At 63.5% G+C, this 57,671-nt stretch carries 45 protein-coding genes (2 of these 45 cut by a window edge); 31 read left to right on the top strand and 14 right to left on the bottom strand.

Annotated elements, in window-relative coordinates:
• From hutU to BCA01S_RS13525, 7 genes are all read left to right on the top strand, one after another.
• Window positions 1-855, top strand: the 3' portion of a protein-coding gene (hutU, locus tag BCA01S_RS13560; protein ID WP_027777349.1) for a urocanate hydratase. The gene continues 834 nt to the left of window position 1, outside the view; 855 of the gene's 1,689 nt are visible here — the last part of the coding sequence; its start codon lies beyond the left edge, outside the window; the stop codon is at window positions 853-855.
• A gap of 2 nt (window positions 856-857) precedes the next feature.
• Window positions 858-1,538 carry a HutD/Ves family protein gene (locus BCA01S_RS13555; protein WP_027777348.1) on the top strand — a complete coding sequence of 227 codons (681 nt, stop codon included), beginning with the start codon at window positions 858-860 and terminating at the stop codon, window positions 1,536-1,538.
• An 84-nt stretch (window positions 1,539-1,622) separates the two neighbouring features.
• Entirely contained in the window at window positions 1,623-2,852 is a 1,230-nt protein-coding gene (hutI, locus tag BCA01S_RS13550; RefSeq protein WP_027777347.1) for an imidazolonepropionase, read from the top strand.
• Between the two features lie 15 nt (window positions 2,853-2,867).
• Window positions 2,868-4,265, top strand: a complete 1,398-nt coding sequence (locus tag BCA01S_RS13545; protein ID WP_027777346.1) for a formimidoylglutamate deiminase — start codon at window positions 2,868-2,870, stop codon at window positions 4,263-4,265.
• Window positions 4,266-4,331: 66 nt separating this feature from the next.
• Complete coding sequence (gene hutG / locus BCA01S_RS13540) at window positions 4,332-5,144, top strand: N-formylglutamate deformylase (protein ID WP_027777345.1); 813 nt, start codon at window positions 4,332-4,334, stop codon at window positions 5,142-5,144.
• Between the two features lie 773 nt (window positions 5,145-5,917).
• Window positions 5,918-6,583, top strand: a complete 666-nt coding sequence (locus tag BCA01S_RS13530; RefSeq protein WP_027777344.1) for a hypothetical protein — start codon at window positions 5,918-5,920, stop codon at window positions 6,581-6,583.
• 32 nt (window positions 6,584-6,615) lie between these two features.
• On the top strand, window positions 6,616-8,535 hold the full coding sequence (locus tag BCA01S_RS13525) for a DUF3857 domain-containing transglutaminase family protein (protein WP_027777343.1): 1,920 nt from the start codon (window positions 6,616-6,618) through the stop codon (window positions 8,533-8,535).
• Window positions 8,536-8,543: 8 nt separating this feature from the next.
• Here BCA01S_RS13525 and BCA01S_RS13520 read toward each other — a convergent pair whose 3' ends face one another.
• From BCA01S_RS13520 to glgC, 5 genes are all read right to left on the bottom strand, one after another.
• Complete coding sequence (locus tag BCA01S_RS13520) at window positions 8,544-9,695, bottom strand: branched-chain amino acid ABC transporter substrate-binding protein (protein WP_027777342.1); 1,152 nt, start codon at window positions 9,693-9,695, stop codon at window positions 8,544-8,546.
• A gap of 405 nt (window positions 9,696-10,100) precedes the next feature.
• A complete protein-coding gene (locus BCA01S_RS13515; RefSeq protein WP_020069875.1) occupies window positions 10,101-10,562 on the bottom strand; it encodes a hypothetical protein in 462 nt (153 codons plus the stop codon).
• 154 nt (window positions 10,563-10,716) lie between these two features.
• Window positions 10,717-11,583, bottom strand: coding sequence for a pyridoxal kinase PdxY (gene pdxY, locus BCA01S_RS13510; protein WP_020069874.1), 867 nt, complete (start codon window positions 11,581-11,583; stop codon window positions 10,717-10,719).
• Between the two features lie 262 nt (window positions 11,584-11,845).
• Window positions 11,846-13,306, bottom strand: a complete 1,461-nt coding sequence (gene glgA, locus BCA01S_RS13505) for a glycogen synthase GlgA (protein WP_027777341.1) — start codon at window positions 13,304-13,306, stop codon at window positions 11,846-11,848.
• Window positions 13,307-13,409: 103 nt separating this feature from the next.
• Entirely contained in the window at window positions 13,410-14,675 is a 1,266-nt protein-coding gene (glgC, locus tag BCA01S_RS13500; RefSeq protein WP_027777340.1) for a glucose-1-phosphate adenylyltransferase, read from the bottom strand.
• 798 nt (window positions 14,676-15,473) lie between these two features.
• Between glgC and BCA01S_RS13495 the strand changes: the two genes are divergently transcribed.
• Entirely contained in the window at window positions 15,474-16,610 is a 1,137-nt protein-coding gene (locus BCA01S_RS13495; protein WP_027777339.1) for an alpha/beta fold hydrolase, read from the top strand.
• Window positions 16,611-16,710: 100 nt separating this feature from the next.
• Here BCA01S_RS13495 and BCA01S_RS13490 read toward each other — a convergent pair whose 3' ends face one another.
• On the bottom strand, window positions 16,711-17,706 hold the full coding sequence (locus tag BCA01S_RS13490; RefSeq protein WP_027777338.1) for an LLM class flavin-dependent oxidoreductase: 996 nt from the start codon (window positions 17,704-17,706) through the stop codon (window positions 16,711-16,713).
• A gap of 289 nt (window positions 17,707-17,995) precedes the next feature.
• Between BCA01S_RS13490 and BCA01S_RS13485 the strand changes: the two genes are divergently transcribed.
• From BCA01S_RS13485 to BCA01S_RS13470, 4 genes are all read left to right on the top strand, one after another.
• On the top strand, window positions 17,996-19,111 hold the full coding sequence (locus tag BCA01S_RS13485) for an LLM class flavin-dependent oxidoreductase (protein ID WP_027777337.1): 1,116 nt from the start codon (window positions 17,996-17,998) through the stop codon (window positions 19,109-19,111).
• A gap of 11 nt (window positions 19,112-19,122) precedes the next feature.
• Window positions 19,123-19,968, top strand: coding sequence for a class II aldolase/adducin family protein (locus tag BCA01S_RS13480; RefSeq protein WP_027777336.1), 846 nt, complete (start codon window positions 19,123-19,125; stop codon window positions 19,966-19,968).
• A gap of 237 nt (window positions 19,969-20,205) precedes the next feature.
• Window positions 20,206-20,814: a cysteine dioxygenase family protein gene (locus BCA01S_RS13475; RefSeq protein ID WP_027777335.1), complete on the top strand. Its 609-nt coding sequence runs from the start codon at window positions 20,206-20,208 to the stop codon at window positions 20,812-20,814.
• Window positions 20,811-22,412 carry a rhodanese-related sulfurtransferase gene (locus BCA01S_RS13470; RefSeq protein WP_027777334.1) on the top strand — a complete coding sequence of 534 codons (1,602 nt, stop codon included), beginning with the start codon at window positions 20,811-20,813 and terminating at the stop codon, window positions 22,410-22,412. The genes BCA01S_RS13475 and BCA01S_RS13470 overlap by 4 nt, the downstream gene beginning before the upstream one ends.
• A 102-nt stretch (window positions 22,413-22,514) precedes the next feature.
• On the opposite strand, the gene BCA01S_RS38715 is transcribed toward BCA01S_RS13470, so the two are convergent.
• Window positions 22,515-22,670, bottom strand: coding sequence for a hypothetical protein (locus BCA01S_RS38715; protein WP_174447045.1), 156 nt, complete (start codon window positions 22,668-22,670; stop codon window positions 22,515-22,517).
• Between the two features lie 115 nt (window positions 22,671-22,785).
• Between BCA01S_RS38715 and BCA01S_RS13460 the strand changes: the two genes are divergently transcribed.
• The 15 genes from BCA01S_RS13460 to BCA01S_RS13390 all read left to right on the top strand — a co-directional run bounded on the left by BCA01S_RS13460 (window position 22,786) and on the right by BCA01S_RS13390 (window position 39,804).
• A complete protein-coding gene (locus BCA01S_RS13460) occupies window positions 22,786-23,772 on the top strand; it encodes an ABC transporter substrate-binding protein (protein ID WP_027777333.1) in 987 nt (328 codons plus the stop codon).
• Between the two features lie 586 nt (window positions 23,773-24,358).
• Window positions 24,359-24,910, top strand: a complete 552-nt coding sequence (gene bamE / locus BCA01S_RS13455) for an outer membrane protein assembly factor BamE domain-containing protein (protein WP_027777332.1) — start codon at window positions 24,359-24,361, stop codon at window positions 24,908-24,910.
• A gap of 38 nt (window positions 24,911-24,948) precedes the next feature.
• Window positions 24,949-25,902, top strand: a complete 954-nt coding sequence (locus BCA01S_RS13450) for a patatin-like phospholipase family protein (RefSeq protein ID WP_027777331.1) — start codon at window positions 24,949-24,951, stop codon at window positions 25,900-25,902.
• Between the two features lie 332 nt (window positions 25,903-26,234).
• Window positions 26,235-26,924 (top strand): ABC transporter permease, encoded by a 690-nt coding sequence (locus BCA01S_RS13445; protein WP_027777330.1) that lies wholly within the window; start codon window positions 26,235-26,237, stop codon window positions 26,922-26,924.
• 4 nt (window positions 26,925-26,928) lie between these two features.
• Complete coding sequence (locus BCA01S_RS13440) at window positions 26,929-27,642, top strand: ABC transporter permease (protein ID WP_020071452.1); 714 nt, start codon at window positions 26,929-26,931, stop codon at window positions 27,640-27,642.
• A 78-nt stretch (window positions 27,643-27,720) separates the two neighbouring features.
• On the top strand, window positions 27,721-28,512 hold the full coding sequence (locus BCA01S_RS13435; protein ID WP_027777329.1) for an ABC transporter ATP-binding protein: 792 nt from the start codon (window positions 27,721-27,723) through the stop codon (window positions 28,510-28,512).
• A 24-nt stretch (window positions 28,513-28,536) separates the two neighbouring features.
• The gene (locus BCA01S_RS13430) at window positions 28,537-29,586 is read left to right on the top strand and encodes a GlxA family transcriptional regulator (protein ID WP_027777328.1); all 1,050 of its coding nucleotides are present in this window, start codon (window positions 28,537-28,539) and stop codon (window positions 29,584-29,586) included.
• 186 nt (window positions 29,587-29,772) lie between these two features.
• Window positions 29,773-31,008 carry an aspartate aminotransferase family protein gene (locus tag BCA01S_RS13425; protein WP_027777327.1) on the top strand — a complete coding sequence of 412 codons (1,236 nt, stop codon included), beginning with the start codon at window positions 29,773-29,775 and terminating at the stop codon, window positions 31,006-31,008.
• Window positions 31,009-31,072: 64 nt separating this feature from the next.
• Window positions 31,073-32,131 (top strand): arginine/ornithine succinyltransferase subunit alpha, encoded by a 1,059-nt coding sequence (aruF, locus tag BCA01S_RS13420; protein WP_027777326.1) that lies wholly within the window; start codon window positions 31,073-31,075, stop codon window positions 32,129-32,131.
• Window positions 32,128-33,165 carry an arginine N-succinyltransferase gene (astA, locus tag BCA01S_RS13415; RefSeq protein WP_027777325.1) on the top strand — a complete coding sequence of 346 codons (1,038 nt, stop codon included), beginning with the start codon at window positions 32,128-32,130 and terminating at the stop codon, window positions 33,163-33,165. The genes aruF and astA overlap by 4 nt, the downstream gene beginning before the upstream one ends.
• A gap of 2 nt (window positions 33,166-33,167) precedes the next feature.
• On the top strand, window positions 33,168-34,631 hold the full coding sequence (astD, locus tag BCA01S_RS13410; protein WP_027777324.1) for a succinylglutamate-semialdehyde dehydrogenase: 1,464 nt from the start codon (window positions 33,168-33,170) through the stop codon (window positions 34,629-34,631).
• A 9-nt stretch (window positions 34,632-34,640) separates the two neighbouring features.
• Window positions 34,641-35,981: an N-succinylarginine dihydrolase gene (gene astB, locus BCA01S_RS13405; RefSeq protein WP_027777323.1), complete on the top strand. Its 1,341-nt coding sequence runs from the start codon at window positions 34,641-34,643 to the stop codon at window positions 35,979-35,981.
• On the top strand, window positions 35,965-37,017 hold the full coding sequence (astE, locus tag BCA01S_RS13400; RefSeq protein ID WP_027777322.1) for a succinylglutamate desuccinylase: 1,053 nt from the start codon (window positions 35,965-35,967) through the stop codon (window positions 37,015-37,017). Before astB ends, astE begins: the two co-directional genes overlap by 17 nt.
• 279 nt (window positions 37,018-37,296) lie before the next feature.
• Window positions 37,297-38,097 carry an ABC transporter substrate-binding protein gene (locus tag BCA01S_RS13395; protein WP_027777321.1) on the top strand — a complete coding sequence of 267 codons (801 nt, stop codon included), beginning with the start codon at window positions 37,297-37,299 and terminating at the stop codon, window positions 38,095-38,097.
• 321 nt (window positions 38,098-38,418) lie between these two features.
• Entirely contained in the window at window positions 38,419-39,804 is a 1,386-nt protein-coding gene (locus BCA01S_RS13390) for an EAL and HDOD domain-containing protein (RefSeq protein ID WP_027777320.1), read from the top strand.
• 129 nt (window positions 39,805-39,933) lie between these two features.
• Here the strand turns inward: BCA01S_RS13390 and BCA01S_RS13385 are convergent, their stop codons facing one another.
• Complete coding sequence (locus BCA01S_RS13385; protein WP_027777319.1) at window positions 39,934-41,391, bottom strand: HDOD domain-containing protein; 1,458 nt, start codon at window positions 41,389-41,391, stop codon at window positions 39,934-39,936.
• 91 nt (window positions 41,392-41,482) lie between these two features.
• Window positions 41,483-43,297 carry a putative bifunctional diguanylate cyclase/phosphodiesterase gene (locus BCA01S_RS13380; RefSeq protein WP_020071464.1) on the bottom strand — a complete coding sequence of 605 codons (1,815 nt, stop codon included), beginning with the start codon at window positions 43,295-43,297 and terminating at the stop codon, window positions 41,483-41,485.
• A gap of 294 nt (window positions 43,298-43,591) precedes the next feature.
• Between BCA01S_RS13380 and BCA01S_RS13375 the strand changes: the two genes are divergently transcribed.
• The 3 genes from BCA01S_RS13375 to BCA01S_RS13365 all read left to right on the top strand — a co-directional run bounded on the left by BCA01S_RS13375 (window position 43,592) and on the right by BCA01S_RS13365 (window position 46,210).
• On the top strand, window positions 43,592-44,929 hold the full coding sequence (locus BCA01S_RS13375; RefSeq protein ID WP_027777318.1) for an EAL and HDOD domain-containing protein: 1,338 nt from the start codon (window positions 43,592-43,594) through the stop codon (window positions 44,927-44,929).
• Window positions 44,930-45,159: 230 nt separating this feature from the next.
• Complete coding sequence (locus tag BCA01S_RS13370; RefSeq protein ID WP_027777317.1) at window positions 45,160-45,723, top strand: peroxiredoxin; 564 nt, start codon at window positions 45,160-45,162, stop codon at window positions 45,721-45,723.
• Window positions 45,724-45,745: 22 nt separating this feature from the next.
• Window positions 45,746-46,210 (top strand): hypothetical protein, encoded by a 465-nt coding sequence (locus tag BCA01S_RS13365; protein ID WP_027777316.1) that lies wholly within the window; start codon window positions 45,746-45,748, stop codon window positions 46,208-46,210.
• Window positions 46,211-46,359: 149 nt separating this feature from the next.
• On the opposite strand, the gene BCA01S_RS13360 is transcribed toward BCA01S_RS13365, so the two are convergent.
• The 4 genes from BCA01S_RS13360 to BCA01S_RS13345 form a co-directional block, all read right to left on the bottom strand.
• A complete protein-coding gene (locus BCA01S_RS13360) occupies window positions 46,360-49,674 on the bottom strand; it encodes an efflux RND transporter permease subunit (protein ID WP_027777315.1) in 3,315 nt (1,104 codons plus the stop codon).
• Between the two features lie 4 nt (window positions 49,675-49,678).
• A complete protein-coding gene (locus tag BCA01S_RS13355) occupies window positions 49,679-52,813 on the bottom strand; it encodes an MdtB/MuxB family multidrug efflux RND transporter permease subunit (protein WP_027777314.1) in 3,135 nt (1,044 codons plus the stop codon).
• A gap of 18 nt (window positions 52,814-52,831) precedes the next feature.
• Window positions 52,832-54,256, bottom strand: a complete 1,425-nt coding sequence (locus BCA01S_RS13350) for an MdtA/MuxA family multidrug efflux RND transporter periplasmic adaptor subunit (RefSeq protein WP_027777313.1) — start codon at window positions 54,254-54,256, stop codon at window positions 52,832-52,834.
• Window positions 54,257-54,641: 385 nt separating this feature from the next.
• Window positions 54,642-55,478: an IclR family transcriptional regulator gene (locus tag BCA01S_RS13345; RefSeq protein ID WP_027777312.1), complete on the bottom strand. Its 837-nt coding sequence runs from the start codon at window positions 55,476-55,478 to the stop codon at window positions 54,642-54,644.
• Between the two features lie 1,187 nt (window positions 55,479-56,665).
• Here BCA01S_RS13345 and BCA01S_RS13340 point away from each other — a divergent pair.
• A complete protein-coding gene (locus BCA01S_RS13340) occupies window positions 56,666-56,869 on the top strand; it encodes a DUF2970 domain-containing protein (protein WP_027777311.1) in 204 nt (67 codons plus the stop codon).
• A gap of 41 nt (window positions 56,870-56,910) precedes the next feature.
• On the opposite strand, the gene BCA01S_RS13335 is transcribed toward BCA01S_RS13340, so the two are convergent.
• Window positions 56,911-57,671, bottom strand: the 3' portion of a protein-coding gene (locus BCA01S_RS13335; RefSeq protein ID WP_027777310.1) for an aminotransferase-like domain-containing protein. Its footprint extends 655 nt past the window's final position; 761 of the gene's 1,416 nt are visible here — the last part of the coding sequence; its start codon lies off the right edge, out of view; the stop codon is at window positions 56,911-56,913.

Here is a 57,671-nt window from a genome sequence, read left to right as displayed (position 1 = left end):
TACCTCCCTCAAGGCTGGAAGGTCGAAGACTGGCGCGAGCGCCAGAAGACCGCGCCGGATTCGATCGTCGTCCCGGCGAAAGAGTCTATGGCGAGGCAGGTGCAAGCGATGCTGACGCTGCAGGAGCGCGGTGCCGCCACGCTCGATTACGGCAACAACATTCGTCAGATGGCGCTCGAAATGGGCGTGAAAAACGCCTTCGATTTTCCGGGCTTCGTGCCGGCATATATCCGCCCGCTCTTCTGCGAAGGCAAGGGGCCGTTCCGCTGGGTCGCGCTGTCGGGCGATCCCGAGGACATCTACAAGACGGACGCGAAGGTCAAGGAGCTCATTCCCGACGATCCGCATCTGCATAACTGGCTCGACATGGCGCGCGAGCGCATCGCGTTCCAGGGATTGCCGGCGCGTATCTGCTGGGTCGGCGTGAAGGATCGTTACCGTCTCGGCCAGGCATTCAACGAGATGGTGAAGAACGGCGAACTGAAGGCGCCGATCGTGATCGGCCGCGATCACCTCGATACCGGTTCTGTGGCGAGCCCGAATCGCGAAACCGAGTCGATGAAAGACGGCTCGGACGCAGTCAGCGACTGGCCGTTGCTCAACGCGTTGCTGAATACTGCAGGCGGCGCGTCGTGGGTGTCGCTGCATCATGGCGGCGGTGTCGGCATGGGCTTCAGCCAGCATTCGGGCGTCGTGATCGTCGCGGACGGCACGGACGCCGCGAAAGAACGCTTGGGCCGCGTGTTGTTCAATGACCCGGCGACGGGCGTGATGCGTCACGCGGACGCAGGCTATGAACTCGCGCAGCAAACGGCGCGCGAGGCGGGCCTCAATCTGCCGATGCTGGGCCGCTGAGCATGACGTTTGCGGGCAGCACAGGCGCGGTGGAAAGCGGCTCGGCCCGCGCCGTTACATTGATTCGTGGCGCGGAACTGGTAGCCGTACCGTGGAAAAACGGCGGCGGGCTTACGCGCGAAGTAGCGGCGTTTCCTGCGGATGCGGGGCTCGATACGTTCGTGTGGCGCGTGAGTGTGGCGGATGTCGCGCAAGCGGGGCCGTTCTCGCGATTCGCGGGCATCGATCGCACGCTCGTGTTGTTGTCCGGCGCGGGCATGTTGCTCGATGAAGCCCAGCCGGACCACACGGTGAAGACCCACGCGTTGACCCGGCCGCTCGATATTGCGCGCTTCAGTGGTGAGACGGCGATCGACGCGCGGCTTGTCGACGGCGCGACGCGCGACTTCAATCTGATGGTGCGTCGCGACTCGGCGCAGGGCGAGCTGGCAGTGTGGCGCGCTGCCCCGCACGAGACGCAGCGGGAACGAAGGTTGTCCGCCGACGTCGTGTTGCTTTACTGCGCGAATGGGCCGCTTGCCGTCACATTGGGCAATGCACACGATGATGCAAACGTTACTGCGCACCCGCAGTGGCTGCAAACTGGCGACGCGTTGCGCATCGACACGCCGAGCGCGTTGCGATGCAACCTGGAAGGCACGGGCGCGCTCCTCGCCATCAGCATCCGCCACACGCAACGATGACCATGGTTCGCGCGTGCGTGACGTCGCACGGCAGCGCATGCGCGGGGACCTCCTTACACACGCAACGAGCTGCAAGAGCACGCGATGAAGCAAACCGTCTGGCATCAACTGAACTTGTGCCCTCAGGGCGATCCCGAACATACGCTGCCCGATGCCGCGGTCGCGGTTGAAGACGGCAACATCGTGTGGCTCGGCGCGGCCGCGCGTTTGCCCGCGGAATACGCAGGGTGGCCGCGCGAAAATCTGCACGGCGCGTGGGTGACGCCGGGGCTCGTCGATTGCCACACGCATCTCGTGTATGGCGGACAGCGTGCCGATGAATTCGCGCAGCGCCTCGCCGGCGTCAGCTATGAGGAGATCGCGCGGCAGGGCGGCGGCATCGTGTCCACGGTGCGCGCGACGCGTGCCGCGACCGAAGACGAGTTGTTCCGGCAATCGGCCGCGCGACTCGAACCATTGCTGGCCGAAGGCGTGACGGCAGTCGAAATCAAATCCGGTTACGGACTGGATCTGAACAGCGAGCGCAAGATGTTGCGCGTCGCGCGCCAGTTGGGCGAACGCTATCCGGTGACGGTCTACACCACGTTCCTCGGCGCGCACGCATTGCCGCCCGAATTTGCGGGCCGCGCCGACGCGTATATCGACGAAGTCTGCAACACCATGCTGCCCGCGCTCGCAGACGAAGGTCTGGTCGACGCGGTCGATGTGTTTTGCGAGCGCATAGGCTTTTCCCTCGAACAGAGCGAGCGCGTGTTCAATGCCGCCGCGCGTTACAAACTGCCGGTGAAAATGCACGCGGAGCAATTGTCCAACGGCGGCGGCACGGCGCTCGCGGCGCGTCATCGGGCGCTGTCCGCGGATCACCTGGAGTTTCTCGACGAAGCCGGCGTCGCGGCAATGAAAGAAGCCGGCACGGTGGCCGTGTTGCTGCCGGGCGCGTACTACTTCATTCGCGAGACGCAGCTGCCGCCGCTCGATCTGCTCCGGCGTTACGAGGTGCCGATTGCAATTTCCACTGACAGCAATCCCGGCACATCACCCACCACCTCGTTGCTACTGATGATGAATATGGCGAGCACGCTGTTCCGCATGACCGTGCCTGAAGTACTGAAGGGCGTGACGTCGCATGCGGCGCTCGCGCTCGGCAAGGCGGACCGGCACGGCTCGCTCGAAGTGGGCCGCGCGGCCGACTTCGCGGTATGGTCGGTCGATTCGCTTGCGGAATTGGCTTACTGGATAGGGCGTCCGTTGTGCGCGCGGGTCGTGCGCGCGGGCGAGACTGTTTATCGTCCTTCGACACGCGACGCGAACTGAGCCGGGACCTGAGAGATGACACAAGCAAAACAATCGCTATTCGCGGAACACGCGTACCTGCCGGGCGGCTGGCGCCGTGACGTACTGCTGGAATGGGACGTCGACGGAAACCTGACGACGGTCGAGCCCGACACACGCGACGTGCCTGCGTCCGTGACCAGAGCGGCGGGTCCGGTAATGCCTGGCATGCCGAATCTTCACTCGCATGCGTTCCAGCGCGCAATGGCCGGCCTGACCGAATATCGCGCGTCATCGGCTACAGGCGCCGCCGACAACTTCTGGAGCTGGCGCGATCTGATGTATCGCTTTGCCGCGCGTATCTCACCCGAGGGCCTGGCCAGCGTCGCACAATGGCTCTACATCGAAATGCTGAAGGCGGGCTACACGTCGGTGTGCGAGTTCCATTACGTGCATCACACGCCGGACGGCGGCCGGTATGGCAACCCGGCGGAACTCGCGCAACGCGTGGTGGATGCGGCATCCGCGAGCGGCATCGGCATGACGATGTTGCCGGTGCTGTATCAATACAGCGGCTTTGGCGCGCGCGCGCCGCGCGACGACCAGCGGCGCTTCATCAATACGCCCGATAGCCTGCTCGAACTGCTCGGTGCACTGCGCGCCGCGCAGCCTGAAAATACGGCACTGCGCTACGGTGTGGCGCCGCACTCGTTGCGCGCCGTCTCCGAGCCATCGTTGCGCGAACTGCTCGGTGGGCTGGAAGGCAGTGCGCCGGTTCACATCCATATCGCCGAACAGACTGCCGAAGTCGACGCCTGCGTGGAAACAGAGGGCGCGCGTCCGGTCCAATGGCTGCTGGACCGTTTCGACGTCGACAGCCGGTGGTGCCTCGTGCACGCCACGCATGTCGATGCCAACGAGACGCTTGCGCTCGCGAGGAGCGGCGCGGTGGCCGGTTTGTGCCTGACCACCGAAGCGAATCTCGGCGACGGCCTTTTCCCCGCGCAAGAATATCTCGACGCGAAAGGGCGCATCGGCGTCGGCTCGGACAGTCATATCGGCGTCGACTGGCGCGCGGAATTGCGTCTGCTCGAATATGGGCAGCGTTTGACGCGCCGGCAGCGCAACGTGCTCGCGTCGGCGCAAACGCCGTATGTGGCGGACCGTCTTTTCGATGCGGCGCTTGAAGGCGGGGCGCACGCTACGGGCCGCGCGACGGGCGCGTTGCAAGCGGGTCATCGCGCGGACTGGCTGGTGCTCGACCCGAATCATGCGAGCATTGCCGAGCATGCGCCGAACGCGTGGCTCTCCGGCGTTGTATTCTGCGAGCACGGCGAGACGCCTATCCGCGATGTGTACGCAGGCGGCGACAAGGTGGTCGACAATCGCCGGCATCGCGACGAAGAGGGCGCTTACGCGCGCTATCGCGTGGCGCTCGCCGACCTGCTGAAATGACGTAAAGCCCCGCATCGTGCATTGCGTGCCTGCGTCACTGCAAAGATCCTGCGAAAGAGAACTGACATGACTGCTTCGAATACTCCGCCGGTTTTCACGCTGCATCGAGGAAGCCTGCCGTTGCTGATCTCGATCCCGCATGTAGGCACCGAGATCCCCGCCGACATCGCCGCGACGATGACGCCCGTAGCGTTTCGCACCGACGATTGCGACTGGCATCTCGACCGGCTCTATGCGTTCGCGAAACGCATGGGTGCGTCGATTCTCATGCCCAGTTACGCGCGCTATGTGATCGACCTGAACCGTCCGCCCGACGGAGCCAACCTCTATCCGGGCCAGGACACAACGGGACTATTGCCCGTCGATACGTTCGACAAGGAGCCGTTGTACCTGGAAGGCCATCTGCCGGACGAGGACGAAGTGGCCCGCCGTCGCGACGCTTACTGGCTGCCGTATCACAACGCGCTGGCGGGCGAACTTGCCGCGCTCAAAGCTCGCCATGGCAAGGCACTGCTATGGGAGGCGCATTCGATCCGCTCGCATGTGCCGCGCTTCTTTGACGGACGCTTGCCGGATTTCAATTTCGGCACCTCGAACGGCGCAAGCGCGGTGGCGGGTTTGGGCGAGGAACTGGCGGCTGTCGTCGAGCGACATGGCGACTATTCGGCTGTTGCTAATGGGCGCTTCAAGGGCGGCTACATCACGCGGCATTACGGCCAGCCTTCGCAAGGGGTGCACGCGGTGCAGTTGGAGTTGTCCCAGATCACCTATATGCAGGAACAGCCGCCGTACGCCTACGACGAAGCCCTTGCAGCGAAGGTCGAGCCGCTGCTCGAGCAACTGGTCGCCACCGCAGCGGAGCGCGTCAAGGCCTGTTGACCGCGGGCTCTCAGCCGCAGCCCTGCTGTTTTTCCGTACCTCATCCATCATTTCCACGCGGTTCGCGGAGTTGCGCTTAAGTCTCGCGCAGCTTCCCCGCGTCGGCCCAGAGCGCGAAGGTGTAACAGCGTGTGTCCGCGATTGCGCGCGGCGCCTTTCGCGCACAACGTATGGCGTTATGGCGTCCGCATCTGACGAATCACTGTGCGCCGCGCGAATCCGTCGATAAAAAAAGCCCCGCAAGTAGCGGGGCTTTGCGATGCACGCGACGCGTGCGGTGCATGGCGCTTGCGGCGGCCGTCGTGTCCCTCGAGGTGAGGGCAACGATTAGCGGCAGTGGCGTTCCCAGTGATGATGCACGTGCACCTTATGGCACACCTGGTGGTGATGCTCATAAGCTTGTGCGGGAGCGATTGCGCTGAGAGCAGCGGCGGCTGCGGCAATGGCCAGAACAATTTTCTTCATTACAAAACCCTCAATCAGTGTTGGGAAACTCGCAGTGCAGCACGACCTATGCCGCACGGTTTGCAAGCATGCCACATCGGCGCGCGCGTAGCAGGAACGTCGTCCCGATGCAACGTGTCGAACAGCGCGGCGAAGGCAAGGCGACTATGTGCATTGACGTTGAGCGACGCGCGCCGGGTCGATGCATAGCTCCGTGTGCGATCGCGTGCGCCGCTTGCCAGTGAGGCCGTGCAACGGCTACCCTTTCAAAACGATGACGCTCGCAATGGCGTCGTCTCTACATCGGGCAAAAGATGGAAGACCCAGCGATGGAAGATTCCGACGAATTGCTGCTCCCGGTCTGGCGCGCGAATCTCGTGCTGTTGACACGCGAGGTCGGCGCGGCCAGTCGTCTCGCTCGCATGATGACTTTCTCCGCGAGCTACCTGAAGTTGATGTTGTCCGGCCAGCGCGAATTCAGCGAGGAGTTCGTGCGTGGCATAGAAGCGGTGACGGGTCTGCCGAATGGCTGGATGAACACGCCGCACACCGAAGCCGAAATCCCGCCCAACGCGCGCGAGGCGATCGACAATGAGCAGCCCCTCGCGCGGTTTCGCGGCACCGCGCATCCCGTGCGGAAGAAGACCGTGCTGCGGCCGCCTGAGCCGATTTTTGGCCAGGCGTCGCCTGCCAGACGCATCGAAGACGAAAGCATCGACGCAGAAGCGCATCGACGCCAGGCGTATTTTCGCAAGGTCCGTGAACTCGCGGTGCAAGAGGTTCGGCGTTTCGAGCGGCACATCGTGCATGCGCCGGTTGAACTCGCGTCGTTGCGATCGAAAGTGGAAGACGTGATTGCCGCTGCCGATGCGGACGATCCGATCCAGGCCGATCTTGCCGGGCGGCTCGAGCAGATCGAGAAGCATCGGCATCTGTTGCTCAGGCATGTCGAGAGACTCCAGGCTTTGCTCGGGCAACTCGGTGAAGGCGATTGATGATTGACCGGCGGCGCGGAGAAACATTGTTGATGATGCGCTACCGGGCGTGCCCGCAGATCGCCGCCGCGCTCGCCTTGTGCGCGGCGGCCGCCGCCGCTTTTGCTGCAGACACGCGATCGGACCCATCGGGCGACGACCGTGCGCCTTACACGACTGAGCGCGACGTCCATCTCTTCACGATCCAGAAAGACGGTTCGATCGAGGAACACGACGACAGCGTGCTGCGCGCGAACACGACAAGCGGCGTGGACGACATCGCGCAACGCTATGTGTGGTTCAACAAGGACATCGAGCAGGTGCAACTGCTCGCGGCCGAGACGATCGACGCCGGCGGCGCGACGCACACAGTCGGTCCAGAAGCGATCCGCGATATCCAGGAGCCGCGCTCGGCGGGCGCGCCGAGCTTTCAGGATGGCGTGTTGCGCACGGTTATTTTTCCCGGCGTCGAGCCCGGTTCGCGCGTGCATCTCACGTTTCGCAAGACGCGCGCAAAGCTGTTGCAGGCGGGCACCTTCGCTTACCTCGTAGAGCCGACGAGCGAACCCGTCGAGGAACAGCGCCTGATCTTCGATCTTCCCGCCGAGGTGCCGCTCTACGCCGACGCGCGTGGCTATACCGCGTTACCGCCGGTCACGGCGAACGGCCGCACGCGCTACGAATTCGACTACCGGCACGGACCGTATGCGCGGCTCGAAGCGGGCGCCGTCGGCTACGCGAATTGGGGCGATCGTCTGATGGTGTCGACCGTGTCCGACTTCGCGAGCTTCGCCGCACGTTATAGGGGACCCGCGGCCGACGCCACCTTCAACGATCCGGCCATCGTGCAGCTTGCACAGTCGCTCACCGCGCGTGCCGCCGATCCGCGCGAGAAGGCGCACATCCTTTACGACTGGGTACGCATGAATATCCGCTACGTCGCGCTCTTTCTGGGCGAGACGGCGGCGATTCCACACAAGGCGGCTGACATTCTGCGTAACCGTTATGGCGACTGCAAGGATCACGTCGCGCTTTACAGCGCGTTGCTGGCCGCCGTCGGCATTCGCAGCGAGGCCGTCCTGCTCAATCTCGGGCCGTACTACAGCTTGCCGGACGTGCCGGGCTATGGCGCGAGCGCGATCAATCATGCGATCGTCTGGATTCCTGATCTTTCGCTGTATGCCGACACGACGGCGGGCGGCGTGGGCTTCGGTTACCTGCCGGCGGCGGCGATGGACAGACCGGTGCTGCTGGTCGGCGAGGGCGTGCTATCGCGCACGCCGGCCACTCAGGCGCGCGAGCGTCGCGCGCGCGTGCAGATCGACGTCGATGAAAACGGCACTGCCGACTACGCGTACCGGGTCGAAGACACGGGCTTTACCGCGGAGATCGAACGCAATGTCTTTCGACGCGCTTCGCGCCAGCGCACGCAGCAGATTGCCGGCAGCCGTCTGTTGCAGACCGGCCTGCATGGCACCGCGCAGTTACGTACCGGCGAAGTTGCGGTAACCGACGGGCCGTTCGCGACGTGGATGCAAGGCAAGGTCGAGCATTTCGTATGGACCGACGGCACCACGGCGATGCCGACGCTCACGAGCTTTTCAGGCGGCATGGGCTCGCAGGTGCAGGCGTGGCTCGCGGAGCCGGTGCGCACGCAGCCGTGGGCGTGCATTGGCGGAGACTTCGACGAGACACTCGAAATCACGCTGCCGCGCTTCGCCGGCGTGACCGACACGCCCGCCGACACCGACGTGCAGAACCGGTTTCTGACTTTCTCGTCGCGCTATGTGTTCGACCGCGGGGCGCGCGTGCTGCAGATCAGGCGGCAACTGCACGCCGCCTTCGGACACCAGATGTGCTCCCCCGCAGAGTTTGCCCAGATGAAAGACGATCTCGTGCGGATCGAGCGCGACCTCGACGCGCAAATCGTCGTCAAGGCCGCGAAGCTTGCGGGGGCCGTAAGCGCGAAGTAGCGCCGCCCTCAGGAGCCGCTCTTGGTCACGATCGGAACCCACGCGCCGTTCTTCACCTGATAGAGCGTCGACGCGCCGCTTTTCAGCGCGCCGGTGTTGTCGAACGAGATCTTGCCGGTCACGCCTTCGAAGTCGATCGCCTTCAGAACCGGCCGGTAATCGGCGGGCGAGGTCGATTTGGCCTGCTGCATGGCCTTGATCGCGGCCCACGCTCCGTCGTAGCCGAACGGCGCATACGACAGGATTTCGCCGCCAAAGCGCTTCTTGAACTTCGCGGAGAAGTCCTTGCCGCCTGGCAGTTGCGCGAGCGGACGGCCGTATTCCCAGGCCATCACGCCTTCGGCTGCGTCGCCGGCAAGCTTGATGAACTCCGGATCCTCCACGCCGCCGCCGCCCACCAGTTGCGCCGTCACGCCGAGTTGCTTCATGCGCCTCGCGAAACCCGCGGCCTGCGTGTCGAGCCCGCCGAAGAAAATCAGGTCCGCGTTCGCCGCCTTGATCTTGGTGATCTGCGTGCTGAAGTCGACCGCGTGGTTGTCGGTGTATTCGCGCGCGACGATGTTGCCGCCGTGTGCCTTGACGGCTTTCTCGAACTCGTCGGCTTCCCCTTGGCCGAATGCGGTGCGGTCGTCGATGATCGCAATGCGTTTCGCCTTCGACACCTCGACTGCGTAGACGCCTGCGTTGCCGGCATTTTGCGCGTCCGTGGAAATCACCATGAAGGTGTTCGCAAAGCCGCGGCCGGTAATGATCGGGTTCGTCGCGGCGGGGTCGATGACCGGAATGCCTGCCTGCTCATAAACCTGCGAGGCGGGAATCGTCGTGCCCGAGTTGAAGTGGCCGACCACCACCGAAACGCCCGCATCCACCAGCTTCTGCGCGACCTGCACGCCGATGCGCGGGTCCGCCTGGTCGTCCTGTGAGACGATCTGGAACTGCGCGACCTTGTCGCCGATCTTGATCTTCTGCGCGTTGGCTTCCTCGATAGCGAGCCGGACACCGTTCTCGAGATCCTTGCCGTAGCCGGCATTGGCCCCGGTCATCGGCGCGGCGAAACCGATCTTCACCGGCAGGTCATCGGCGAAACTGGCGAGCGGCGCGGCTGCGATCATGGCGCCAACGAACAGAGCAAGCGGTTTGAGCGTGTTGTTAAAACTCATGGTCTCTCCTTACTTCGACAGTTCCAGGTTATGAAAGCGGCAAGGCTACGATGTGGTCCGGCTTGCAACGAGAGACTAAAGACGATGGCTCGCGATACACAATGCTGGAATACGCGCACTCGGGTTTGCACGCCGGTCATGTGGCGCGAATATAGAAAGCCAATATGCCGCCGTCTTGGCAGTTCGCTGCGCTTTGGATGAGAATTTCGGCATAAGCCGCGCGCGTGCGGGCGCGCCGCGTGACGCGCGGCGGGGCGGGGATGCGGATTACCGCACATGCTTAAGACACGTAGGGGAGACGTTTAACGCATGTGCGGCCTGATGCCGCGTCTGGGCGGCATGCAACGGCGGTGAGCAAAGAGAAACGCTACGCAACGCTTGTTGCGTCGAGCGGTGCGCCTGGCTCTAGCGCTCGCCTTGCTGGCGCAGCACTTCTTCGCGCAGACGCAGCAGGGGCGCCTTGGTTTCGTCGTCAGCCCATGTGTCGAGATCGTCGATCGCGCGCTGGCAGCCGTCGAGCACGAGGTCGAGATCTACCGGCACGCCGTTGTTCAGCGCGAACTCGATGGTCTCGGCAAACTGCTCGCACTCGTCTTCGCCATAGGAGATATCGAGGTTGTCGGCGATCACTTCGGCGATGTTGCTGCGCGCCTTGTCGTCGGGCGTCACCATGTCGATGATGCCGCGCGCCACCGCCGGTGAGTAGTAAAGCGCGATGTCGAGCCACTGTGTGGGATCGAAGTCGGCCTGGTCGAACTGGTTCTCGAAGAACTCGATGGCTTCCTGTTCGTGCACCTCGTCTGCGTCGACGCTGATACACAATTGCTCGAAATACTCTTCCCGCTCGCTGCGGATATAACCGTCCATCGATGCCTCGTCTGCTGAATGCCGGTGCCTGAAAAAGTTGCTGCGCGCGTGAGGCGTTGCTTCGCGCACGCGGCACGCATTATAGGACGACCGGCCGGCCGCCAAGGTTCCATGCGGCACAGCATCGCGTTTCCGCCTGCGGCAAGCGCAGCGGCTATGCGGTCTCCGCCACCCATGCGTCGAACCACTCGCGGGGTTGCGCGATTTCGTTTTGCGCGGCCACCAGTTCGAGCTCATAGCGCCCGGCTTGCCAGGTCAGCTTGACGACGGCGTTGACTGCCGCGAGCGTGTGCTCGAACGCCGCGCGAATCGTATCGCCCAGCAGCGTGCGGGCGACGAACACCGCGCTCGTCAGATCGCCGACGCCGACCGGTTGCCGCGCGAACGGATAGAGCGGGCGCTGGCACATCCACGCCTCGCGTTCGGTGACGACCAGCATGTTGAAACGGTCGGCGGGACTGTTGCGATCGAGCAGATGTTTGACCAGCACGAGCTTCGGCCCGCGCGCGATGATCTCGCGGCACGCGGTGACGGCTTCTTCGAGCGTCTCGATCTCGCGGCCCACGAGCCGCTGCAACTCCGTATGGTTCGGCGCCATTGCGTCGGCCATCTCCGGCATGGTGTTCACGAGAAATTCCTGGATGCCCGGCTCGACCTTGCAGCCGCTCGCAGCGCCCATCACCGGATCGCAGAAGTACCACGCGCGCGGATTCGCGGCCTTTACGGCCTTGACGATTTCCAGTACCGATTGCGCCTGTTCCGGCGTGCCGAGGTAACCCGAGAGCACGGCGTCGCAGCGCGGCAGCATGCCGATTGCGCCGATGCCTTCGGCGAGCTCTTCCATCTGCGCGGCATTGATTGCCGTGCCGGTCCAATGGCCGTACTGCGTGTGGTTGGAGAACTGCACGGTGTTCAGCGGCCACACATTTACGCCAAGCCTACGCATCGGGAATACGGCGGCGCTGTTGCCCGCGTGCCCGAAAACGACATGTGACTGAATGCTCAGAACGTTCTTCGTCATGGTATGGCTCGCGCAGTCGTTCGTGCGCGATCGGTGAAAACGGGAGGGATGCGCGGCGACGGTGCCTCGGCATGAGCCGAATGCCGCGCGCGCAGGACTGCTTCAGACGCTGCAAGAATAATGCACGGTCTGCATTGTCAGGAAACAATACATGAGTTTGGCGCGGGACAGTTGATCCGTCCCCGTGTTGTTGCGCGGAACCATCACCAAAGATGCGCGGCGCCGCGCTGTTTGCGGCCCGGCAACTCAGGCAGGCACCGCCTCAGCAAAGCTCGCGATACAGCGCGAGGTAACGGTCCGCGGAAGCGCCCCAGCCGAAGTCCTGGCGCATCGCGCGCCGCTGCGCCGCTTTCCATTCGGTGCGCCGGCCGTAGAGCGCGAACGCCCGGCGAATCGCGGCGGTGAGGCCGCGCGGCTGGAAGTGCTCGAAGACGAAACCGGTGGCGAGATCTTCGGCGAGATTTTCCAGCGATGCGTCCACCACAGTGTCCGCGAGACCGCCGACGCAATGCACGAGCGGCAGCGAACCGTAGGCGAGCGCGTAAAGCTGCGTCAGCCCACAGGGCTCGAAACGCGATGGCACGGCAACCACGTCGCTGCCCGCGATGATCGTATGTGCGAGCTTTTCGTCGAAGCCAAGTTCCACCGCGACCGAATCGGGATGCGTCTGCGCGACGCGTTTCAGGCCGTTCTCGAGCGCCGGGTCGCCGGTGCCGAACACGACCAGCTGGCCGCCGCGTTTGACGATTTCCGGCACGGTTTCGAGCAGCAGGTCGAGGCCTTTTTGCTCGGTGAGGCGGCTCACCACGCCGAACAGCAGCGCGTCGGATTTCTGCGCGAGACCGAAGCGCTTTTGCAACGCCTCCTTGCATGCCAGTTTCCCGGCGAGCCGCGTGGAGGCGTAGCGATTTTCGAGGAGCGCGTCGCTCGCCGGGTTCCACACCGTATAGTCGACGCCGTTCAGAATGCCGGACAGGTCGTGCGAGCGGTTGCGTAAAAGAGCATCGAGTCCGCCGCCTTGAGCCAGCGTCTGAATTTCGCGCGCATATGTGGGGCTCACGGTCGTGATGCGGTCGCTGTAGTAAAGCCCCGCCTTCAGAAACGACAGCTGTCCATAGAATTCGACGCCGTACATGCTGAAAAAATCGTCGGGCAGGCCGAGCTGGCCGAACTGGTGCGCTGGGAAAACGCCTTGGTAAGCGAGGTTGTGCACCGTAAAGACGCTGCGCGCAGGCGCCCGGCCATGCTGCCTTTCGGCGGCTTTCAGATAAGCGGCGGCGAGTCCCGCATGCCAGTCGTGCGCGTGGACGATCTGCGGCGACCAGGCCGGATCGAGCTGTTGCGCGAGTTGCGCGGCGACCCAGCCGAGCAGTGCGAAACGCTGTGCGTTGTCGCCGTATGGCACGTGCTCGTCGTTCAGATAAGGGTTGCCGGGCCGGTCATACAGCGTGGCCGCGCGGATCGTGTAGACGATCAGTCCGTTCGACGGCAGCGTGCCCTGTTCGAGGGTGACGCCCGGCGCACCGAAACGGCTGCCGAGTTGGGCGACCGGGCGCACGTCGTGCAAGCCGGCGACCACCGACGGGAAGCCGGGCAGCAGCACGCGGACGTCGGCGCCGCGTTCGACCAGCGCGGACGGCAATGCGCCCGCGACGTCGGCGAGACCGCCTGTTTTCAGGAGCGGATACAGCTCGCTTGCGACGTGCAGGGCGCGAATCGTCATAGGCTAAATTGGGTTCCTTGATTGATGGTCGGGGAATGCTCGCAATACTGGCCGCGCGCCGCGCCGGGTGATGCTACGGCAAGCGGCACGCAGCCGGTCGGACTCAACTCGCTTCCTGCCGCAACGATTCCGGTGTAACGAGCACGACGCCGTCGTCGGTGCGATAAAAACGCTCGGCGTCGGCCACCGGATCTTCGCCGATCACCGTGCCGTCCGGGATCGCGCAGCCGCGGTCCACCACCACTTTCTGCAAGCGGCAACTCGCGCCGACCGTGACCTGCGGCAACAAGACTGCCTCATTGATGTTACAGAACGAACTCACTTTCACATTCGACGACAACACCGAGCGCGAAATCTGCGAACCGGAGATCACACAGCCGCCGCATGCGAGCAGATTGTTGCCGGAACCTTGCAGACCCTTCAGATCCCGCACGAACTTGGCGGGCGGCAGCTGTTCCTGATACGTCCAGATCGGCCAGCTGCGGTCATAGAGGTCGAGCGTCGGAATGGTAGAGGCGAGATCGAGGTTGGCGGCCCAATAGGCGTCGATGGTGCCGACGTCGCGCCAGTACGGTTCCACGTTCGGGTCCGACGATACGCACGACATGCCGAACGGATGCGCGATCGCCGTGCCTTGCGTGACGACGCGCGGCAGGATGTCCTTGCCGAAGTCGTGATCGGTATCGACGGTCGAGATGTTTTCCTCCAGCAGCGAGTACAGGTAGTCCGCGTTGAACACGTAAATGCCCATGCTCGCCAATGCGGTGTCCGGGCGGCCGGGTATTGCGGGCGGGTCGGCGGGTTTTTCCACGAAGCCGACCACGCGGCGGTTTTCGTCGACGGCCATGACGCCGAAGGCCACCGCGTCCATGCGCGGCACCTCGATGCAGCCGACCGTGCAATCCGCGCCGCTATCGGCGTGATCGGCGATCATCCGCGTGTAGTCCATCTTGTAGATGTGGTCGCCCGCGAGCACGACCACATACTTGGGGCGGATGGAGCGGATGATGTCGAGGTTCTGGAACACGGCGTCGGCGGTGCCGCGATACCAGTGCGCGCCTTCCACACGCTGCTGCGCGGGCCACAGGTCGATGAATTCGCCGAACTCGCCGCGCAGGAAGCTCCAGCCGCGCTGCAGGTGGCGCAATAGCGAGTGGGCTTTGTACTGTGTGACGACAGCGATACGCCGGATGCCTGAGTTCAGACAGTTCGACAGTGCGAAGTCGATGATCCTGTACTTGCCGCCGAAATGCACGGCGGGTTTGACGCGTTTGTTGGTGAGCGGTCCGAGCCGCGTGCCTCGTCCGCCGGCGAGGACGATGGCGAGGGTGGTGCGTTGAAGGTCGTTCAGCCGTGCCGGAGTATCCATGTCCGTCTCCTTTGTCGACCGGAGTTGGCGCTTTAGCGCTTACTCCGGTCCCATGCAGTTTTATCGCGGTCGACCGGAGTTGGCGCTTTAGCGCTTACTCCGGTCCCATGCAGTTTTATCGCGGTCGACCGGAGTTGGCGCTTTAGCGCTTGCTCCGGTCCCATGCAGTTTTATCGCGGTCGACCGGAGTTGGCGCTTTAGCGCTTGCTCCGGTCCCATGCAGTTTTATCGCGGTCGACCGGAGTTGGCGCTTTAGCGCTTACTCCGGTCCCATGCAGTTTTATCGCGGTCGACCGGAGTTGGCGCTTTAGCGCTTGGTCCGGTCCCAGCGCTTTCCTCGCGATGGACCAAACTTCGCGCTTCGGCGTACTCCGATCACATGCCCGTCCTCTTTACGGCGCGATGCAATCCGTTACTTGCCACTTGTTACTGTTCCCCGCTGATGCCGGTCGCCCGGCTCTGCATATCCAGTCCCACTGCCGGGCCGCTACACTGGCGAGCCCGTCCCGTAGTTCTAGCACCGATTCGCCTCGCGCGGGCGACGTTTGTCGTGCGCGAGGCGCCGCGCGCCCAACTGCGAACGATCGACCGTTGAGCGCCCGCGCTCCGTACGCCACGCCACATAGCCTGCGAGGTTCGCCGCGCAATATGCGTGCCACTGGGCGGCGAGCTATCGCGCGGCTGGCGTTGTGTGCGCCGCTGCGCGGCTGACGGAGCCGTCGTAGAATCGTCGGCGGCCGGTGGGCAAGCCTTTGGGTGCTTGCTGCGGCCCATGAACGTAAAACCAACCATGCAAAAATGTCGATGATCTTTCACCGCCTTCCCTTGCTTGCCGCATTGAGCGCCGCCATGTTCTGCGTCGCGCCGGTCGCGGTACGCGCTGCTTCCGACGCATCCCCGAACAATGCGTCGACGGCCCCGTCCGTTATGTCTCAACTTGCGCCGGCCAGCGTCGCGAGCGAGCCCGCTAAGCCGGTCGGCAATGATGGCCCGGCCTACGGGCCCGAGTTGGAAGGCTTCGACTATCCCGCGCCGGTCGAGCAATACGAGTTCACTTCGCAAGGCGTTGCGTTGCACATGGCGTATATGGACGTTAAACCGGCGCACGCGAACGGCCGCACAGCAGTACTTCTGCACGGCAAGAACTTTTGCGCGGCGACGTGGGCCGCGACGATTCATCGTCTGAGCGACGCCGGCTATCGCGTGATCGCGCCGGACCAGATCGGATTCTGCAAGTCGAGCAAGCCCGAGCATTACCAATACAGTTTTCAGCAACTGGCGCGCAACACGCACGCGCTGCTCGAATCGCTGGGCGTGAAGGACGCGACCATCATCGGTCATTCGACCGGCGGCATGCTTGCCGTGCGTTACGCGCTCATGTATCCGCAAGAGACGCAGCAACTGGTGCTTGCCAATCCGATCGGTCTCGAAGACTGGAAGGCGAAGGGTGTGCCTTCACTGTCGGTGGACCAGTGGTACCAGCGCGAGTTGAAGACGACCGCCGACGGCATTCGCCGCTACGAGCAGTCGACTTATTACGCAGGCCAATGGCGCGCGGACTACGAGCCGTGGGTACAGATGCTCGCGGGCATGTACCGGGGGCTGGGTAAGCAGATCGTCGCGTGGAATTCGGCGTTGCTTTACGACATGATCTACACGCAGCCTGTTGTTTATGAACTCGGCCAGTTGCAGATGCCGACGCTGCTGCTGATCGGTCAGAAGGACACTACGGCCATCGGCAAGGACGCGGCGTCACCCGAGGTGCGCGCGAAGATCGGCCACTATCCCGAGTTGGGTAAAGCCGCGGCCAAAGCGATCCCACATGCGACGCTGGTTGAATTCGCCGACCTGGGCCATGCGCCGCAGATGCAGGACCCACAGGCTTTCCATAAGGCGCTGCTCGACGGAATGGCGGCGTTAAAGGTGAACCGTTGAGCCGGTAAAGGTTGAGGCGAACCGAACGGGTCACAAGAAGAGTGCGAGAAAGAAAAAGGGCGGTCGCGTATGCGCCGCCCTTTGTTCATCCAGTTGCGGTTTACTTTCCGCCGGCCAGCTCCTCACGAATCTCCGCCCCGATCTCGAACGACCGCAGACGCGCCTTGTGATCGTAGATTTGCGCGGTGAGCATCAGTTCGTCGGCGCCGGTTTGATCGATGATCGACTTCAGCCCCTCGCGCACCGCATCGCGATCGCCGATCGCCGTGCATGCGAGCGAATGCGCAACCGAGTTCAATTCCATCTCCGAAGCCGCGAGCCGCTCCACCGGCGGCTGCAATTGCCCCGGCGTGCCGCGCCGCAAATTGATGAACTGCTGCTGAAGCGACGTGAAAAGACGCTGCGCTTCGTCATTGGTATCCGCTGCGAAGAGGTTCACGCCGACCATCGCGTAGGGCTTGTCGAGCGTCTCCGATGGCCGGAACTGCGAGCGATAAACCTGCAACGCCGTCAGCAGGTAGTCCGGCGCGAAGTGCGACGCGAACGCAAAAGGCAAGCCGAGCGCCGCGGCGAGTTGCGCGCTGAAGAGCGACGACCCCAGCAGCCACAGCGGCACATGCAGGCCCGCGCCGGGCACCGCGCGAATCCGCTGGCCCGAGACCGGGTCCGCGAAATAGCGCTGCAATTCGGCGACGTCGTCGGGGAAAGAGTCCGCGCTGTTTTGCAGATCGCGGCGCAGCGCGCGTGCCGTGGATTGGTCAGTGCCCGGCGCGCGGCCAAGGCCGAGATCGATCCGGCCCGGATACAACGACTCGAGCGTGCCAAACTGTTCCGCGATCACGAGCGGCGCGTGATTCGGCAGCATGACGCCGCCGGAGCCGACGCGGATCGTCTTCGTGCCGCCGGCCACATAACCGATCACGACCGAGGTCGCCGCACTCGCAATGCCGGTCATGTTGTGATGCTCCGCGAGCCAGAAGCGGCGGTAGTTCCACCGTTCCGCATGCTGCGCGAGATCGAGTGTGTTCTTAAAGGCATCTGCGGGCGCTGCGCCCGCGATGACCGGCGAGAGGTCGAGGACCGAAAAAGGGATCATTGTCTGTTCGCTTGCTGTTTCTGGCGCTTTCACGCGATGGGACATTCTCCCAAAGCTTTCTGCTTTCTGCTGATGGCGGCGCGATGCCCACGTTCGCGAAAGGGTTTGTCTGCGCAAAGCGGACCGAGTCGACGGCGCCGCCGTTACATGCAAAGTCGATATAGATATTGACGATCGATATTTAACAAGCGCATGACGCGCTGCTACCTTGAACGCCTCCAGAGAGCACGGCGTTTTGCGTGCGATGCCGCTGCCCCGCCGGGCAGCAACCATTCACGGAGGCACTCGCGTGTCCATCGAATTCATCGGCATGATCCAGACCCGGAAGGTATCGGAAACGCATGCGCCGCAAGGGCCCGCTGTCGACGTCGGGTATGTCGCGCAGTTCGCCCGCGCGCATGAGGCGGCGGGCTTCGACCGCATTCTCGTGCCGCACCATTCCACGAGCCCCGATGCGCTGCTTACCGTCGCGCATGCTGCCAGTGTGACGAGCAAGGTGCATTTCATGCTCGCCCATCGTCCGGGCTTTGTCGCGCCGACTCTCGCCGCGCGCCAACTGGCGACGCTCGACCAGTATTCGGGCGGCCGTCTCGCCGTGCACATCATTTCGGGCGGCGACGACGCGGAACAGCGCCGCGACGGCGACTTCCTCTCGCACGACGAACGCTATGCGCGCACCGACGAGTATCTGAACATCGTGCGTCGCATCTGGACCGACGCGAAGCCATTCGATCACCACGGGCAGTACTATCGTTTCGAACAGGGCTTTTCCGAAGTGAAGCCGGTGCAGCAGCCGCACATTCCGGTGTATTTCGGCGGCGCGTCGGCGCCCGCGCTCGAAATTGCCGGACGTCATGCGGATGTCTACGCACTGTGGGGCGAATCGAAGGCGCAAGTGCGCGAGCAGGTCACGCGCGTGCGCGCCGAAGCCGCGAAGCACGGCCGCACAGTGCGCTTCTCGGTGTCGTTCCGGCCGATTCTCGCCGCGACAGAAGCCGCCGCGTGGGAGCGCGCCGATCACATCCTCGCTGAAACGAGACGGCTGCGCGCGGCGCAAGGACTCGGGGTAGGCGGGCCCGCGCAAAGCGAAGGCGCGCGGCGTTTGCTCGCGGCATCCGGCGATTCTGACCGTGCCGACGAACGCTTGTGGACCGGCATCGCAAAGGAAATCGGCGGACGGTCGAATTCGACCGCCTTGGTCGGCACGCCGCAACAGGTCGCCGACACGCTCGCCGAGTACTACGCGCTGGGCGTCTCCACTTTTCTCGTGCGTGGCTTCGATCCGCTCGAAGACGCGATCGACTATGGCCGCGAGCTGATTCCCGCGACGCGCGAACGCATTGCGCGCTTGCGTAGCGCCGAGGGAGCCCAGGGCGCCGCGACTACCGAGACCTTGGCCGCATGACCGGACGCGCGATGACCGATCTTTCTCACGCACGTCCGACCGGCGAAAGCTCCGCGTTCGACGGCGAATCATCGACATTCAAGCGCCACGCGCCGCTGCGCAAATTCTGGTTCGACGAGGGGCCGCCGCGCGAAGGCGTCGCCGAAGAGCGGCGTTACCGTCAGGGGCGGCTCGCGGTCGCGTTTCGGCTCTTCGCACGCTACGGCTTCGATCAGGGGCTCGCCGGTCACATCACTGCACGCGATCCCGAATGGCCCGATCACTTCTGGGTCAATCCGTTCGGCAAGCACTTCGGTCGCATCCGCGTATCCGATCTGTTGCTCGTCAATTCGCAAGGCGAGATCGTGGTCGGCGAGGGGCCCGTGAATCAGGCCGCTTTCGCGATTCATGCGGCGATTCACGAGGCACGTCCCGAGGTGGTCGCGGCCGCGCACACGCATTCGTTGTACGGCAAGGCGTGGTCCACGCTCGGCCGCAAGCTCGATCCGCTGACGCAGGATTCCTGCGCGTTCTACCAGGACCACGCATTGTTCGACGATTTTCGCGGCGTCGTGCTCGATACCGACGAAGGCGCGCGCATCGCTGCGGCGCTCGGCGGCAATAAAGCGGTGATTCTGAAGAACCACGGCATCCTGACGGCGGGTCCGAGCGTCGAAGCGGCGGCCTGGTGGTACATCGCGCTCGACAACGCCTGCCACGCGCAATTGCTCGCCGAAGCGGCCGGCGCGCCGCAAGCCATTCCTCACGAGATGGCGGCGCTTACGCACGAGCAGGTCGGCCGAGCGAACGGCGCTTTGTTCGCCTTTCAGAGCCTGCTCGAAGGCCTCGTGGAAGCGGAGCCCGACGTGCTGACTTAAGCGTCTTTGCGGGGATCTCGCGGTTCATCGCAGCGCCGCTGCGCCGCCGCGCCTAAATGGCACAAAGGCGGGCGAAGGTACGCAACGCCGGGCGACGGGCGGGGCAACCAAGGTCGAGCGGCGTGCCGAACTCGCACCGCTTTGGCCCGATTCTTCAACGCGGCGCTCGCTGCAGGTGCGCGAAGCGACTAGTGCCTCCCGCGCGCCGGACTTCCACATTATTCTGTCAAGCTATCCATGACCCAGACTCTGAGGCATGACCGGCTGCGCGCGTTCGCCGGCCGGATTGCGTCGCTCGTCGACGACCAAACGCCCGAAGCCGCGCTGCTCGAAGCGGGCGCTGTTGCGCTGCGCGAACTGATTGCGCACGACGACTGGCTGCCCGATGCTTTCGCGCGGCCCGACCCCGAGCGCTACCAGCAGTTTCTCTTGCATGCGGACTCGCGGCAGCGTTTTTCGATCGTCAGTTTTGTCTGGGGGCCGGGGCAGGCGACCCCCGTGCACGATCATACGGTTTGGGGGTTGATCGGCGTGCTGCGTGGCGCGGAAATTGCGCAGCATTACTGTGCCGCGCCGCATGGCGAGCTGGTCGAAGACGGCGCACCGCAGCGCCTCGATACCGGTGCTGTGGCTGCGGTGTCACCGCGCATCGGCGATATTCATCGCGTGCGCAATGCATTTGGTGACCGTACGTCGATCAGCATTCACGTGTACGGTGGAAATGTCGGAGCGGTGAGCCGCTCCGTTTATCCGTGCGGCGGTGGCCGCAAAAATTTTGTGTCCGGCTACTCGAACGACGTGTTGCCGAACATCTGGAATGTGTCAAAGGAGTCTCCGATCTCATGACATTCGAAAAAGATTTACGTACCCGATCTTATGCAGACGTGCGCCGCGCACTGCTCGAACGCGAGGAAATCGCGCTCGTCGATGTGCGCGAGGAAGATCCGCACGCGCGCAGTCATCCGTTGTTCGCCGCGAACCTGCCGCTGTCGCGGCTCGAACTCGATGCGCCGGTGCGCCTGCCGCGCCGCGACGTGCCCATTGTCGTGCTCGACGACGGCGAAGGGCTCGCCACTCGTGCGGCGGAGCGCCTTGGGAGCCTCGGCTACACCGACGTCGCGCTGCTCGAAGGCGGTTTGCAAGGCTGGCGCAAGGCCGGCGGTGAGCTGTTCCAAGACGTCAACGTGCCGAGCAAAGCGTTCGGCGAACTGGTGGAAAGCGTGCGCCACACGCCTTCGCTGCCGGCGCAGCAAGTGCAGGCGCTGCTCGATCGCGAAGAAAACGTGGTCGTTCTCGACGCGCGCCGTTTCGACGAATATCAGACAATGAATATTCCCGGTAGCATCAGCGTGCCGGGTGCCGAACTGGTGCTGCGCGCTCGTGAACTCGCGCCGGACCCCACGACGCGGATCATCGTCAATTGTGCGGGGCGTACGCGCAGCATCATCGGCGCGCAGTCGCTCATCAACGCGGGCGTGCCGAACCCGGTCGCCGCGCTGCGCAATGGCACCATCGGCTGGACGCTCGCGGGGCAGCCGCTTGCGCACGGCAGTTCACGCCGGCCGCATCCGGTCGTCGACGATACACTGCGCCTCGTCGCCGCCGACGGCGCGCGGGCGGTCGCCGATCGCGCGAAAGTAGGGCGCACGTCACGCGACGAAGCGCGCCGCTGGGCCGACGAGGCGGTACGCACCGTGTACCGCTTCGATGTACGCACGGCAGAAGAATATGAAGCGGGCCACGTGCCGGGCTTTCGCCACGCGCCCGGCGGCCAGCTCGTACAGGAAACCGAGATGTTCGCGCCGGTGCGCGGTGCGCGCGTGATCCTCGCGGACAGCGACGGCGTGCGCGCGAACATGACCGCGTCGTGGCTCGCGCAGATGAACATCGAGGTGTACGTGGTGGACGGTCTGACCGCCGCCGACTTCGCCGAAAAAGGCCACGCCCCTGCCGCTCGCCTCGCGCCCCAGCCACCCGCCGCCGACGAAATCGCGCCGGCGGAACTCGCCGCGCTCCTGCAGTCGCCCGGCACGGTCGTGCTCGATGTCACGAGCAGCGCGAACTATGTGAAGCGTCACATTCCAGGCGCGTGGTTCGCCATTCGCAGCGATCTGGAGAGGGCGGTGCACAAGCTGCCGGACGCCCAGCGTTATGTGCTCACATGTGGCAGCAGTCTGCTCGCGCGCTTCGCGGCGCCCGAGTTGGCGGCGTTGACCGGCAAGCCGGTGCAGGTGCTGACGGGCGGCACGGCGGCATGGATCGAAGCGGGTCTGCCCGTGGAGAGCGGCGAGACGCGGCTGGCGTCACCGCGCATCGATCGATATCGGCGTCCATATGAAGGCACCGATAACGCGCGCGAGGCAATGAACGCTTATCTCGATTGGGAGTATGGGCTCGTCGCGCAACTGGCTCGCGACGGCACGCATGGATTTCATGTGATCTGACGTTGGCGTTCAAGCCCGCGCTGCCGCTGCCGTAACGCGGGCTAAATCACCAACTGGCGACGAACCAGCGACCACAGTGAGAACTTGGACACGCCGCGCGCCTCAAGACGCGCGTTGCCTGCGCGCCTCCTTGAAGTGCCGTTCGATCGCCGCGCCGAACCGCTCGATCGGCCGCTGCAATTCATCAAGCAGACGTGGCATCTTCACGACGAGCCGCGAGGTGATTAGTGCGCCTGACGGCAACACGCGCGAAGCCATTTTTTCAAACCTCGCGGGCAATAAAAATTCGCATATTTGCATAGCAGAATAAGGCGTTTGTCTTAAACGAGCCGCTCGCTTATCGTCGCTGGAATCTCATTCGCAGGCCTTCCACATGACGCTATCCGGTTCTCTTTTCGCGACGTTCTCCGCGCTGCAACGCGCGCTTGCCGAAGCGCTCGCAGCCGCTGTGCTGGCGATTCCCGCTCTGCTATATGCAAGCGCATCAAATGCCGCCGATCTGCCCGTGCTCAAGGTCGGCGATCAATCGCTGCAAACGCGCGGCATTCTTGAGGCATCGGGCCAGTTGAAAGACCTGCCGTACAAGATCGAATGGTTCAACTTTCCGGCAGCGCAACCGCTTGGCGAGGCGTTGAATGCAGGCGCCGTGGATGTCGGCGGACTCGGAGACGCGCCACTCGTGTTCGCGCTCGCTGCCGGCGCGCGCGTGCGGGCCGTCGCCGCGACGCGGTCCAATCCGCTCGATCTCGCCATCGTGGTCGGTCCGCAATCGCCGCTCACCGAGGTCGCGAACCTGAAGGGAAAGCGCCTTGCCACGACGCGCGGCTCCATCGGTCATTACCTCGCGCTCGCCGCACTGAAGAAGGCGAATCTGTCCGCGAGCGACGTCACGTTTGTGTTCCTCGCACCGGCCGACGCCAAGGCCGCGCTCGCTTCGGGCAGCGTCGATGCGTGGTCCGTTTGGGACCCGTACACGGCGCTTGGCGAGTCGCGCGATCACGACCGCATCATCGCGAACGGCGTGGGTCTGTCCGAAGGGCTTAGCTATCAGGTTGCGACCGAGACCGCGATTGCGGCCAAGCGGGCACAGTTAGCCGACTTTCTGCGGCGCGTGGCGACTGGGCAGCGCTGGGCGCTGACGCATCCCGATGAAGTCGCGGCGATGCAGTCGCGCGTCACCGGCTTGCCGACCGACGTGTTGAAGACGGTCTATCAGCGCGGCCAGGTGCATCCGGTCGCCATAGACGATAGCGTCGTGACCGCGCAGCAGCGCACGGCCGACACCTACGAAGCAGCCAGCGTAATTCGCGCACATCTGGATGTGCGTGCGAGTTTCGACCGCAGTTTTCCTCTGCCCTGAGCGTTCTTCTGCAACGAAATCCTCTGCAAATTCGGTGTAAACGCGCTCTCGTCTAAACCGTCCGATCCCGTTAGATTAACGTCACCTGAAGGCTTATCGAGGGACCAGGACGGCCATACAAGCAGCGGTTCGTCACTTCCGGCGATGGCGCAAGGTGAGCGGCCAAGGTCGTTCATCGCCGCGCCGGAACCGGACCGCTGCGCGTCGTCCGCGCACTCATCCCGGTCTTTCGCATCTTCCGTAGTCCCTTCTTTCTACGCGTCACCTCCCGTATCGGTCGCGAGCACCTCATTGCCGCCGCGAGTCACGCCGACGCTTTCCACGGCGTCGCCTGTTTGCTTTCTGTTGCGACTGTTGCTGTTTGCAATAAACCTCGCTCAGACAGCCTGATCCTCCAGAAAACGCGTAACGTCCCGCGTTTTTCGCATGCGAGCACCGGCATCGCCCGATTTCGGCGCACCGGCGCGCGCTCGCGGTTTTTGCCGCACGAGGTTATCCTGTAGCGCGTTCCAAAGGATGTCCCTTTGGTGAATCACTACACGAGCGGTGCGCACAGTCGCGCTCGCATCGATACAGGAATTTCGCTGTGAGCCTGAAATTGCCTATTGCCGCCATGCTGGCCGCGTGCATCGCGCTCACTGCTTGCGACGACCAACAGAGCGAGCGCGCCGTGCAAAAAATCAAGGAACTGTTCAACGCGGTGAAGCCCGACGCGCTGCTGCTGAAAAACATGACACCGGGCGTCACGACCGAAGCGCAGATCCGCGAGCAGATGGGTAAGCCCGAAACCGAGCGCACCTATACGGACGGCTCCAAACGCTTCGAATATCCACGTGGTCCGCAAGGTTTGAATACGTACATGGTCGATATCGACCGTGACGGTAAGCTTCAAGCCATCACGCAGGTTCTGACCGCTGCGAACTTCGGCAAGATCCGCATCGGCATGAGCGAGGACGAAGTGCGACGCCTGCTCGGCAAACCGGGCGAAATCGCGGTGTTCCCGCTCAAGCCGGAGACGGTGTGGAGCTGGAAGTGGCGCGAGGGCGGTGTGACGGAAGAAGGCATTTTCAATGTGCACTTCGACCAGAACAGGAAGGTGTACACGACATCGCGCTCGGACGTGGTGCGCGGGCGCTAGAAGCAACGGCAAGACAGACGAATGGAAGGCGGGGAATCATGATACGTCGACGTCGATACAGCCGTATCGGGCTCGTGTTGGGGGGCGGCGCGGCTCGTGGCTGGGCGCATATCGGTGCGATTCGCGCGTTGCACGATGCGGGCATCAAACCCGACGTGGTGTGCGGCACATCGATCGGCGCGCTGGTCGGCGCCGTGTATGCGAACGGCGACCTCGACTGGCTCGAGGAGTGGGTGTCGCGCCTCACGTGGCAGACGGTCGTGCGACTGCTCGACTTGCGTCTCTCGGGCGGGCTGCTCGGCGGGCGCAAGGTCATCCAGCTTTTCGCCGACAAGTTCGACGGCCGTTCGATCGCGCAGCTGAACATGCCATTCGCGGCGGTCGCCACCGAACTCGATTCGGGCCGCGAGAGCTGGCTGCAGGATGGTAGCGTGGTCGACGCGGTGCGCGCGTCCATTGCGATTCCCGGCATCTTCACGCCGGTTTGGCACAACGGCGTATGGCTCGTGGACGGCGGGCTCAGCAATCCGGTGCCGGTGTCGGTCGCGCGCGGCATGCGGGCGGACTGTGTGATCGCCGTCGATCTGAACAACGACATTCTCAACGGCCGCGATTTCGGCGGCGCGGTGGTGGACACCCCGGCTATCGATCCCACCGCACCGCCGCCCGTGTCGCTGCGCCGTAACGGCAAGCCCTGGCCGCGCTGGCTCGCGCCCGCCGAGGAGCGCGTCACCGACGACGTTCGCGTGCCGCCTGCGCCGAGCGCACGCGTGCCTTCAATGCTCAGTTCGATCGCCCAAAGCATCGACATCATGCAGGTTCGGATTACACGAAGCCGTCTCGCCGGCGAGCCTGCGGACATTCTGATTCAGCCGCGTCTCGGCGGCATGGGCATTTTCGACTTTCACCGCGCGGCGCCGGCCATCGAGGAAGGGCGCGCGGCAGTCGAATATATGCTGCCGGCGATTCGCGCGCGGCTCGGCATCGAATAGTGGCGGCGCGCAATACGCGTTCGCGCCGCGTTAAGTGCGACCCTTCGCCCTGCGCGAAGCCCGCGCCCGTCTATCGAAAAAGCGACCTCAAACTTGCGAAATCGCAGCGGCCACGGTTGCCCGCGTGGCGGCCCGTATCGCCCGAGGCGCCCCCGTACCAAGCGCCGTCAGCCGTACCGCGCTGTCATTGCCGGTTTGCTGCGTCGCAGCAAATGTCGCGCCGGCCTTTGAGAATTTAATTTTCGCTTGCGAGACTCCGCGCCATGCAGGATGAGTCGGGGCGCTAGCCGACGACATCCCTAGGAATTCAACGAACCTGGATGGAGACACGCGTGGTGCTATACGGCTTTGGTCCGGTATTACTGGCCGGCACGATCCAGACGGTCGAACTGTCGGTCCTTTCACTCGCGGCCGCCGTGGTGCTCGGCCTCGCCGGCGCGGCGGCGAAACTTTCGTTCAACCGTCCGTTGCGCGCGCTCGCCACCGGCTACACGACGCTGATCCGCTCGGTGCCGGACCTCGTGCTGATGTTGCTGCTCTTCTATAGCATCCAGATCGCGGTCAACAATCTGACCGACGCGCTCAATCTGCCGCAGTTCGACATCGACCCGTTCGTGGCGGGCGTGCTGACGCTCGGTTTCATTTACGGCGCGTACTTCACCGAGACGTTTCGCGGCGCTTTTCTCGCGGTGCCGCGCGGGCAGCTGGAAGCGGGCAGCGCTTACGGCATGAGCGGTGCCCGCGTGTTCGCACGCATCCTGTTTCCGCAGATGATGCGTTTCGCGCTGCCGGGCATCGGCAACAACTGGCAGGTGCTCGTGAAAGCGACGGCGCTGGTGTCGATCATCGGTCTCGCCGATGTCGTGAAGGCTGCGCAGGACGCAGGCAAAAGCACGTTCAACATGTTCTTCTTCATTCTGATCGCCGCGCTGATCTATCTGGCGCTGACGACCGTCTCGAACCTCGCGCTGATCTGGCTGGAACGCCGCTATTCGATCGGCGTGCGGCACGCGGAGCTTTAAGACCATGATCGACATTCTCAACCAGTTCTGGCGCGCGTTTCTCTACTGGGACGGTCAGCGCATATCCGGCCTTGCGGTCACGTTGTGGCTGCTGGTGGCGTCCGTCGGTATCGGCTTCTGTCTCGCGATTCCGCTGGCGGTGGCCCGCGTGTCGAAGAAGCGCTGGCTTTCCACACCGGTGCGTCTTTACACTTACGTGTTTCGGGGCACGCCGCTGTACGTGCAATTGCTGCTGATCTATACCGGCATGTACAGCCTTGAATTCGTGCGTTCGCATCAACTGCTCGATGCGTTCTTTCGCAGCGGTTTTCACTGCGCGATTCTGGCGTTCGCGTTGAATACCTGCGCATACACCACGGAGATTTTTGCCGGCGCGATCCGCTCGACGTCGCACGGTGAAGTGGAAGCGGCACGCGCCTATGGCATGAGCTGGTTCACGATGTACCGCCGCATTGTGATACCGTCCGCGCTGCGCCGCGCTTTACCGTTGTACAGTAACGAAGTGATCCTGATGCTGCATGCCACGACGGTCGCGTTCACGGCCACCGTGCCAGACATCCTGAAGGTCGCGCGCGACGCGAATTCGGCCACCTATCAATCGTTCGACGCGTTCGGTCTGGCCGCGCTGATTTATCTCGTGGTGTCGTTCGCCCTCGTTGCGTTGTTCCGCCGCGCGGAGCGTCACTGGCTGGGTTACCTGGCGGTGCGCACGCATTGAGCGCGCCTTGTTTGCAGCAGGCGGTGCGATAAAAGCGCGCCGTCGACGTTCGATCCGTATATTCACAGGGAGAGCATCTTGCTCCACACCACGCAAACCGAAGCTTGCAAGCTCGCCGTGCAGGACATCCACAAGCGCTACGGCGACAACGAAGTGCTCAAGGGCGTATCGCTCAATGCGAACAAGGGCGACGTGATCAGCATCATCGGCGCGAGCGGCTCGGGCAAGAGCACCTTCCTGCGCTGCATTAATTTTCTCGAGCGGCCGAACGCCGGGCAGATCGTCGTCGACGGCGAAGCGGTCAAGACGAAAGCCGACCGCGCCGGCAATCTGGAAGTGGCCGATCACAAGCAATTGCAGCGCATCCGCACGAAGCTCGCGATGGTGTTCCAGCACTTCAACCTGTGGGCGCACATGAACGTGATCGAGAACATCGTCGAGGCGCCTATTCATGTGCTCGGTTTGCCGCGTCGCGAAGCCGAGGAGCGCGCGCGCGAATATCTCGAGAAAGTGGGCCTCGCGCCGCGTCTGGAAAAACAATATCCGTCGCATCTGTCGGGCGGTCAGCAGCAGCGCGTGGCGATCGCCCGTGCACTGGCAATGGACCCTGACGTCATGCTGTTCGACGAGCCCACTTCCGCGCTCGACCCCGAACTGGTCGGCGAGGTGTTGAAAGTCATGCAGAAGCTCGCCGAAGAAGGGCGCACGATGATCGTCGTCACGCACGAAATGGGTTTCGCGCGCAACGTGTCGAACCATGTGATGTTCCTTCATCAGGGCCGTACGGAAGAAGAAGGCCTGCCCGCCGAGGTGCTGAGTTCGCCGCGCAGCGAGCGGCTCAAGCAGTTCCTCTCCGGCAGCCTGAAGTAACGCTCGCCGTCTTCTATCTGATCGATGGCTCGCACGTCCAGCCCCGCACGCACCATGCAGGTTGCAATCGTGGCATTGCCGCCTGTGTCGATGTCGGGCGTCGGGCCGATTGTCGACGCGCTCAATCTCGCCAATGAAATCGACGGCCGCGCGCTGTACCGCGTGCAGGTGTACTCGTGGGACGGCCGCGCGGTGCCGTTGGCGGGCGGCGCGCAATGGCCGGCCGACGTGGCCTTCGGCGACGCAGTGGTATGCGACTGGCTGATCGTGGTCAGCGAACGGTTCCAGCAATTCGCCGACTACCGCCTGTTTCTCGCAAGTTTGTCGCGCGTCGGGCAACGCACGCCGCTTGTCACCGGCATTCATCACGGCGTGTGGTGGCTTGCAATGGCGGGCCAGTTGTCGGGCTATCGCGTCAGCGTGAACTGGGAAACGTATCAGCAGTTTTCCGAGCAGTTCGAGCGCTCCATCGTCACCCAGCAAATTTTCGAAATCGACCGCGATCGCGCCACTTGCGCGGGCGGGCAGGCGACCGTCGACTTCATGCTCGCGATGATCGGCCGCGAGCACGGTCCGGAGCTCGCGGATCGCATCGCGGATACGCTTGGCGTCGGCGTGTTGCGCGCGGGCGAGGAGCGTCAACGCATACCGTTCGTGACGGCGCCCGGCGAGCGTCATCCGCGCCTGAACGATGCGTTGTTGCTGATGGAAGCGAACATCGAGGATCCGCTCACCACCGACGAAATCGCGGGGCTCGTCGGCGTTTCGCGACGCCAATTGGAGCGCCTCTTTCGCCAGTATCTCGGCTCGATGCCGTCCAAATACTATCTCGGCTTGCGCCTTTCGAAGGCGCGCACGCAATTGCAGCGCACCAGCAAGTCGGTCGTGCAGATCAGTCTCGCTTGCGGGTTTTCGTCGGCGGCGCACTTTTCGAATGCATATCGCGAACGCTTTGGTGTGACGCCTCGCGAGGACCGCCGCAACTGGATCGACAAACAGACCGGCGCAAGCGGCGCCGCAGCCAGCGAGCCGCGCGCGGGTGCGCTGATCGAGCCGCCGGATAGGGGCGACTGAAGGGCGGCAAGCAGGCGACAAGCAGGCGGCAAGTGTTGGCGTCGGTTGGCGATGCAGCTGGTCAGCAAGCGTGTGGCCTCGCATGCCGCGCGGAAGCTCATAGAAAGCGTCGCGTATGCGCAAGACGTAACGCGTGCGGTTTCCTACACTATCTGTACTACCTCTCACCCGTAACGAGGATTTGCCATGAACGACCTGACTGTGACACGCAAGACCTTCGACGAAGTCATGGTGCCGGTATTCGCACCCGCCGCCTTCGTGCCGGATCGCGGTCTCGGCTCACGCGTCTGGGATACGCAAGGCCGCGACTATATCGACTTCGCCGGCGGTATCGCCGTCACCGCGCTCGGTCATGCGCATCCCGAACTGCTGAAAGTCCTGCATGAGCAGGGTAGCAAGCTCTGGCACATCGGTAACGGCTACACCAACGAGCCGGTGCTGCGTCTCGCCAGGCGTCTCGAAGAACTGACGTTCGCCGACCGCGCTTTCTTCGCGAACTCGGGCGCGGAAGCGAACGAAGCCGCGTTGAAACTCGCGCGCCGCGTCGCATTCGAGCGTCATGGTGCCGACAAATACGAAATCATCTCGTTCACGCAGTCGTTCCATGGCCGAACGTTCTTCACCGTCAGCGTGGGCGGTCAGCCGAAGTATTCGGAAGGCTTCGGGCCGGTGCCGCAAGGCATCGTTCACCTGCCGTACAACGACATACAGGCCGCGCAAAAGGCGATCGGCGCGAAGACCTGCGCGGTTATCGTCGAACCGATTCAAGGCGAAGGCGGCGTCATTCCCGCCGATCCGGCGTTCCTCAAAGCGCTGCGCGAAGCCTGCGATCAGCACGGCGCGCTGCTGATTTTTGACGAGGTACAAACAGGTGTGGGCCGCAGCGGCTACTTCTACGCGTATCAGGACACGGGGGTTACGCCCGATATCCTGACCACCGCGAAGGCGCTCGGCAACGGCTTTCCGATCGGCGCGATGCTGACCACGAACGAACTCGCTGCGCACTTCAAGGTCGGCGTGCATGGCACGACTTACGGCGGCAATCCACTCGGCTCCGCCATCGCGGAAAAAGTGGTGGAGCTGGTCAGCGATCCGAAGCTGCTCGAAGGCGTGCGTACCCGCAGTGAAGTGCTGAAGGGCCACCTCGCCAAGCTCAACGAGCGCTTCGGCCTGTTCGACGAGGTGCGCGGCAAGGGCCTGTTGATCGGCGCGCAACTGACCGACGCGTACAAGGGTCGCGCGAAAGACTTCGTCACGGCGGCCGGCCAGCATGGCGTCATCATGCTGATGGCAGGACCGGACGTGCTGCGCTTCGTGCCGTCGCTGATCATGCCGCTCGACGACATGAACGAGGGCTTCGAGCGTCTTGCGAAAGCAATCGCGGACGTTGTCGGCGTGAAGGCCGAAGCTGCGTCCAGGTGAACGGCGGTTTCAACGGTTCCAACGCTCCGCATTCGCTCATGCGTCACATTGAACAGGAACGATGATGCTCTTCGTACGCCCCGGCCGCCTCGCCGATCTCGATGCGCTCGAACATATGGCGCGCACCGCGCAACCGGTGCTGCATTCGCTACCGCACGACCGGCGCGCGCTCGAAGCACGCGTCGCGTTGTCAGAAGACTCGTTTCGCGCGGAGGTCGATTTCCCGGGCGAGGAGTTCTATCTGTTCGTGCTCGAAGATTCGGAGAGCGGCAAGCTGATGGGCACGGCGAGCATCGTTGCCGCCGCGGGTTACTCCGATCCGTTCTATGCGTTTCGCAACGACGCGCTGATCCATGCATCGCGTGAACTGCACGTGAACCGCAAGATTCACGCGCTCACCATGTCGCACGAGCTGACCGGCAAGAGTCGGCTCGCAGGCTACTACATCGACCCGTCGCTGCGCGGCGACGCCGCCGCGCATCTCATGTCGCGCGCACGAATGATGTATATCGCGGCCAATCGCAAGCGCTTCACACCCGAAGTGTTCTCGCTGCTGCTAGGCGTCACCGACGAGAACGGCGTGTCGCCGTTCTGGGAAGCGGTAGGGCGCAGGTTTTTCGGCCGCAATTTCGCCGACATCGAAATCGAGTCCGGCGGGCGTAGTAGAACGTTCATCGCCGAAGTCATGCCGACGTACCCGATCTATGTGCCGTTGCTGCCGGAAGCGGCGCAGCGTGTGCTGGGCGAGCCGGATTCGAAGGCTCTGCTCGCGTATGAGATACATCTCGAAGAAGGGTTCGAAACGGATCGCTTCATCGACATCTTCGACGCGGGGCCGGTGCTCACCGCGCAAGTGGACCGCAGTGCCTGCGTGACGCTCAATGAAACACGGGTGGCGCACGAGGCGGCGGCCGGGGCGAACGGCTCGACGTATCTGATCGCCCACAACGGCGGGGAGGGTCAATTCCGCTGCGTGCTCGGCGAGTTGCCCACGGCGAGGAACGAAGGCGCGCCGCTCGCCCAGCCGGCGCGTGCGGCGCTCGGCGTGCAGGACGGCGATACGGTGCGCTGCGTGCCGCTGCATCGACCGGAAACGAATGAACAATCGGGAGACGCGCAATGATCGTCGTTCGCGTGGTGCAACGAGGCGATGTCGACGCGTTGATGCGGCTCGCGCAGGAAACCGGGCCGGGGCTCACCACCTTCAAGCCGGATCGCGACGCGCTTGCGGCGCGAGTCGAACGCGCGCGCCGCACGATGGAAGACAAGGCCGAGCCGCATGAAGCGGGCTACTTCTTCGTGATGGAAGACACCGCGACCGGCGACGTGGCCGGCGTGTGCGGAATCGAAGCGGCGGTCGGTCTGCAGCAGCCGTTCTACAACTATCGCGTGAGCACCGTGGTACACGCGAGCCAGGACCTGGGCATCTGGACGCGCATGCGCGCGCTGAACATCTCGCACGACCTGACCGGCTATGCGGAAGTATGTTCGCTGTTTTTGAGCCCGCGATATCGCACGAGCGGTGTGGGCGGCTTGCTGTCGCGCTCGCGCTTCATGTTCCTCGCGCAGTTTCGTGAGCGTTTTCCGCAGCGCCTATGCGCGGAATTGCGCGGGCATTTCGATGCGGAAGGCACGTCGCCGTTCTGGCGCGCGGTCGGCTCGCACTTCTATCAGATCGATTTCAACGCGGCGGACTATCTAAGCTCGCACGGACGCAAAGCGTTCCTTGCCGAACTGATGCCGCGTTATCCGGTGTATGTCGAGTTGTTGCCGCAAGAGGCGCAGGAATGCGTCGGCCTCACGCATAACGACACGATTCCGGCGCGCCGCATGCTCGAAGCGGAAGGGCTGCGCTATGAGAACCACGTCGATATTTTCGATGCCGGTCCGGTGCTCGAATGCCACATCTCCGACTTGCGCACGGTGCGCGAAAGCGTGCTGGTGCCCGTCGAGATTGCCGACGTACCGGAGGGCGCGGCGCAGGATGCACCGCGCTCGATGGTGTCGAACACGTCGCTCGGCGATTTTCGCGTGGGCGTGGCGGCGGGCGTGCCGCAAGACGGCGTGTTCCGCATGAATGCGACAGAAGCGTCGGCGCTGGGCGTCAAAGCAGGCGACCCGGTTCGGGTGTTGGCGCTGAAACACAAACAAGGATGATCATGAGCGAGCTTTTCATCGACGGCGAATGGGCCGCCGGCACAGGACCCGCATTCGCGTCGCGCAATCCGGGCACGGGCGCGACGGTGTGGGAAGGCAATAGCGCCTCCGCAGACGACGTGGACCGCGCGGTGCGCAGCGCGCGCCGCGCGTTCGCAGCATGGTCCGCATCGAGCCTCGACGAGCGGTGCGCGGTAGTGCGCCGCTTTGCCGCGCTCGTCGCCGAACGCAAAGAGGCGCTCGCCGAAGCGATTGGCCGCGAAACCGGCAAGCCGCTGTGGGAAGCGCGCACCGAAGCGGCGTCGATGGCTGCTAAAGTCGAAATTTCGATTCAGTCATACAACGAGCGCACAGGCGAAAAGCGTTCGGCAATGGCGGACGGCACCGCGGTATTGCGGCATCGTCCGCACGGCGTAGTGGCGGTGTTCGGGCCGTATAACTTCCCGGGCCACTTGCCGAACGGGCATATCGTGCCGGCGCTGATCGCGGGCAACGCGGTTGTTTTCAAACCGTCGGAACTCGCGCCGGGCGTGGCGGCGCTCACCGTGCAGACGTGGCGCGACGCGGGCCTGCCCGCCGGCGTGCTCAATCTCGTGCAGGGTGAGAAGGACACGGGCATTGCGCTCGCGAACCACCGGCAGATCGACGGCCTGTTTTTCACAGGTAGTTCGGACACCGGAACATTGTTGCACAAGCAGTTCGGTGGACGTCCGGAGATCGTGCTTGCGCTGGAAATGGGCGGCAACAATCCGCTCGTGATCGGACCGGTGGCGGACCTCGACGCCGCCGTGCATCACACCATCCAGTCGGCGTTTCTGTCAGCGGGACAGCGCTGTACCTGCGCGCGCCGTATCTTCGTGCCGAACGACGCGTTCGGCGAGCGCTTCCTGGCGCGCCTCGTCGAAGTGACGTCGCGCATCAGCGTCGGCGAATACAACGCCGAACCGCAGCCTTTCATGGGCGCGGTGATTTCGGCGCGCGCGGCTTCGCGGCTCGTCGCCGCGCAGGAGCGTTTGCTTGCCGACGGCGCGCGCGCGTTGCTGAAGATGGAGCAACGCGATCCGAAGCTCGGTTTCGTCACGCCGGCTATTCTCGACGTGAGCGCTGTGAAGAATCTGCCCGACGAGGAGCATTTCGGACCGCTTGCGCAGATCATCCGTTACGACAGCTTCGACGAAGCGCTCGAAAAAGCCAACGACACCGAGTTTGGCCTGTCCGCAGGACTGCTCGCCGACGACGAATCGCTGTGGACGCACTTCCAGCGCACCATCCGCGCGGGCATCGTCAACTGGAACCGGCCGACTAACGGGGCTTCGTCGGGTGCGCCGTTCGGCGGACCGGGCCGTTCGGGCAATCACCGGCCGAGCGCCTATTACGCGGCCGACTACTGCGCGTACCCGATGGCTTCCGTCGAAAGCGCGCAACTGCAAATGCCCGCGAGCGTCTCGCCGGGCCTCCAATTCTAAGGATCGACGATGCAAGCCACTGAAGCCAATTTCGACGGTCTGGTCGGCCCGACGCACAACTACGCGGGGCTGTCGTTCGGCAACGTCGCGTCGCAGAACAACGAGAAGTCGGTTGCGAATCCGAAGGCGGCCGCGAAGCAGGGCCTGCGCAAGATGAAGCAGTTGGCCGATCTCGGCTTTCATCAGGGCGTGTTGCCGCCGCAGGAACGCCCGTCGATGCGTCTGTTGCGCGAACTGGGTTTTTCCGGCGACGACGCGACGGTGATCGCGCGCGTGGCGAAAAACGCGCCTGAGTTGCTGGCCGCCGCAAGTTCGGCATCGGCGATGTGGACCGCGAATGCCGCGACGGTGAGTCCGTCCGCCGATACGCACGACGGCCGCGTGCATTTCACGCCGGCCAATCTGTGCAGCAAGCTGCATCGCGCGATCGAGCACGAATCGACGCGCCGCACGTTGCGCGCCATTTTCAGCGACGCCGATCGCTTCGCGGTGCACGAGGCGCTGCCCGGCACGCCTGCGCTCGGCGACGAAGGTGCGGCGAATCACACGCGCTTCTGTTCCGAATATGGCACCCGTGGTGTCGAATTCTTCGTTTATGGCCGCAGCGAGTATCGTCGTGGGCCGGAGCCGAAGCGCTTCCCCGCGCGTCAAACGTTCGAGGCGAGCCGCGCGGTTGCGCACCGTCACGGTTTGCAGGACGAGGCCACGGTGTATGCACAGCAGAACCCGGAGGTGATCGACGCGGGCGTGTTTCATAACGACGTGATCGCGGTCGGCAATCGCAATACGTTGTTCTGTCATGAGCTTGCGTTCGTCGAGCAGAACGCGGTGTATGACGAATTGCGCGCGAAGCTCGCGGGTCTGAAGGCTCAGTTCAATGTGATCGAAGTGCCCGACGCGCAAGTGAGCGTGGCAGACGCGGTCTCGTCGTATCTGTTCAACAGCCAGTTGCTGACGCGCCCCGACGGCAAGCAGGTTCTGGTCGTGCCGCAGGAGTGCCGCGAGAATCCGCGCGTGGCCGCTTACCTGGACGATCTGACATCGCATACGGGTCCTATCGACGACGTGCTCGTGTTCGACCTGCGCGAAAGCATGAAGAACGGTGGCGGTCCTGCCTGCCTGCGCCTGCGTGTCGTATTGAGCGACGCGGAGCGCGCGGCGGTCACACAAGGCGTGTGGATCGACGACACGTTGTTCGGCCGTCTCGATTCGTGGATCGAAAAGCATTATCGCGACCGTCTCGCCCCGGCCGATCTTACCGATCCGCAACTGCTCGTCGAATCGCGCAGCGCACTCGACGAACTGACGCAGATCCTCAGACTCGGGTCGCTTTATGACTTCCAGCGCTGAACGCCACGCGCAGCACGCGATGCTGGACGATTTTCTCGCGTACACGCTCGCGGGCACGCGGCCTTCCACGAACGAAACACAAGGTAGGTGTGCCAGCGGCGTGCGCTGGTCGTGGCTCGACGACGGCGTTCTGTTGATGGAGCCCGCGGCGATTGCGGCGAACACGCGCAGCGTGCTGGCGTCGGCGGGCGTGCATGGCGACGAGACCGCGCCGATTGAACTGCTGTCTTATCTCGTGCGCGACATAGCGCGTGGCGAGGCTGCGCTGACGTGCCGTTTGCTGGTGATTCTCGGCAATGTCGATGCAATGCGCGACGCATGCCGTTATCGCGACGACGATCTCAACCGCCTCTTCAGCGGCCGGCATCTGCAGTTGCCGCACAGTTACGAAGCGCCGCGCGCGGCCGCGCTCGAACAGGCGGCGACGCAGTTCTTCGCCACCGCATCGCGGCAGCCTGGAGCACGGTGGCACATCGACATGCACACGGCAATCCGCGCGTCCGCGTTCGAGCGCTTCGCGTTGCTGCCGCATACCGGCAGGCCGTTTTCGCGCGCGATGTTCGAGTGGCTTGCAGAGGCACGCATCAGTGCCGTGCTTTTGCACACCACGAAGGGCAATACGTATTCGCATTTCACCGCGCAAGCGTGCGAAGCCGAAGCGTGCACGCTCGAACTGGGCAAAGTGCGCCCGTTCGGCCAGAACGACCTGACGCGCTTTGCCGGCGCGGACGCGGCCTTGCGTCAACTGCTCGCGGGCACGAGTGGCCGCGAGCAGGCGGAACTGCCTCGCGCCTTCACGGTGATCGATCAGATCACAAAGCCGAGCGAAGCGTTCGAATTGCTGGTCGCGCCCGATGTCGCCAACTTCACGCCGTTCGGCAAGGGCACGTTGCTCGCGCGTGATGGCGACTATCGGTACGTCGTGCAACACGACGAGGAGCGGCTCGTGTTCCCGAACGCGGCCGTCAAGCCCGGCTTGCGCGCCGGGTTGATGGTGATAGAGACCACGCGCGACACGTTGGCGAAGCTCGTCTAACGGCGCGATCCGCATGAAAGGCGGCTGCATAGGCGTAGATGTTTTTGCGTGCACGCGACATCAAGTTGCAGGTTTGAATGTGCGCCTGAATCTGCGTTCCGCCTGGAGGCTTGGCTCCGTTGTCCGCAGGCGCGGCGCGGCCGCTTGTACAATCCCCGCCTCGCGGCTGCTGCGCTGCACCACATCGGCCGCACGAGTTTGAATCGCATTTTTGGCGCGGCAATCATGCCTGTCCGGATTCGGCTCTGTCTTGTTCAATACCGTAGAGGAACACCCGCAATGAAGATGAATTGGCGAAACACGGCCGCGCTCGCGCTGTTCGCGACCGCAACGGCGACAGTAACGGCAGGCTCCGCAGTGGCGGCGGACATCAAGGAAGTGCGCTTCGGTGTAGAGGCGTCGTATGCGCCGTTCGAATCGAAGTCGCCGTCGGGCGAGTTACAGGGTTTCGACATCGATGTGGGCAATGCTGTCTGCGCGAAGCTCAAGGCCAAATGCGTGTGGGTCGAAAATTCGTTCGACGGTCTGATCCCCGCGTTGCAGGCGCGCAAATTCAACGCGATCAACTCGGACATGACGATCACGGACCAGCGCCGTCAGGCAGTGGATTTCACGGACCCGATCTACACGATCCCGAATCAGATGATCGCGAAGAAGGGCAGCGGCTTGCTGCCGACGCCCGCGTCGTTAAAAGGTAAGCATGTCGGCGTGCTCCAAGGCACGATCCAGGAAACCTACGCGAAGGCGCGCTGGGCGCCGGCGGGTGTCGACGTCGTGCCGTATCAGACGCAAGACCAGATTTATGCGGACCTCGCATCCGGTCGGCTCGACGCATCGTTCCAGGACGCCGAGGCGGCGTCCAAGGGCTTTCTGAAGAAACCGCAAGGCGCGGGCTTCGAATTCGCCGGCCCCGCTGTCAGCGACGAGAAGCTGCTCGGCGCGGGCGTCGGCTTCGGCATCCGCAAAGGCGATGCGGCGCTGAAGGGCGCATTGAACCAGGCGCTGAAGGAACTGAAGGCAGACGGCACTATCGACCGTTTTGCGGCGAAGTATTTCGACGTGAAGGTCGTGCTGAAGTAACGCGTCGCCGCGCAACAACCTGAGAGGAACGGCCGCTAGTTGCGGCCGTTTTTTATTTCGGATTAGAACACCGGTTCTCTGCTATTACGAAATTTTTGCGGATATTGTTTTCTCGACATGCCCGTGCAAGACTGCCTGCGCTAAAATCGCCAGGCGTGCTGCCGTCGCAAACGATAAATTAGTCGCAATCTGTACGGTGGCGACGCCAGGACAGCGACAAGACGGGCATAAAGCGGCACGCATAAAGCAGTAATAAGGCAGCAGCAATAAGACAGCCAAAACAGCTACAGGCGCCGGCGCGTCGCGTCGCGGGGGACCAGAATGAGCACCATTGCAGTCGAAAATCCGGGCCATGCGGGCGCCACGGACGATGAGCAGTTGAACGCCAGCTTCGCACGGCAACCCATCCTCAATCGGGACGGCATGCTGTGCGGTTACGAGCTCAAGATACGCGCGCCGGAATTGCCGGCGGAACCGCTGCCCGACCTCGATCACGACCTCGACGCCGACGCTGAAAGCAACCCGGACAACGCCGCCGCCAAAGCAGGCCGCGCGCCCACGCCGGCGCAGCGCGCAGCGCGAGCGATCATCCGCGACCTCACGCAGAGCAATGTGCGCGGCGCACTGACCGGGCATCCGGCGTACATCGACATGAGCCGGGACATGCTGTTCGACGACGCAATCGAGCGGTTGCCCGCCGAGCGCTTCCTGTTCGAGTTGCCGCCCAATATGGAAGTCGACGACGAACTGATTGCGCGCATCGTGCTACTGCATGGCCGTCGCTACCGTTTCGTGCTCGACGAAGTGACGCAGCCCAACGAGACTTTCGCGAAACTGCTGCCCTATGCGGAAGCCATCAAGATCGACATCACGCGCGCACCCGCCGCGCTGTTGCCGAAGCTGACGAGCGTGCTCAAGTCGGCGGGCAAGCTGCTGATCGCATCGGGGCTCGACGCGCAAGCCGACTTCGAAACGGCGCATGGCCTCGGCTTCGACCGCTTCCAGGGGTACTTCTTCGCGCGCCCGCAAACCGCGCTGACCCGGCGCGTCAGCGCGCCACGCCATGCGCTGCTGAATCTGCTGCAACTGCTTGCGGGCGACCCGACGGTCGCGCAACTCGAAGCGGAGCTCAAGCTCAATCCCGTGCTGGTGATGCATCTGATGAAGCTCGCGAATTCCAGCGGGCTCGCAGTCGGTCATAAGGTGACCACGCTGCGCGAGGCGATCAACGCGACCGGCACCGACCGCATCGCGCGCTGGACGCAGTTGCTCCTCTACGCCGACGGCCGCAAGGTCGCGCTCGAAGACGATCCGCTGCTGCAACTCGCGGCGACTCGCGCGCGTTTCATGGAACTGGCGATCGAACGCTTGCCGGAAGCCGGCCGCGACGAAGCCGACGCAGCGTTTCTGACGGGTGTGTTTTCATTCGTCGACGCGGTGTTCGGCGGCTCGCTCGAAAGCACGTTGAATGTGCTCACGTTGTCGCGTCCGATCCAGGCGGCGATTCTGCAACGCGAGGGCGCGCTCGGTTTGTTGCTGGACACTGTCGAGGCGTTGGAAAACGGCTCGTGGGTCGAGCTTGCCGCACTCTGCGCACAGCTTGCGCCGTTGACGGTGGAAGAGGTCGCTCAAATGGGACTCGCCGCCGGCGCATGGGCAGGTGTCGCGGACCGCAGCGCGGAAGGTCTGGAAAGAATCGAGGACTAAGCTCAGAGATTTAAGCGATGCCCGTATGCAGCGCAAACCGGCATCGCGAATCTGACTTGCAAAATCAGGCGTCGGGCAAATGCGGAAGCAGGAGACTCACGCACCGTGATCAACGATCACGCCACGTTTTTACATCGTCTCCATTTCCCGCATTTGCCCCAGGCCGAAAAAACGGCCTAACTCCTTGGCCAGTTCGTTCAGTACGCTCATCTCTTTCTGCGAGATGCGCCGTGGCTCCTGAGTGTGAGACCAGTCGCCGTAAAGTAGCGCGACCGTCTGGTCGGTCTCATCCACCACCGGTAACAGCACAAAGGCGCGGGCGTCGTCGAAAGAGCGGCGAAACCATTCCGGCAGGCGCGCGACCATTTTCGGATCGCGCGCGTTTTCGATGAAGATGCCCACCGAATTCGCTATGGCAAGGTGGAACACGTCGGGCTCGAAGGCCGAACCGAACGTAAGCTTGGGCAGCGCCGCATCGATTTTCGGGCCGAGACCCAGGCGCGCGCGGAAGGTGCCGTTGCTGTGCTTGACGAACACCACCGTGCGCGCAAAGCCAAGCGCCGCGAGCACCGTTTCCGAAGCCATGCCGAGGGCCGGCGCGAGCGAACTGGTGTCGGGGAGGGCGCGCAGATCTTCGACACCTGCTGCAATGCGCGCTTCGGGATTCAGCGCCTCGCGCGCCATCGCGTCAGCGTTCGCGCGCAGCTCGACGATTTCGCGCATCACGCCGTCGCCGCCTTCCTCGCGGGCGAGCGCGACGCTCATTTCGAGCAGCACTTCGGGATCGGTGTTGAGCGCGTGGCTATATTCCTGGGCGAGTTCGGCGATGCGTTCCTCGCGCTCGAAGTCGGGCACGTTCTGCTGCGTGAGGACGTCGGCGACCGCCGTCGAATAATTGGTGATCGCGCGCAGCCACTGCACCTGGCGCGGCTGTTCCGTGTCCTGCGGATCGAACTCGCCCATGCCCGAGCGGATCATGTCGGGCAGGCGCCAGCGCACCGCGGCTTCGGCGCCGATTTCGTCGAACGTCACGCCGAGCACCAGCACACAAGCGTCCGCTTCCTGCGTGCCGCCGTCGATGTGGCGGCGAATCTGATCCCATTCCGCGTCGAGATAGAACACCACCAGCAGCTTGCCGATTTGGCGCATCAGCGTGCAGACCACCGCTTCCTCGCCGGCACGCAGATCGCCGCGCTCGGTCAGCTTGCGCGCGACGCAGCCCGAGAGCAGCGTGCGGTTCAGTTCGAGCTTCGCGTCGATGCGGCGCGGCGCGCTGTGATGAAAGTGATCGACGATCTTCAGGCCGACCACGAGATGGCCGACCGCGTCCATGCCGAGCACCATCAGCGCGCGCGACACGGTGGTGATATTGCCGCCGAAAGCCATATACATGGCCGAGTTCGCGAGCCGCAACACCTTTTGCGTGAGCGCGAAGTCCGAGAGCACGACCTGCACGAGGCCGGTGAAGTCGAGGTCGTCGTTGTTCATCGCCGCCATGGTGGTGCGCAGCGACTGCGACAGCATGGGGAAATCGCCGCGCTCGCTCATTCGCGTCCACAGCCGGTCGAGCACAGCCGCCTTTACCATGTGAGTCCCGCAAAAACCATACATGTTCCAATGAATGCCACGCCGGCCTGAAGCCGGCTTGTGCCGCTGCGTAAGCGCTTGACCCGCACTGTTAGGCGCTGTGCAGGTGAAGCGAGCGCGCTTCGAAACGCTGCGCCAGTTCGTCAGAAGGCAACGCCTGGCAGACGAGCCAGCCCTGTATGTGGTCGCATCCCATTTCGGTGAGCAGGGCGCGCTGCGCTTCGGTTTCGACGCCCTCCGCGACCAGTTCCAGGTCGAGTGTCTGGGCGAGGCCGACCACCGCGCTGACAATCGCCTGGTCGTTTCGGGAGGTTAGCAGATTCTCGACAAAACTCCTGTCGATCTTGAGCTTTGCAAGGGGAAACCGTTGCAGGTAAGCCAGGCTTGAATAGCCGGTGCCGAAATCGTCGACGGCAAAGCGGATACCCATAGCGGTCAGGTCCTCCAGCAACACCTTTGCATGTGCCGGGTCGTGCATCAGCAGACTTTCGGTAATTTCGAACACGAGGCGCCGCGGGTCGATGCCGGTCAGATTGATCGCTTCGCGCACGGCGTCCTTGAAACGCGGATCGCGGAACTGCTGTGGCGACACGTTCACGGCGACGTATTGCAGCGAAATGCCCTTGGCGTCCCACTGGATCAACTGCATGCACGCGATTTTCAGCACCCAGTTGCCGAGGAAGTTGATCAGGCCGATCGATTCCGCGAGCGGAATGAACATCGACGGCGGCACGAGACCATGCACCGGATGCAGCCAGCGGATCAGCGCCTCGACCCCGACCACGCCGTGCGTGCGGCTGCTCGTGATCGGCTGGAAATGTAGCGAGAATTCGCCGTTGCGCACGCCGTCGTACAGATCCGCCTCGAGCTTCAGGCGCTCCGCGTCGGCGGGATTGTCGTCGGGCACGTAGAACGCGAGCGTATTGCCGCCGGCCGCCTTGGCCTGCAACAACGCGTGGTCGGCCCAGCGCAGCAGATGCGTGTCGTGCGCGGCGGTGTCGTTGGCGTGGCGCACATCGGGATACAGCGCGATGCCGATGCTCGCCGAAAGATGCACCTGCTGGCCGCTAAATACATAAGGCTGCTGGATCGCGGTCAAGAGGCGCCGGGCCAGCGTTTCGGCGGCGGCGGCCGCGTCAGTGCGGTTCGCAGCGGGCTTCACGAGGATCGCGAACTCGTCGCTGGCCACGCGCGCCACGGTTTCGCTCGGACTCGTCATGTTCATGAGACGCCGCGCGGTGTCACGCAGCATCTCGTCGCCGGCATCGTAGCCGAGCGCGCGGTTCACGCGCTGATAATCGTCGATGTCGAGCAGCAGCAGCGCGGCCGGCGTGCCGTGCGCGTCGGCTTGCCGTTGCGCTTCGAGCACCGCGGGAATCAGCGCGGACTGATTGGCGAGGTTGGTCAGGCGGTCCAGATGCAGTGCCTGGATGAGGCGCTCCTCGCTCGCACGCCAGGCGGACACGTCGAAGCCGGCAATCGCATAGCCGCCGATGCCGTTGTGGCTGCTGCGCACCACGCGCAACTCCACGGTGATCGGGTAGGTGAGCGACTTGATGAGCCCGAGCGTGGCTTTCTCCACGTTGCCCGAAGCCGCCGCGCGGGCGAGCAGCGCGTCGAGGCGCGGCACATCGGCCTGGGCCACCAGTTCATGCAGCGTGATCGTCTCGAGATATTCGCGGTGATAGCCGATAAAGCGCAGGCTCGCGTCGGACACATAGATAAAGCGCAGTTCGCTGTCCACGTGCGCGAGCAGATCGACGGCGCCCACCACCTGTTCGAGTTGCGGCGGCGGAGGCGGGGCTGCTTGCGGCGTGTCGTCCACGCGACGGCCAAGCGCAAGAAGCCGGTCGACGACCGTGCGCAAGGAGCCCCGGCGGGGCGCGGTGATCCTGTTCGCTTCCATGTTTGTCGCTGGCAACCTGTGTTCGTCTGCAGGCGGAGCGGCTTGCTTTTCGCCTGGTGAAGGCGGTCAAAAGGTATCAGGCCGCCCCATCAGAACAAGATAACGGCTCGCGCCCCGAAATCTTTAGCCGGCGAACGGGAAAAACTTCGTAAGGCACGGCGGGCCGCCATGGCCGGGCGTTCCGGCGATCGGGTTAAAGTGCGGCGACCCGGCGTCCGTTAATACGGCAAACCCCTTGTGCGGTGGCGGTGCGCCGCTGCCGCGCCACACTCCGACAAGCTGCACCGATGATCCATGTCTGAACTTCATTTGGTCCGTGCGACTGCCCGGCGCATCGAGGTGCGCGACTCGTCCGGCGAGGATGCCGACCGGGCGTCCGCGCCCCAGTTCGTCTATCTTGGACGCCAGCCGATCCTCGATAGCCAGGGCGCGCTCAACGCCTACGAACTGCTGTTCCGGGCCGGCGCCCACAACTACGCAGAAATCACCGACGACGCTCAGGCGACGGCGCAGGTCGTGGCGCGCGCCCTCGGCGGAATCGGTGTGCCTGCGGTACTCGGGCGGCATCGCGGCTTCGTGAATATTGATCGGGCGATGCTCTTCGACGACATTGTCCACGTCATGCCGCCCGAACGCTTCGTGCTCGAGATCCTCGAAACGGTGAAGTTCGATGCGCAACTCGCGCGCCGGCTGAACGAACTGAGGCGCAGCGGTTTCCAGGTTGCGCTCGACGACGTCAGCGAACTGTCCGGCGAACTGCTCGCCATGTTGCCGCATGCGGACATCGTCAAGATCGATTTTTTGCAGACGAAGCGAGCGGATCTGCCTGAACTCGCGGCCGCCATGCGCGGCTACGGCAAGACGCTGTTAGCCGAAAAAGTGGAGACACGCGAGGACTTCGCGCTCGCCCGCGATCTCGGTTTCGATCTGTTTCAGGGCTACTTCTTCGCGCGGCCCCAGGTGCTGGCCGCGCCGCGCAACCGGTCTCCGCGTCCGAGCCTCTTGCGACTGCTCGCGCTACTGTCGCGCGATGCGGGTATCGTCGAACTCGAAGCCGAACTGAAGCTGAACCCGAGCGTGGTCGTCCAGTTGCTGCGGCTCGTCAACTCGAGCGCATTCGGTCTTGGGCGCAATATCGCGTCGTTGCGCGAGGCGATCATCGCAACGGGGACGCGCCAGATCGCGCGCTGGGCGCAACTGCTGCTTTATGCGGACAGCGGCGATCTGCCGTGGCGCGCCGATCCGCTCGTGCAACTGGCGGGTACCCGTTCGCGCTTCATGGAACTGGCGGCGGCCTGGATGCGTCCCGCCGACGACGAATTCGCCGATGCCGCGTTCATGACCGGGATTTTTTCGCTCGTACATGTGCTGCTCGGCAGCACGCCGAAGGCGGTGCTGGAAAAGCTCGGTCTTGCGCCGCAGATCCGCGAGGCAATCGTCACGCATCACGGAGCGCTCGGCAGGCTGTTGCGCATCGCGGAGCTGGCGGGCAAAGGCGGCGACGCCGCGCCGATTGCGCTCGGACCCGATGCGCCGCCGGAATTCGCCGCGCTCACGCCCGAGGTACTCGCCGAACTCAACCTCTCCGCTGCCGCGTGGTTTGGCGCGCATGTGGAAGAAGCGGCTGCCTGATCCGCGCCGTTGCTTGCATCCTGCGAGGTGCGGCGCACGTATTCTGCGTGTACGTGGTCCAATAGAGCGCAGGGCCGGTCGGTCATGTCCGGCTTTGCCGCTTAGCTCTGTTCCAGGCTGCCGCCTGGAAGGCGCCCGGATCGAGCCGGGCCGACCATGGTCGCGCTGGAACGGCGAGGCCGTAGACTCGTCGCCGGAATCGTGTGCATCAACGCTCAAAGGATCAGCAGATGAAAAGAAAATTCATACCGGCGGCGCTGGCCGCTGCCGTGTCGGTGGCCTTCGCCGCGTATTCGTTGGCAGCAAACGCGACGCTCAAGCCGGGCGATCCGGCACCGCAGTTCACCACGCAGGCGTCGCTGGGCGGCAAGACGTACACGTATTCGCTTGCCGACGAGCTGAAGAAGGGACCGGTAGTGCTGTACTTCTACCCGGCCGCTTTCACGAAGGGCTGCACGATCGAGGCTCATGAATTCGCAGAGGCCGTCGACGAATACAAGAAATATGGCGCGACGGTGATCGGCGTGTCGCACGACAACATCGACACGTTGACGAAATTCTCGGTGAGCGAGTGCCGCAGCAAATTCCCGGTTGCGGCGGACCCGGAGTCGAAAGTGATTGGCGAATACGACGCGGGCTTGCCGATGCATAGTTCGATGGCCAATCGCGTGTCATACGTGATCGCGCCTGACGGCAAGATCATTTACGAATACACGAGCCTGTCGCCGGAAAAGCACGTCGAGAATACGCTTAAGGCCGTGAAGGACTGGGCCGCGACGCACAAGCAGCCGTAAGGCGTATGGTCGGGAACTCGCCATGCCGATTATTGTTGCGCTACTGGCGCTGATTGCGCTGGTCTATGGCGCGGTGCGCGCATTCTATGGGTTGCAGTCGGCCTTCGGCACGACGGTCGCCGTCGGTGCGGCGGTGCTGGCCGCCGTGCTGCTGATTGCCGCCGTCGCGTACTGGTTGCGCCGCCGCAAGGAAGTGGCACCGAATATTCGCGACGGCGACTGGACGCACCGGCTCGACGGCACTTGGGGCTCGGTGCGGCTCGCGTCGGGCAAGCGTCTGTGTGAGATTTATCTGGCCCCGGAGCAGGGCGCATATATCTTCGCCGACCTGCTCGGGGCCGACATGGAGCGCGACGGCGCGCAATGGCGGGTTGCGCTGAAAGTGAAGGATGCCGCGCATGGCGTGTGGCACTTGCCTATGCAGAGCGAAGGGCAAGCAAAGCAATGGCGGCGCATTTTTTTGCTCGCTATCGACCAGAAACTTTGAGGTCGTTTGCAGCGGTGAAGAGCCGATGAAGCAGCGGTGAAGCAGCGGTGAAGCAGCGGTGAAGCGGCGGTACTGCCGGTTCAACCGCTGTACCCCGCGCATGCGCGACGCTGTGCACGCACAACAGCACAGCAGTACAACGCCACGCATCACGCAGACGGAGCAATACCGCTTCTGCGCGCTTTCCTCGACTCCCAGCGAACGCGAATCCGGTCCATGTAAAGATAGACCACCGGTGTCGTGTACAAGGTCAGCATCTGGCTGACAATCAGCCCGCCGACAATCGCAATGCCGAGCGGCGCGCGCAACTCCGCGCCTTCGCCGCGCCCGAACGCGAGCGGCACTGCGCCGAGCATGGCCGCGAACGTGGTCATCATGATCGGACGGAAACGCAGCAGGCACGCCTCGTGAATCGCGTCACGCGACGAGCGGCCTTGCCGCGACGCTTCGATAGCGAAGTCCACCATCATGATCGCGTTCTTCTTGACGATGCCGATCAGCAGAATCACGCCGATTAACGCGATGATGCTGAACTCGGTCTTGAAGAGCAGCAGCGCCAGCAGCGCGCCTACGCCCGCCGACGGCAGCGTCGACAGAATGGTCAGCGGGTGAATGTAGCTCTCGTACAGGATGCCGAGCACGATGTACACCGCTGCGAGAGCGGCCAGAATCAGAATCGGCTGGTCCGACATGGACTGCTGGAAGGCCTGCGCCGTTCCCTGGAAGCTGCCGTGGATAGTCGCCGGCATGCCGATCTGCGCCATGGTCTCGTAGATCGCCTGGGTTGCCGTGGACAGCGACACGCCAGGCGGCAGGTTGAACGAGATCGTCGAGGCCACGAACTGACTCTGGTGATTCACCGACAACGGCGTGTTGCCCGGACTGAAGCTCGCAATCGCCGACAACGGCACCATGGTCTCCTTCGAAGTCGACACGGCCGCGCCCGACGAAGCGCTCGACTTGCCGCTCGCGGCGATCGAATTGATCGCCTGGTTGCGCGCGGAATCGGCGGCAATCGTCGCGGCGCTCGACGCCGTGGTGCCCGCGGTGCCGCCCGCCGAGGCGCTCGTGGACGACGTGGTGGTCGCCTTCGTCACCGTGCCCGCAGGCGCGTTGGTGGTCTGCGCGCCGCTCGCGCTGCCGCCCGACGTGCTGACGTAGATCTGCTTGAGCATGTCGGGGCTCTGCCAGTATTTCGGCGCGACTTCCATCACCACGTGATACTGGTTCAACGGGTTGTAGATCGTCGATACCTGGCGCTGACCGAAGGCGTCGTACAGCGTGTTGTCGATCTGCGCGGGCTTGATGCCGAGCCGCGACGCGCTCGCGCGGTCGATGGTCACCATCGCTTCGAGGCCGCCTTGCTGCTGGTCGGAATTCACGTCGGTCAGTTCGTGGCGCGCCTGCAGCGCCTCGGTGAGCTTCGGTCCCCACAGATACAGGTCGGGTGTCGAATCGGCGAGTAGCGTGAACTGATACTGCGCATTCGATTGCCGCCCGCCCACGCGAATGTCCTGCACCGATTGCAGGAACGTGCGTGCGCCGGCTACGTCGCCAAGCGGCGCGCGCAGTTGCTGGATCACCTGATCGGCGGAAAGCTTGCGCTCGCCCTTCGATTTGAGCGACACGAACATGAAGCCCGAATTGGTCTGCCGCCCGCCCGTGAAACCGACCACGCTATCCACGGCCGGGTTCTTGCTGACGATCTCCATCATCTGCGCGAACTTGCCTTTCATGGCCTGGAAAGACGTGCTCTGGTCGGCCTGAATGCCGCCGATGAGCCGCCCGGTGTCCTGCTGCGGGAAGAAGCCCTTCGGCACGATGATATACAGCCAGATATTCAGGCCGATGGTCGCGAGCAGAACAGTGAGGATCAGGCGCGGATGCAGCAGCGCCCAGCCGAGCGTGCGTTCGTAGCCACGTTGCATGGACGCAAAACCGCGTTCGAGCCAACGTCCGAAACGGCCTTCCTCTTTCTGTTCCCGGGGCTCGCGCAAAAGGCGGGAGCACATCATTGGCGTGAGCGTGAGCGAGACGATCAGCGAAACGCCGATCGCGAGCGACAGCGTCAGCGCGAACTCGCGGAACAGCCGGCCCACGATGCCGCCCATCAGCAGGATCGGCAGGAACACGGCGACGAGCGAGATGCTGATCGACATGACCGTGAAGCCGACTTCGCGCGCGCCGATGAATGCAGCCTTCATGCGCGGCACGCCGTTCTCGATATGGCGTGAGATGTTTTCCAGCACCACGATAGCGTCGTCCACGACGAAGCCCGTCGCGATAGTCAGCGCCATCAGCGAAAGGTTGTCGATCGAGAAGCCGAGCAGGTACATGGCGCCGAACGTGCCGATGATCGAGATCGGCACTGCCACGCTCGGAATGAGCGTGGCGCGCCAGTTGCGCAGGAACAGGAACACGACCATTACGACGAGCGCGACCGCGATCAATAGCGTGTACTCGGTGTCTTTCAGCGACGCGCGGATCGTGACCGAGCGGTCGGACGTAGGCGAGATGTCGACGTCGGCCGGCAGCGATGCATGCAGTTGCGGCAGCATAGCCGTGACGCGGTCGACCGTTTCAATGATGTTCGCGCCCGGCTGGCGGTACAGGATCACGAGCACCGAACGCTTGCCGTTGAAGAGCCCGAGGTTGCGCAGATCCTCGACTGAATCGACAACTTCCGCCACGTCCGATAGCTTGACCGCCGAGCCGTTGCGATAGGCGATCACGAGGTCGCGGTACTGCGACGCCTTGCTCGCCTGGTCGTTCGTATAGATCTGTACGCGGTTCGGGCCGAACTCGATCGAGCCCTTGGGACTGTTCGCGTTGGCCGCGGCGAGCGCCGCGCGCACGTCTTCGAGACCGATGCCGTAGTGAAAAAGCGCCTGCGGCTCCAGTTCGACGCGAACAGCCGGATTCGCCGAACCGCTGACGTCCACTTCGCCCACACCGTCTACTTGCGACAGCGACTGCTGCAGCACCGTGGCCGCCGAGTCGTAGAGCTGGCCGGCGGTGAGCGTTTTCGACGTGAGCGCGAGAATCATGATCGGCGCGTCAGCCGGATTGACCTTGTGATAAGTCGGATTGCTGCGCAGGCTCGCGGGCAGATCGGCGCGCGCGGCGTTGATCGCCGCTTGCACGTCGCGCGCTGCGCCGTCGATGTCGCGGTTCAGACCGAACTGCATGGTGATGCGCGTCGAGCCGACCGAACTGGTCGACGTCATTTCCGTGACGTCGGCTATCGAACCGAGATGCCGTTCGAGCGGACTCGCCACGCTGGTCGCCACCGTGTCCGGGCTCGCGCCCGGCAACGATGCCTGGACCGAAATGGTCGGAAAATCGACCTGCGGGAGCGGCGCAACCGGTAGCTTCGTGAATGCGAACATGCCGGATAGCGCAATGCCGATTGCCAGCAGTGTGGTGGCGACGGGGCGCGAAATAAATGGACGCGACAGGTTCATCGCGTCAATTCCCTGCGTCCGTGGCCGGCGGCGTTGCGCCCGCCGATGGACCGCCCCGGTTGAAGCGCTCGCGCGTGCGGCGGGCCAGCGAATCGAACGCGAGGTAAATCACCGGCGTGGTAAAGAGCGTCAGCAACTGGCTGACGATCAGACCGCCCGCGATCGCGATACCGAGCGGGCGACGCAATTCCGAACCGGCGCCGGTACCGAGCATGAGCGGCAGCGCGCCGAGCAGCGCGGCGAGCGTGGTCATCAGGATCGGCCGGAAGCGCAGCAGGCACGCCTGGTAAATGGCTTCGCGCGGCGCCTTGCCTTCTTCGCGTTCCGCATAAAGCGCGAAGTCGATCATCATGATCGCGTTTTTCTTCACGATGCCGATCAGCAGCACGATGCCGATAATGCCGATGATGTCCAGGTCGTGGCCCGTGATCAGCAGCGCGAGCAATGCGCCCACGCCTGCCGAAGGCAGCGTCGAAAGAATCGTGATCGGATGGATGAAGCTCTCATACAGCACGCCGAGCACGATATACATCGTGACGATGGCCGCCAGGATCAGGAACAGTTCGTTCGATAGCGACGCCTGGAACGCGAGCGCCGCGCCCTGATAGCGTGTCTGGAACGAGGCCGGCAAGCCGATGTCCTTTTCCGCCTGCCCAATTGCCTTGACGGCCGCGCCAAGCGACGATCCTGGCGCCAGGTTGAACGACACCGTCGTGGCGGGGAACTGGCTCAGGTGCGTGACGAGCAACGGGGCCGGTCTTTCGATGAATCTCGCGATCGCGGAGAGCGGCACTTGTCCGCCCGACGAGGTGGAAGAGGGCAGATAGATCGAGTTGAGCGACTCGGTGTAGTGCTGCATCGACGGCTGCGCTTCCAGGATCACGCGGTACTGGTTCGACTGCGTGAAAATCGTCGAGACGATGCGCTGGCCGAATGCGTCGTAAAGCGCGCTATCCACGGTGGCGGGTGTGATGCCATAACGCGACGCCGTGGCACGGTCGATCTCGACGTAGACCGACTGACCGTTGTCCTGCAGGTCGGTTGCGACGTCCGCGAGTTCCGGCGACTGCTTCAACCGCTCGACGAGCTTGGGCACCCAGGTCGTGAATTCGCCCATGTTCGGATCGGTCAGCATGAACTGGTACTGCGTGGGGCTCACGGTCGAATCGATCGTCAGATCCTGCACAGGTTGCATGTACAGCGACGCGCCTGCGATATGCGCGACGTCCCGCTGCAACTGCCGGATCACTTCGCTAGCGGTGCTGCTACGGTCGTCGCGCGGCTTCAGGTTGATGAGCATGCGGCCGCTGTTCAACGTGATATTGCTGCCGTCCACGCCGATAAAGGATGTCAGGCTTTCCACGTCCGGGTTTTTCAGAATCTGCGCGGCGAGTTCCTGCTGGCGCTCGGCCATCGACGCATACGACACCGATTGCGGCGCCTGTGTGATCGCCTGGATCACGCCCGTATCCTGCACCGGGAAGAAGCCCTTGGGAATGAACACGTAGAGCAGCGCGGTCAGCACGAGCGTCAGCACCGCGACGACCAGCGTGGCGCGTTGCCGGCTGAGGACCCACGTGAGCGCGACCGCATAACGGGCGATTACCCAGTCGATCGCACGGTGCGCGCGCGCCTCGAAGCGGTGGCTCTCGTGCGGTGGCGTGTGGCGCAACAGTTTCGCGCACATCATGGGTACGAGCGTGAGCGACACGATCGCGGAAATCACGATGGTCACCGCGAGCGTGATCGCGAATTCATGGAACAGGCGGCCTACCACGTCGCCCATGAAGAGCAGCGGAATCAGCACGGCGATCAGCGAGACGGTCAGCGAAATGATCGTGAAGCCGATCTGCTTCGAACCTTTCAGCGCGGCTTCGAGCGGCGCTTCGCCTTCTTCGACATAGCGCGCGATGTTCTCGATCATGACGATCGCGTCGTCGACCACGAAGCCGGTCGCGATCGTCAAGGCCATTAGCGATAAGTTATCCAGCGAGAAGCCGCACAGATACATCACCGCGAGCGTGCCGATGAGCGAGAGCGGCACCGACAGGCTCGGAATGATGGTCGCGTACACGTTGGCGAGAAACAGGTACATGACGAGCACGACGAGCACGACCGACATGGCCAGTTCGAACTGCACGTCGCGCACGGAAGCGCGGATCGTCGTGGTGCGGTCGGTGACGACCTGCACCTCGAGTGCGGCCGGCAGCGATTGCTGCAACTGGGGCAGCAGTTTCTTGATGCTTTCCACGACCTGAATCACGTTCGCGCCCGGCTGGCGCTGCACGTTCAGGATGATCGCGGGCGTGCCGTCGACCCATGCGCCGAGCTTCGTGTTTTCCGCGCCCTGCACGATGGTGGCGACGTCGGTCAGCATCACGGGACGGCCGTTCTTGTACGCGACCACCGCGCTCTTATACGCATCGGCGTCGGTCAACTGGTCGTTTGCGTTGATCGTGTAGTTGCGCGTCGGGCCGTCGAAGTTGCCCTTCGGCGTGTTGACGTTCAGGTTCGAAATCGTGGTGCGCAAGTCGTCGAGATTCAACCCGTAGGCGGCGAGCGCGCGCGGGTTCGCCTGGATTCGTACGGCCGGCCGCTGGCCGCCCGACAGACTCACGAGGCCCACGCCCGCGACCTGCGAAATTTTCTGCGCAAGACGCGTGTCGGCGAGATCCTGAACCTGCGTGAGCGGCAATGTTTTCGACGTGATCGCGAGCGTGATGATCGGCGCATCGGCGGGATTGACCTTTGCGTAGATCGGCGGCGCGGGCAGGTCCGAGGGCAGCAGGTTGCCCGCGGCGTTGATCGCGGCCTGCACTTCCTGCTCGGCGATATCGAGCGGCAGGTCGAGGCTGAACTGCAGCGTGATGATCGACGAGCCGGCCGAGCTTTGCGACGACATCTGATTCAACGAGGGCATCTGCCCGAATTGACGTTCGAGCGGCGCGGTGACCGACGACGTCATCACGTCCGGGCTCGCGCCCGGATAGAACGTTTGCACCTGGATGGTCGGATAGTCGACCTGCGGCAGCGCTGAGAGCGGCAAGAAGCGCAGCGCGACGAGGCCGACCAGCATGATCGCCGCCATCAGCAGCGCGGTGCCGACGGGACGCAGAATAAAGGCGCGGGATGGATTCATGCGGTAAGTGCCGTGCCCTTATTGCGAAGCTTGCGCTGCGTGCTTGCCGTGATGCGGGCGTGCAGCCGAGGCACCGGAGACACCTGAGGCCGCAGCTGCGGCAGCACCGCTGGCACCGCGCGCGCCGCGCGGTTTGTCCGCCGGAATCGTGATCTTCGCGCCTTCCTTCAGGCGGTCCGAACCGTCGATCACGACGCGCTCGCCCACTTGCAGACCCGACTTGATGCTGGTGCGCTCGCCGTCGACGGGGCCGACCTTTACCGGCCGCACCGTGACGGTGTTGTCAGGCTTCACGACGTACACGAACTGGCCCATGGAGCCGTTCAGCACGGCCGATGTCGGTACGATCACCGCGTCCTTGATCGTATTGACGAGCAACCGGGTGTTCACGAACTGATTGGGGAACAACAGGTTCTTGTTGTTCTGGAAGATCGCGCGCAGCTTGACGGTGCCGGTCGTGGTGTCGATCTGGTTGTCGAGCGTCTCGAGCGTGCCGCCTTCGAGCGACGTGGTGTTGCTGCGGTCGTACGCAGTGACCGAGAGCTTCGTGCCGGACTGCGCCTGTTCGAGAATCTGCTGCAGGTTGTCTTCGGAGGTGGTGAAGATGACGCTGATCGGCTGCAATTGCGTAATCACGACGATGCCGTTGGTCAGGCTCGGCGTCACGTAGTTGCCGGGATCTACCTGCCGCAAGCCGACGCGTCCCGACACCGGCGCGGTGATTCGCGCATAAACGAGGTCGAGCTTGAAGGTGTCGACGTTGGCCTTGTCGGACTTCACGGTGCCTTCATATTGGCGCACGAGCGATGCCTGCGTATCGACCTGCTGGCTCGCGATGGAGTCTTGCGAAAGCAGCGTCTGGTAGCGCTTGAGGTCCAGACGCGCGGTTTGCAGCAAAGCCTCGTCGCGCGCGAGCGTGCCTTCGGCGTTGCTGAGCGAGATCTGGTAGGGACGCGGGTCGATCTGCGCGAGCAGGTCGCCCTTCCTGACCATCTGGCCTTCCTTGAAATACACGTCTTGCAGGGTGCCGCTCAGTTGCGGCAATACCGTCACGCTGGCGAGCGGGGTGACGGTGCCGAGCGCAGTCAAGACAACCGGCATCTCGCCTTGCGTCGCCGTGGCCACATGGACCGGTTGCGGCATGTTCGCCATGCCGCCAGGGCCGCCGCGGCCGGACCGCCCGCTATGTGTGGCGCTCGCGCCCGGTGCGGCGGCGCCGTCCGGCGAGCCCCACGGATGCCAGCGCCACAGCACGAAGCCGAGAATCGCGAGCGCGGCGACGATGAGTGCGATATTGCGGCCGCGATGCGATTTGACGACGGCGGGCGGCGTGTCCCGCTTATCGCGGTTGTGCAACGGACGGTCAGGCCCGCCACTGGCGGGCGCCGGGGAAACCGGAGCGGTGGGGCGTGAAGTTTCCGAATGCTGTTGTTGTTCGTCCATCGGTTCGGTCAGTGACTGGCTTGGAAGTGAGGCGTTCGCGCGATTGTGCCGCATCGGCGAGTGGCGCCCGATGCGTGCGGATCGCACGACAGGCGGTTTCGACAGCGGTCGGTCCGCAAATGTTCAGCGCGATGCTACCTGAGACGTGGCCTACGATGCATGCACAGTGCTGCGGGACACGCGTGCGGTCTGAGATTCGGCGCACCGCGCCGGACGGCCCAGAGGCCCGACGCGCGGGCGGCTCCGCGACAGGAATGCATGATCCTACGTCCCGCGCTCTGTAACAGTCCACCCGTGTATTTTTCTTTTGATTACGCCGGTTACACGATGTGCAACGGCTCGCCGCTACGCGGGGCGGGCAGCGCGTTTGCGGCACTCCTGTTGTTCAGTTGTCGAGCCGGCGCCCCGGCGTCCCCCCGATCTCCAGCACGATTCGCGCGACACAATCGAGCAGGTTGGGTCCGGCACGGTTGATGAGCCAGTCGCGCGGGCACTGGTCGGCGGAGCCGCCGCAGTTGACCGCGTACCGCTCGCCGGACGGGCCGGTGAAGCCGAGCGCGATCGCATTCAGTCCGTCGTGCCATTCGCCGGTCGCGATCGCGAAGCCGCGCTCCATGGTCTCCTGCAGCGCCGTTTCAAGCCGGCCGCCGACGTGGCCCCAGTCGTCGCCCTCGGCGGCCTGCAAACCGGTCAGCAGTTTCATGCGCTCCGGCTCGTCGAGCGCCGCAAGGTAGGCGCGGCCGATGGCGGTGCGGCTCAGGCTCATCCGCGCGCCGACCTCGAGGCGCGACACGAGCACGGCCGAACGTGGCCGGATCACGTCGATCACCACCATGTCGAGCCGGTCGCGCACGGCGAGATGTACCGAGAGCCGGGTGCGCTCCGCAAGTTCGATCAGAAACGGGCGGGCACGCGCGCGAATGTCGAAGTTGCGCAGAAAGCCATTGCTCAGTTCCAGCACCGACGAAGTCAGCACGAAGCGCTCGCTGTCCGGCAACCGGAATAGAAAGCCGGTGCCTACGAGCGTCGCGGTGATACGCGAGACGGTCGGCTTCGGGATGCCGGTGAGTTCGGTCAACTCGCGGTTGCTGAGCGGTGCGTCTGCGGCGGCAATCGCGCGGAGCACCGTGAGGCCGCGGGCCAGCGCAGTGACTTCGTCGCCGGAGCCGTCTTTTTCCTTGACGGGATCGGCGAAGGTATTGAGTCGCGAGCGTGGGTTCATGTGAATTGTGAAACGTTATTTCAGATTATTGGTTTGGAGGGGCGCTTAACGGCGATGCGCCGCGCTCGAAACGCTTATCGCACAAGGTTGCTACGCCCCGTATTTTCTTCATCTCATCATTGTAGCGAAATAATTTCCGACGCCGCGCCGAAGGCTCCAAGATTTTGCTTGACTAAGTCAGCATTACCGGAAAAAATGGAACCTCATTTCGAAAGCGAGTATCAAGGGTCGCGTTTGCACTTGGGCTTCCGTTGCTGGAGCGGGCCATCAAGGCTTATTTGCTCACTTTGATACTGGTCTGCTGGCGCCGTCTATGTTCGACACCGCTCAAGCGCGTTCAGTCACCCGCCAACTTTTCGAAATACCTTCTCTCAGGTTCTAGCACGGCCCTCGGAATGGCTAGAACTTTTCAAGGCGTCACGGTAACGTGACGCCTTTTTTTTGCTCTTTATGGGCGCACAACAAAGTGTGCTCCAACAGGAAACCGCCGCTTCGCGCGCAACAAAGTGTGCTTGGTTCTCGAAACCTGTTGTGCAGTGCAGCAACATGTCGTCATTTTTCAACCTAGGCCGGGACCTAATGTAGGCCGGTGAGAGGTCCGATGCAACGCAATCGCCACAGCCTGTCTATACAGCGTTGGATTCTGGCCGCAATTGCTTGCATATGCGCCTACCGCTTCGGTTTGATAACAACGACACCAGAGACGAGGGTCCGCATCGGTAATTGACCTTGCGCTCCGCGGGTGATTCCTTTTGGTTGCTAACAACGGCCCACTTCAGTCGACGCGGCTTCTGACCTTAGAGATGCGGACAGAGGCCTCGACCCACCGCGTGTCGAGAGAATTCAAATATGCGCGAGCGTTTGTCAGCAAAGAAAAGGGAGCACGCTGAGTTCATCGTGCGATTTAACGAGCTGCGAGACGCGAAGGAAGAAAACGACTCCGCAAATATACGCGCAATTGATGGCTTGAGAGAACAGCTAGCGGCCATGACGTCGGACCGGGATTCGCTCTTGAGGTTTAGTGAAATTCGAGACACGGTGGTTGAAGCTGACCGCATCCGGACTGAAGCCACGCTGTCACGAAAGAATCGAGGCTGCTTACCTGCATCTCGCGGTATCTGCTACTTCCGCGGCCCCTTACCGTCCTCCAATATGCGTGCATGACTTATGTCCTAAGGAGAAAGGTCGTGGAACTGATACGTATGGTCGGCATGGTTTTGGCCAGTTTCTTCGGCGTGCGCAAGCGTGCAAATCATGAAGCCGATTTGGCCAACGTCAACATGGTGCTGCTACCCTTTGTGGCAGTGGCGCTGGCTCTAATGATTGGGTTGCTCATCCTTGGTGTAGTCGAGCTGATTGTCGATGGAACAAGTTCAGCGCAGGGCTTTTGACTGCGGACATGTGTCGCAACGCGCATCTTTGCTTCGCGGCGTCAGGCGCGAACTGCGGGTGAGTCCAGAATCTGCGCAAGTGCGCGAATTGCATTTTCAAAGCGGGCATCCCAAGGGTGCCCGAAATTGAGCCGCACGCAGTTCTGAAAAGCGTGTGTCGCTGAGAACATTGGGCCTGGCGCAATGCTGATGCCGCGTTCGCTCGCCAGCGCGTGAAGCTCCATCGCCTTGACAGACTGCGGGAGTTGCAGCCACAGCATGTAGCCTCCGTGCGGGCGCGTCCACTCGGCCGCGTCGGGTAGCCATCGATGCAGCGCGGCCTCCATTTCTACAAGTTGCGTTTGAAGCGATGAGCGTAGCGAGCGGAGATGCCTGTCGTAGCCGCCGTTCTCCAGGTAGTCGGCAATGCCAGCCTGTGCGGGGATACTTGCACACAGTGTTGTCATTAGCTTGAGTCGCCGAACTTTGTCGGCAAATCGGCCGGCTGTGGCCCATCCAACCCGGTAACCGGGTGCGAGCGTCTTCGAGAACGAACTGCAATGCATGACGAGTCCTTCAGTATCGAATGCCTTCGCGGGCAAAGGCCGGTCACGACTGAAGTGAAGCTCTTGGTAGACGTCGTCCTCGATGAGCGGGACCTGCTTTTCGCGTAGCATCTCGACCAATGCGCGTTTCTTCTCGACAGACAGAGAGGTCCCTGTTGGATTCTGAAAGTTGGGCATGAACCAGCATGCCCTGATGGGGTGTTGCGCGAGCGCGCTTCGCAGTGCGTCGATGTCTAACCCCAGGACTGGGTCCACTG

It is taken from the genome of Paraburkholderia caledonica NBRC 102488 (assembly GCF_000685095.1).
Classification (GTDB): Bacteria; Pseudomonadota; Gammaproteobacteria; order Burkholderiales; family Burkholderiaceae; genus Paraburkholderia; species Paraburkholderia caledonica.
The sequence above is the reverse complement of the archived record's forward strand: the minus strand, read 5'-3'. Positions and strand labels throughout refer to the sequence as shown.

What these genes read in the sequence shown, in the direction of transcription:
- glgC (WP_027777340.1), bottom strand. Translation starts at nt 14,675, where the DNA reads ATGGATACTCCGGCACGGCTGAACGACCTTCAACGCACCACCCTCGCC.
- BCA01S_RS13515 (WP_020069875.1), bottom strand. Translation starts at nt 10,562, where the DNA reads ATGGACGGTTATATCCGCAGCGAGCGGGAAGAGTATTTCGAGCAATTG.
- BCA01S_RS13525 (WP_027777343.1), top strand. Translation starts at nt 6,616, where the DNA reads ATGATGCGCTACCGGGCGTGCCCGCAGATCGCCGCCGCGCTCGCCTTG.
- pdxY (WP_020069874.1), bottom strand. Translation starts at nt 11,583, where the DNA reads ATGACGAAGAACGTTCTGAGCATTCAGTCACATGTCGTTTTCGGGCAC.
- astE (WP_027777322.1), top strand. Translation starts at nt 35,965, where the DNA reads ATGACTTCCAGCGCTGAACGCCACGCGCAGCACGCGATGCTGGACGAT.
- BCA01S_RS13480 (WP_027777336.1), top strand. Translation starts at nt 19,123, where the DNA reads ATGACCGATCTTTCTCACGCACGTCCGACCGGCGAAAGCTCCGCGTTC.
- BCA01S_RS13370 (WP_027777317.1), top strand. Translation starts at nt 45,160, where the DNA reads ATGAAAAGAAAATTCATACCGGCGGCGCTGGCCGCTGCCGTGTCGGTG.
- hutI (WP_027777347.1), top strand. Translation starts at nt 1,623, where the DNA reads ATGAAGCAAACCGTCTGGCATCAACTGAACTTGTGCCCTCAGGGCGAT.
- BCA01S_RS13395 (WP_027777321.1), top strand. Translation starts at nt 37,297, where the DNA reads ATGAAGATGAATTGGCGAAACACGGCCGCGCTCGCGCTGTTCGCGACC.
- BCA01S_RS13355 (WP_027777314.1), bottom strand. Translation starts at nt 52,813, where the DNA reads ATGAATCCATCCCGCGCCTTTATTCTGCGTCCCGTCGGCACCGCGCTG.
- BCA01S_RS13460 (WP_027777333.1), top strand. Translation starts at nt 22,786, where the DNA reads ATGACGCTATCCGGTTCTCTTTTCGCGACGTTCTCCGCGCTGCAACGC.
- BCA01S_RS13530 (WP_027777344.1), top strand. Translation starts at nt 5,918, where the DNA reads ATGGAAGATTCCGACGAATTGCTGCTCCCGGTCTGGCGCGCGAATCTC.
- BCA01S_RS13495 (WP_027777339.1), top strand. Translation starts at nt 15,474, where the DNA reads ATGTCGATGATCTTTCACCGCCTTCCCTTGCTTGCCGCATTGAGCGCC.
- BCA01S_RS13390 (WP_027777320.1), top strand. Translation starts at nt 38,419, where the DNA reads ATGAGCACCATTGCAGTCGAAAATCCGGGCCATGCGGGCGCCACGGAC.
- BCA01S_RS13490 (WP_027777338.1), bottom strand. Translation starts at nt 17,706, where the DNA reads ATGATCCCTTTTTCGGTCCTCGACCTCTCGCCGGTCATCGCGGGCGCA.
- BCA01S_RS13555 (WP_027777348.1), top strand. Translation starts at nt 858, where the DNA reads ATGACGTTTGCGGGCAGCACAGGCGCGGTGGAAAGCGGCTCGGCCCGC.
- BCA01S_RS13365 (WP_027777316.1), top strand. Translation starts at nt 45,746, where the DNA reads ATGCCGATTATTGTTGCGCTACTGGCGCTGATTGCGCTGGTCTATGGC.
- BCA01S_RS13360 (WP_027777315.1), bottom strand. Translation starts at nt 49,674, where the DNA reads ATGAACCTGTCGCGTCCATTTATTTCGCGCCCCGTCGCCACCACACTG.
- BCA01S_RS13450 (WP_027777331.1), top strand. Translation starts at nt 24,949, where the DNA reads ATGATACGTCGACGTCGATACAGCCGTATCGGGCTCGTGTTGGGGGGC.
- BCA01S_RS38715 (WP_174447045.1), bottom strand. Translation starts at nt 22,670, where the DNA reads ATGGCTTCGCGCGTGTTGCCGTCAGGCGCACTAATCACCTCGCGGCTC.
- BCA01S_RS13425 (WP_027777327.1), top strand. Translation starts at nt 29,773, where the DNA reads ATGAACGACCTGACTGTGACACGCAAGACCTTCGACGAAGTCATGGTG.
- glgA (WP_027777341.1), bottom strand. Translation starts at nt 13,306, where the DNA reads ATGACGATTCGCGCCCTGCACGTCGCAAGCGAGCTGTATCCGCTCCTG.
- BCA01S_RS13345 (WP_027777312.1), bottom strand. Translation starts at nt 55,478, where the DNA reads ATGAACCCACGCTCGCGACTCAATACCTTCGCCGATCCCGTCAAGGAA.
- BCA01S_RS13385 (WP_027777319.1), bottom strand. Translation starts at nt 41,391, where the DNA reads ATGGTAAAGGCGGCTGTGCTCGACCGGCTGTGGACGCGAATGAGCGAG.
- BCA01S_RS13440 (WP_020071452.1), top strand. Translation starts at nt 26,929, where the DNA reads ATGATCGACATTCTCAACCAGTTCTGGCGCGCGTTTCTCTACTGGGAC.
- BCA01S_RS13375 (WP_027777318.1), top strand. Translation starts at nt 43,592, where the DNA reads ATGTCTGAACTTCATTTGGTCCGTGCGACTGCCCGGCGCATCGAGGTG.
- astB (WP_027777323.1), top strand. Translation starts at nt 34,641, where the DNA reads ATGCAAGCCACTGAAGCCAATTTCGACGGTCTGGTCGGCCCGACGCAC.
- astD (WP_027777324.1), top strand. Translation starts at nt 33,168, where the DNA reads ATGAGCGAGCTTTTCATCGACGGCGAATGGGCCGCCGGCACAGGACCC.
- BCA01S_RS13475 (WP_027777335.1), top strand. Translation starts at nt 20,206, where the DNA reads ATGACCCAGACTCTGAGGCATGACCGGCTGCGCGCGTTCGCCGGCCGG.
- astA (WP_027777325.1), top strand. Translation starts at nt 32,128, where the DNA reads ATGATCGTCGTTCGCGTGGTGCAACGAGGCGATGTCGACGCGTTGATG.
- BCA01S_RS13380 (WP_020071464.1), bottom strand. Translation starts at nt 43,297, where the DNA reads ATGGAAGCGAACAGGATCACCGCGCCCCGCCGGGGCTCCTTGCGCACG.
- hutG (WP_027777345.1), top strand. Translation starts at nt 4,332, where the DNA reads ATGACTGCTTCGAATACTCCGCCGGTTTTCACGCTGCATCGAGGAAGC.
- BCA01S_RS13470 (WP_027777334.1), top strand. Translation starts at nt 20,811, where the DNA reads ATGACATTCGAAAAAGATTTACGTACCCGATCTTATGCAGACGTGCGC.
- BCA01S_RS13545 (WP_027777346.1), top strand. Translation starts at nt 2,868, where the DNA reads ATGACACAAGCAAAACAATCGCTATTCGCGGAACACGCGTACCTGCCG.
- BCA01S_RS13350 (WP_027777313.1), bottom strand. Translation starts at nt 54,256, where the DNA reads ATGGACGAACAACAACAGCATTCGGAAACTTCACGCCCCACCGCTCCG.
- aruF (WP_027777326.1), top strand. Translation starts at nt 31,073, where the DNA reads ATGCTCTTCGTACGCCCCGGCCGCCTCGCCGATCTCGATGCGCTCGAA.
- BCA01S_RS13520 (WP_027777342.1), bottom strand. Translation starts at nt 9,695, where the DNA reads ATGAGTTTTAACAACACGCTCAAACCGCTTGCTCTGTTCGTTGGCGCC.
- BCA01S_RS13430 (WP_027777328.1), top strand. Translation starts at nt 28,537, where the DNA reads ATGGCTCGCACGTCCAGCCCCGCACGCACCATGCAGGTTGCAATCGTG.